The organism is Stenotrophomonas sp. YJH_SMC_36, from assembly GCF_059369935.1.
Genome location: NZ_JCAFTD010000010.1, coordinates 1 through 56833, shown reverse-complemented (window position 1 = coordinate 56833; position 56833 = coordinate 1). Strand labels below are relative to the sequence as shown.

The 56833-nt window shown below is 67.1% G+C and carries 51 protein-coding genes (1 of these 51 cut by a window edge); 38 read left to right on the top strand and 13 right to left on the bottom strand.

Translation table 11 applies throughout. The features are described from left to right. The 3 genes from smeD to smeF all read left to right on the top strand — a co-directional run. Positions 1–430, top strand: the final stretch of a protein-coding gene (smeD, locus tag AC5P76_RS17750; protein ID WP_065175174.1) for a multidrug efflux RND transporter periplasmic adaptor subunit SmeD. It extends 752 nt beyond the left edge of the window; the window shows 430 of its 1182 coding nt (coding positions 753–1182); its start codon lies off the left edge, out of view; its stop codon occupies positions 428–430. Positions 431–442: 12 nt separating this feature from the next. After that, on the top strand, positions 443–3565 hold the full coding sequence (smeE, locus tag AC5P76_RS17745) for a multidrug efflux RND transporter permease subunit SmeE (protein WP_053520172.1): 3123 nt from the start codon (positions 443–445) through the stop codon (positions 3563–3565). Positions 3566–3662: 97 nt separating this feature from the next. Next, the gene (gene smeF / locus AC5P76_RS17740; RefSeq protein WP_164150669.1) at positions 3663–5048 is read left to right on the top strand and encodes a multidrug efflux RND transporter outer membrane subunit SmeF; all 1386 of its coding nucleotides are present in this window, start codon (positions 3663–3665) and stop codon (positions 5046–5048) included. A gap of 96 nt (positions 5049–5144) precedes the next feature. Here smeF and AC5P76_RS17735 read toward each other — a convergent pair whose 3' ends face one another. From AC5P76_RS17735 to AC5P76_RS17720, 4 genes are all read right to left on the bottom strand, one after another. Further along, complete coding sequence (locus tag AC5P76_RS17735; protein WP_053520445.1) at positions 5145–5567, bottom strand: low affinity iron permease family protein; 423 nt, start codon at positions 5565–5567, stop codon at positions 5145–5147. Positions 5568–5636: 69 nt separating this feature from the next. After that, positions 5637–5963 carry a hypothetical protein gene (locus AC5P76_RS17730; RefSeq protein WP_065175172.1) on the bottom strand — a complete coding sequence of 109 codons (327 nt, stop codon included), beginning with the start codon at positions 5961–5963 and terminating at the stop codon, positions 5637–5639. Positions 5964–6037: 74 nt separating this feature from the next. Continuing rightward, positions 6038–6298: a hypothetical protein gene (locus AC5P76_RS17725; RefSeq protein ID WP_253120122.1), complete on the bottom strand. Its 261-nt coding sequence runs from the start codon at positions 6296–6298 to the stop codon at positions 6038–6040. A 197-nt stretch (positions 6299–6495) separates the two neighbouring features. Beyond that, positions 6496–6948, bottom strand: a complete 453-nt coding sequence (locus AC5P76_RS17720) for a nucleoside deaminase (protein ID WP_065175170.1) — start codon at positions 6946–6948, stop codon at positions 6496–6498. A gap of 80 nt (positions 6949–7028) precedes the next feature. Between AC5P76_RS17720 and ubiE the strand changes: the two genes are divergently transcribed. The 4 genes from ubiE to AC5P76_RS17700 all read left to right on the top strand — a co-directional run bounded on the left by ubiE (position 7029) and on the right by AC5P76_RS17700 (position 11410). Next, positions 7029–7790, top strand: a complete 762-nt coding sequence (ubiE, locus tag AC5P76_RS17715) for a bifunctional demethylmenaquinone methyltransferase/2-methoxy-6-polyprenyl-1,4-benzoquinol methylase UbiE (RefSeq protein WP_253120120.1) — start codon at positions 7029–7031, stop codon at positions 7788–7790. Positions 7791–8037: 247 nt separating this feature from the next. After that, the gene (locus AC5P76_RS17710; RefSeq protein ID WP_111186200.1) at positions 8038–9966 is read left to right on the top strand and encodes a M1 family metallopeptidase; all 1929 of its coding nucleotides are present in this window, start codon (positions 8038–8040) and stop codon (positions 9964–9966) included. Positions 9967–10058: 92 nt separating this feature from the next. Beyond that, on the top strand, positions 10059–10790 hold the full coding sequence (locus AC5P76_RS17705) for an outer membrane protein assembly factor BamD (RefSeq protein WP_253120117.1): 732 nt from the start codon (positions 10059–10061) through the stop codon (positions 10788–10790). After that, entirely contained in the window at positions 10790–11410 is a 621-nt protein-coding gene (locus tag AC5P76_RS17700) for an HAD family hydrolase (RefSeq protein ID WP_180876852.1), read from the top strand. Before AC5P76_RS17705 ends, AC5P76_RS17700 begins: the two co-directional genes overlap by 1 nt. A gap of 188 nt (positions 11411–11598) precedes the next feature. Here AC5P76_RS17700 and AC5P76_RS17695 read toward each other — a convergent pair whose 3' ends face one another. Beyond that, positions 11599–12537, bottom strand: a complete 939-nt coding sequence (locus AC5P76_RS17695) for a carbohydrate kinase family protein (RefSeq protein WP_053519641.1) — start codon at positions 12535–12537, stop codon at positions 11599–11601. Positions 12538–12820: 283 nt separating this feature from the next. On the opposite strand from AC5P76_RS17695, the gene AC5P76_RS17690 reads away from it, so the two are divergent. The 9 genes from AC5P76_RS17690 (at position 12821) to AC5P76_RS17650 (ending at position 22979) form a co-directional block, all read left to right on the top strand. Beyond that, positions 12821–13867 (top strand): rod shape-determining protein, encoded by a 1047-nt coding sequence (locus tag AC5P76_RS17690; RefSeq protein WP_005411077.1) that lies wholly within the window; start codon positions 12821–12823, stop codon positions 13865–13867. A gap of 121 nt (positions 13868–13988) precedes the next feature. Beyond that, positions 13989–15056: a rod shape-determining protein MreC gene (gene mreC / locus AC5P76_RS17685; protein WP_253120114.1), complete on the top strand. Its 1068-nt coding sequence runs from the start codon at positions 13989–13991 to the stop codon at positions 15054–15056. Then, complete coding sequence (mreD, locus tag AC5P76_RS17680) at positions 15053–15538, top strand: rod shape-determining protein MreD (protein ID WP_053519639.1); 486 nt, start codon at positions 15053–15055, stop codon at positions 15536–15538. Before mreC ends, mreD begins: the two co-directional genes overlap by 4 nt. A 3-nt stretch (positions 15539–15541) precedes the next feature. Next, positions 15542–17620, top strand: coding sequence for a penicillin-binding protein 2 (gene mrdA / locus AC5P76_RS17675; protein ID WP_065175165.1), 2079 nt, complete (start codon positions 15542–15544; stop codon positions 17618–17620). After that, positions 17617–18729: a rod shape-determining protein RodA gene (rodA, locus tag AC5P76_RS17670; protein ID WP_053519637.1), complete on the top strand. Its 1113-nt coding sequence runs from the start codon at positions 17617–17619 to the stop codon at positions 18727–18729. The genes mrdA and rodA overlap by 4 nt, the downstream gene beginning before the upstream one ends. A gap of 105 nt (positions 18730–18834) precedes the next feature. Continuing rightward, entirely contained in the window at positions 18835–19023 is a 189-nt protein-coding gene (locus AC5P76_RS17665) for a hypothetical protein (RefSeq protein WP_253120111.1), read from the top strand. 235 nt (positions 19024–19258) lie between these two features. Next, positions 19259–20404: a lytic murein transglycosylase B gene (gene mltB, locus AC5P76_RS17660; RefSeq protein WP_065175164.1), complete on the top strand. Its 1146-nt coding sequence runs from the start codon at positions 19259–19261 to the stop codon at positions 20402–20404. Then, positions 20401–21663: a septal ring lytic transglycosylase RlpA family protein gene (locus AC5P76_RS17655; protein WP_253120110.1), complete on the top strand. Its 1263-nt coding sequence runs from the start codon at positions 20401–20403 to the stop codon at positions 21661–21663. Before mltB ends, AC5P76_RS17655 begins: the two co-directional genes overlap by 4 nt. 98 nt (positions 21664–21761) lie before the next feature. Beyond that, entirely contained in the window at positions 21762–22979 is a 1218-nt protein-coding gene (locus AC5P76_RS17650) for a D-alanyl-D-alanine carboxypeptidase family protein (protein ID WP_053519634.1), read from the top strand. A 95-nt stretch (positions 22980–23074) separates the two neighbouring features. Here the strand turns inward: AC5P76_RS17650 and AC5P76_RS17645 are convergent, their stop codons facing one another. Next, positions 23075–24133, bottom strand: coding sequence for a lipid A deacylase LpxR family protein (locus AC5P76_RS17645; protein ID WP_495222799.1), 1059 nt, complete (start codon positions 24131–24133; stop codon positions 23075–23077). 276 nt (positions 24134–24409) lie between these two features. Between AC5P76_RS17645 and AC5P76_RS17640 the strand changes: the two genes are divergently transcribed. The 7 genes from AC5P76_RS17640 to gnd all read left to right on the top strand — a co-directional run bounded on the left by AC5P76_RS17640 (position 24410) and on the right by gnd (position 31831). Beyond that, the gene (locus AC5P76_RS17640; RefSeq protein WP_053519645.1) at positions 24410–24688 is read left to right on the top strand and encodes a YbeD family protein; all 279 of its coding nucleotides are present in this window, start codon (positions 24410–24412) and stop codon (positions 24686–24688) included. Then, positions 24676–25386, top strand: a complete 711-nt coding sequence (gene lipB / locus AC5P76_RS17635; RefSeq protein ID WP_053519632.1) for a lipoyl(octanoyl) transferase LipB — start codon at positions 24676–24678, stop codon at positions 25384–25386. The genes AC5P76_RS17640 and lipB overlap by 13 nt, the downstream gene beginning before the upstream one ends. An 18-nt stretch (positions 25387–25404) precedes the next feature. Beyond that, a complete protein-coding gene (gene lipA / locus AC5P76_RS17630) occupies positions 25405–26415 on the top strand; it encodes a lipoyl synthase (protein WP_065175161.1) in 1011 nt (336 codons plus the stop codon). Between the two features lie 269 nt (positions 26416–26684). After that, the gene (locus tag AC5P76_RS17625; RefSeq protein WP_053519630.1) at positions 26685–28862 is read left to right on the top strand and encodes a carboxy terminal-processing peptidase; all 2178 of its coding nucleotides are present in this window, start codon (positions 26685–26687) and stop codon (positions 28860–28862) included. Positions 28863–29056: 194 nt separating this feature from the next. After that, the gene (locus tag AC5P76_RS17620) at positions 29057–29659 is read left to right on the top strand and encodes a DUF2242 domain-containing protein (protein WP_053519316.1); all 603 of its coding nucleotides are present in this window, start codon (positions 29057–29059) and stop codon (positions 29657–29659) included. Between the two features lie 17 nt (positions 29660–29676). After that, the gene (locus tag AC5P76_RS17615; protein WP_065181762.1) at positions 29677–30915 is read left to right on the top strand and encodes a hypothetical protein; all 1239 of its coding nucleotides are present in this window, start codon (positions 29677–29679) and stop codon (positions 30913–30915) included. A gap of 10 nt (positions 30916–30925) precedes the next feature. Beyond that, the gene (gnd, locus tag AC5P76_RS17610; protein ID WP_053519312.1) at positions 30926–31831 is read left to right on the top strand and encodes a phosphogluconate dehydrogenase (NAD(+)-dependent, decarboxylating); all 906 of its coding nucleotides are present in this window, start codon (positions 30926–30928) and stop codon (positions 31829–31831) included. A gap of 56 nt (positions 31832–31887) precedes the next feature. On the opposite strand, the gene AC5P76_RS17605 is transcribed toward gnd, so the two are convergent. After that, positions 31888–32931, bottom strand: coding sequence for an oxidoreductase (locus tag AC5P76_RS17605; protein WP_253120104.1), 1044 nt, complete (start codon positions 32929–32931; stop codon positions 31888–31890). A gap of 172 nt (positions 32932–33103) precedes the next feature. On the opposite strand from AC5P76_RS17605, the gene AC5P76_RS17600 reads away from it, so the two are divergent. The 4 genes from AC5P76_RS17600 to AC5P76_RS17585 all read left to right on the top strand — a co-directional run bounded on the left by AC5P76_RS17600 (position 33104) and on the right by AC5P76_RS17585 (position 37469). Continuing rightward, entirely contained in the window at positions 33104–33490 is a 387-nt protein-coding gene (locus AC5P76_RS17600) for a BON domain-containing protein (protein WP_053519307.1), read from the top strand. A gap of 208 nt (positions 33491–33698) precedes the next feature. Continuing rightward, positions 33699–35516 (top strand): sensor histidine kinase, encoded by a 1818-nt coding sequence (locus AC5P76_RS17595; protein WP_053519305.1) that lies wholly within the window; start codon positions 33699–33701, stop codon positions 35514–35516. Further along, entirely contained in the window at positions 35513–35953 is a 441-nt protein-coding gene (locus tag AC5P76_RS17590) for a response regulator (RefSeq protein WP_053519303.1), read from the top strand. Before AC5P76_RS17595 ends, AC5P76_RS17590 begins: the two co-directional genes overlap by 4 nt. Positions 35954–35957: 4 nt before the next feature. Continuing rightward, complete coding sequence (locus AC5P76_RS17585) at positions 35958–37469, top strand: ATP-binding response regulator (RefSeq protein WP_065175156.1); 1512 nt, start codon at positions 35958–35960, stop codon at positions 37467–37469. A gap of 32 nt (positions 37470–37501) precedes the next feature. Here the strand turns inward: AC5P76_RS17585 and AC5P76_RS17580 are convergent, their stop codons facing one another. After that, the gene (locus tag AC5P76_RS17580; protein WP_053519299.1) at positions 37502–38251 is read right to left on the bottom strand and encodes a proteasome-type protease; all 750 of its coding nucleotides are present in this window, start codon (positions 38249–38251) and stop codon (positions 37502–37504) included. Positions 38252–38341: 90 nt separating this feature from the next. Between AC5P76_RS17580 and folK the strand changes: the two genes are divergently transcribed. Next, a complete protein-coding gene (gene folK, locus AC5P76_RS17575; protein ID WP_065175155.1) occupies positions 38342–38827 on the top strand; it encodes a 2-amino-4-hydroxy-6-hydroxymethyldihydropteridine diphosphokinase in 486 nt (161 codons plus the stop codon). Positions 38828–38882: 55 nt separating this feature from the next. On the opposite strand, the gene AC5P76_RS17570 is transcribed toward folK, so the two are convergent. After that, a complete protein-coding gene (locus AC5P76_RS17570; RefSeq protein WP_053519294.1) occupies positions 38883–39620 on the bottom strand; it encodes a pteridine reductase in 738 nt (245 codons plus the stop codon). Between the two features lie 59 nt (positions 39621–39679). Between AC5P76_RS17570 and AC5P76_RS17565 the strand changes: the two genes are divergently transcribed. Together AC5P76_RS17565 and AC5P76_RS17560 are read left to right on the top strand one after the other, a co-directional pair. After that, positions 39680–40864: a class I SAM-dependent methyltransferase gene (locus AC5P76_RS17565; protein ID WP_180877152.1), complete on the top strand. Its 1185-nt coding sequence runs from the start codon at positions 39680–39682 to the stop codon at positions 40862–40864. 11 nt (positions 40865–40875) lie between these two features. Continuing rightward, positions 40876–41250, top strand: a complete 375-nt coding sequence (locus AC5P76_RS17560) for a VanZ family protein (protein WP_065175153.1) — start codon at positions 40876–40878, stop codon at positions 41248–41250. A 56-nt stretch (positions 41251–41306) separates the two neighbouring features. On the opposite strand, the gene AC5P76_RS17555 is transcribed toward AC5P76_RS17560, so the two are convergent. The 3 genes from AC5P76_RS17555 to AC5P76_RS17545 form a co-directional block, all read right to left on the bottom strand. Next, positions 41307–43664: a family 20 glycosylhydrolase gene (locus AC5P76_RS17555; protein ID WP_253120102.1), complete on the bottom strand. Its 2358-nt coding sequence runs from the start codon at positions 43662–43664 to the stop codon at positions 41307–41309. 111 nt (positions 43665–43775) lie between these two features. Beyond that, complete coding sequence (locus AC5P76_RS17550) at positions 43776–46436, bottom strand: TonB-dependent receptor (RefSeq protein WP_053519286.1); 2661 nt, start codon at positions 46434–46436, stop codon at positions 43776–43778. A 143-nt stretch (positions 46437–46579) separates the two neighbouring features. Beyond that, entirely contained in the window at positions 46580–47596 is a 1017-nt protein-coding gene (locus AC5P76_RS17545) for a glucokinase family protein (RefSeq protein WP_053519284.1), read from the bottom strand. 375 nt (positions 47597–47971) lie between these two features. On the opposite strand from AC5P76_RS17545, the gene AC5P76_RS17540 reads away from it, so the two are divergent. The 5 genes from AC5P76_RS17540 to AC5P76_RS17520 are packed head-to-tail and all read left to right on the top strand — an operon-like array spanning position 47972 to position 53616. Beyond that, the gene (locus AC5P76_RS17540) at positions 47972–49258 is read left to right on the top strand and encodes a sugar MFS transporter (RefSeq protein WP_164150696.1); all 1287 of its coding nucleotides are present in this window, start codon (positions 47972–47974) and stop codon (positions 49256–49258) included. A 39-nt stretch (positions 49259–49297) separates the two neighbouring features. Next, entirely contained in the window at positions 49298–50365 is a 1068-nt protein-coding gene (locus tag AC5P76_RS17535; RefSeq protein WP_049466708.1) for a LacI family DNA-binding transcriptional regulator, read from the top strand. A gap of 7 nt (positions 50366–50372) precedes the next feature. Next, positions 50373–51401 (top strand): SIS domain-containing protein, encoded by a 1029-nt coding sequence (locus tag AC5P76_RS17530; RefSeq protein WP_053519280.1) that lies wholly within the window; start codon positions 50373–50375, stop codon positions 51399–51401. Beyond that, positions 51401–52549, top strand: a complete 1149-nt coding sequence (gene nagA, locus AC5P76_RS17525) for an N-acetylglucosamine-6-phosphate deacetylase (protein ID WP_253120100.1) — start codon at positions 51401–51403, stop codon at positions 52547–52549. The genes AC5P76_RS17530 and nagA overlap by 1 nt, the downstream gene beginning before the upstream one ends. After that, positions 52549–53616, top strand: a complete 1068-nt coding sequence (locus AC5P76_RS17520; RefSeq protein ID WP_253120098.1) for an acyltransferase family protein — start codon at positions 52549–52551, stop codon at positions 53614–53616. The genes nagA and AC5P76_RS17520 overlap by 1 nt, the downstream gene beginning before the upstream one ends. Before the next feature lie 48 nt (positions 53617–53664). Here AC5P76_RS17520 and AC5P76_RS17515 read toward each other — a convergent pair whose 3' ends face one another. Then, positions 53665–54102, bottom strand: coding sequence for a hypothetical protein (locus AC5P76_RS17515; protein ID WP_053519274.1), 438 nt, complete (start codon positions 54100–54102; stop codon positions 53665–53667). Positions 54103–54550: 448 nt separating this feature from the next. Between AC5P76_RS17515 and AC5P76_RS17510 the strand changes: the two genes are divergently transcribed. The 3 genes from AC5P76_RS17510 to AC5P76_RS17500 all read left to right on the top strand — a co-directional run. After that, positions 54551–55594 (top strand): S41 family peptidase, encoded by a 1044-nt coding sequence (locus AC5P76_RS17510; RefSeq protein ID WP_253120096.1) that lies wholly within the window; start codon positions 54551–54553, stop codon positions 55592–55594. 106 nt (positions 55595–55700) lie between these two features. Next, positions 55701–56135, top strand: a complete 435-nt coding sequence (locus tag AC5P76_RS17505; RefSeq protein WP_005411035.1) for an SseB family protein — start codon at positions 55701–55703, stop codon at positions 56133–56135. A 233-nt stretch (positions 56136–56368) separates the two neighbouring features. Further along, the coding region (locus AC5P76_RS17500; RefSeq protein ID WP_495222798.1) for a contractile injection system protein, VgrG/Pvc8 family at positions 56369–56833 on the top strand (465 nt) is incomplete at its 3' end.

Genomic DNA, 56833 nt, shown 5'->3' with positions numbered 1-56833 from the left:
CAAGGGCACGCTGGAGTTCTCCGAAGTCAGCGTCGATCCAGCCACCGGCAGCTTCGGCCTGCGGGTCAAGGTGGAAAACCCCGATGGCCTGCTGATGCCGGGCATGTACGTGCGCGCAGTGATCGGTGGCGGCGTGCGCAGCGACGCCGTGCTGGTGCCGATGCAGGGCATCGCCCGCGATGCCAAGGGTGACACCACGGCGATGGTGGTCGGCAAGGACAGCAAGGTCGAAGTCCGCCCGGTCAAGGTCAGCCGCACCATCGGCGACAAGTGGCTGGTCGAGGACGGGTTGAAGCCCGGCGACAAGGTCATCGTCGAAGGCCTGCAGAAGATCGGCCCCGGCATGCCGGTCAACGCCACCGAAAAGGGCGCCGCACCGGCCAAGCCGGCCGCTGCCCCGCCTGCGGCTCCGGCCGGCGACGCGAAGTAAGCGGAGAATTCCATGGCACGCTTTTTCATCGATCGACCCATCTTCGCGTGGGTCATCGCCATCATCATCATGCTCGCCGGCGGCCTGGCCCTGTTCAAGCTGCCGGTCTCGATGTATCCCAACGTCGCTCCGCCGGCGGTGGAAATCAGCGCCACCTACCCGGGTGCCTCGGCCAAAGTGGTCGAAGACTCGGTGACGCAGATCATCGAGCAGAACATGAAGGGGCTTGATGGCCTGATCTACTTCTCCTCCAACAGCTCGGCCAACGGCCAGGCGACCATCACCCTGACCTTCGAGAGCGGTACCAATCCGGACATCGCGCAGGTGCAGGTGCAGAACAAGCTGCAGCTGGCCATGCCGCTGCTGCCGCAGGAAGTGCAGCGGCAGGGCATCAACGTGGCCAAGTCCAGCTCGGGCTTCCTGAACGTGATCGCCTTCGTCTCCGAAGACGGCAGCATGGATGCCAACGACATCGCCGATTACGTCGGCTCCAATGTCGTCGATCGCCTGAGCCGAGTCCCGGGCGTGGGCAACATCCAGGTCTTCGGCGGCAAGTACGCCATGCGCATCTGGCTGGACCCGAACAAGCTGCATACCTACGGCCTGTCGGTGCCGGAAGTGACCGCAGCGATCCAGGCACAGAACGCACAGGTGGCGATCGGCCAGCTGGGCGGCGCGCCCTCGGTCAAGGGCCAGCAGCTCAACGCCACGATCAATGCGCAGTCGCGCCTGCAGACGCCGGAGCAGTTCCGCAACATCGTCGTGCGCGGCGCGCAGGACGGTGCCGAACTGCGCCTGGGTGATGTCGCCCGCGTCGAGCTGGGCGCGGAGTCCTACGACTTCGTCACCCGCTACAACGGCCAGCCGGCCAGCGGCCTGGCCGTCACCCTGGCCACCGGCGCCAATGCGCTCGACACCGCCGCCGGCGTGGATGCTGCGCTGGACGACCTGAAGAACTTCTTCCCGGCCGGCCTGAAGGCCGAGATTCCGTACGACACCACGCCGTTCGTACGCGTGTCGATCAAGGGCGTCGTGCAGACCCTGATCGAAGCGATCGTGCTGGTGTTCGTGGTGATGTACCTGTTCCTGCAGAACTTCCGCGCCACCCTGATCCCGACCATCGCCGTGCCGGTGGTGCTGCTGGGCACGTTCGGCGTACTGGCGATGCTCGGCTTCTCGGTGAACATGCTGACCATGTTCGCGATGGTGCTGGCGATCGGCCTGCTGGTGGACGACGCCATCGTGGTGGTGGAGAACGTCGAGCGCATCATGTCCGAGGAGGGCCTGTCGCCGCTGGAGGCCACCCGCAAGTCGATGGGCCAGATCACCGGTGCACTGGTCGGCATCGGCCTGGTGCTGTCGGCCGTCTTCGTGCCGATGGCCTTCATGAGTGGCTCCACCGGCGTGATCTACCGGCAGTTCTCGGCCACGATCGTTTCGGCGATGGCGCTGTCGGTGCTGGTCGCGATCGTACTGACCCCGGCGCTGTGCGCCACGCTGCTCAAGCCGCTGAAGAAGGGCGAGCATCATGTCGCCCACCGCGGCCTGGCCGGTCGCTTCTTCAACGGCTTCAACCGGGGTTTCGACCGCACCAGCGAAAGCTACCAGCGTGGTGTACGCGGCATCCTGAACCGTCCGTGGCGTTTCATGGGCATCGTCGCCGCGCTGTTCGTACTGATGGCGGTTCTGTTCGTGCGCCTGCCCAGCTCGTTCCTGCCCAATGAAGACCAGGGCGTGCTGATGGCGCTGGTGCAGGCCCCGGTCGGCGCCACCCAGGAACGTACCCTGGAATCGATCGCGGCACTGGAGAATCACTTCCTGGAGAACGAGAAGGCGGCGGTCGAGTCGGTGTTCTCGGTGCAGGGCTTCAGCTTCGCCGGCATGGGCCAGAACGCGGGCATGGCCTTCGTCAAGCTGAAGGACTGGAGCGAGCGTGACGCCGACAACGGCGTGATGCCGATCACCGGCCGCGCCATGGCTGCGCTGGGTGGGATCAAGGACGCCTTCATCTTCGCCTTCCCGCCGCCGGCGATCCCGGAGCTGGGTACCGCTTCGGGCTACACCTTCTTCCTGAAGGACAACAGCGGCCAGGGCCACGATGCGCTGGTGGCCGCGCGTGACCAGCTGCTCGGCCTGGCGGCCGGCAGCAAGAAGCTGGCCAACGTCCGCCCGAACGGCCAGGAAGACACGCCGCAGTTCCGCATCGACATTGATGTGGCCAAGGCAACGTCGCTGGGGCTGTCGATCGCCCAGGTCAATACCACCCTGGCCACCGCATGGGGCAGCGCGTACATCGATGATTTCGTCGACCGTGGCCGCGTCAAGCGTGTGTTCGTGCAGGCCGACCAGCCGTTCCGCATGGTGCCGGAGGACTTCGATCTCTGGTCGGTGAAGAACGATAAGGGCGAGATGGTTCCGTTCAGCGCCTTCGCCAGCAAGCACTGGGATTACGGCTCGCCGCGCCTGGAGCGCTACAATGGCGTGTCGGCAATGGAAATCCAGGGCGAACCGGCCCCGGGAGTCGCCTCCGGTGACGCCATGGCCGAGATCGAGCAGCTGGCCAAGCAGCTGCCGGCGGGCTTCGGCATCGAGTGGACCGCGATGTCCTACCAGGAACGCCAGGCCGGCTCGCAGACCCCGCTGCTGTACACGCTGTCGCTGATGATCGTGTTCCTGTGCCTGGCCGCGATGTACGAAAGCTGGAGTGTTCCGACCGCCGTGCTGCTCGCCGCCCCGCTGGGTATCCTCGGCGCGGTGCTGGCCAACACCTTCAAGGGCCTGGAGCGCGACATCTACTTCCAGGTGGCAATGCTGACCACGGTGGGCCTGACCAGCAAGAACGCGATCCTGATCGTCGAGTTCGCCAAGGAAAACCTGGAGAAGGGGGCCGGCCTGATCGAATCGATCATGCATGCCGTGCGCGATCGCCTGCGTCCCATCGTGATGACCTCGCTTGCATTCGGCATGGGCGTGGTGCCGCTGGCGATCTCCACCGGTGCCGGTTCCGGCGCCAAGCAGGCCATCGGCATCGGCGTGCTGGGCGGCATGATCGTCGGCACCGCGCTGGGCGTGTTCTTCGTGCCGCTGTTCTTCGTGGTGGTGCAGCGCGTGTTCAAACGCAGGACCGCCGAGTGATGGAATCCGGCAGCGCCGGGCCATGCCCGGCGGATGCCTTACCACGTAGCTGCCGGGAACGGCCCGGCGCTACCACCGTGACCCCCAAGGTGTCGCCATGAAATTCTCTTCTCTTGCTGTATCCCTGGCCGCCGTGCTCACGGTCGCCGGCTGCTCCACCCTCGCGCCGAAGGACACGGCCGTTGCCCCGGCGATTCCTGCGCAGTGGCCGGCAGAGGCCACGCAGGGCCAGGTTGCCGATGTGGCCACGCTGGGCTGGCGTGACTTCTTCACCGATCCACGCCTGCAGCAGGTGATCGGCCAGGCGCTGGACAACAACCGCGACCTGCGTGTGGCCGTGCTCAATGTCGAGCGCGCACGCGGCCAGTACCGGGTGCAGCGCGCCGACCGGGTGCCGGGCGTGGCCATCACCGGGCAGATGGAGCGCACAGGTACGGATGCGGGAGTCACCGAGCAGTTCACTGCCGGCGTCGGTGTGGCCGAATTCGAGCTGGACCTGTTCGGCCGCGTGCGCAACCTCAGCGAAGCAGCCCTGCAGCAGTACTTTGCCATCGCCGCCAACCGCCGTAATGCACAGCTGAGCCTGGTGGCCGAGACGGCAACGGCGTGGCTGACCTACGGCGCCGACAGCCAGCAGCTGAAGATCGCCGAAGCGACGCTGAAGACCTATGAGGATTCGCTGCGCTTGGCAGAAGCACGCCATGAACGTGGCGGCAGTTCAGCACTGGAACTGACCCAGACCCGCACCCTGGTCGAAACCGCGCGCACCGATGCCGCACGCCTGCGCGGCCAGCTCGCGCAGGACCGCAATGCCCTGGCGCTGCTGGCCGGTGGCCAGGTCGACCCGGCTCTGCTGCCGGATGGCATCGAGCCGCAATTGCTGGCACTGGCCCCACCACCGGCCGGCCTGCCCAGCGACGTGCTGCTGCTGCGCCCGGACATCATGGCGGCCGAACACCAGTTGCTGGCCGCCAACGCCAACATCGGCGCTGCCCGAGCAGCGTTCTTCCCGAGCATTTCGCTGACAGGCAGCATCGGCAGCGGATCGAATGAACTGTCGAACCTCTTCGACAGCGGCACGCGCGTGTGGAGCTTCCTGCCGAAGATCACCCTGCCGATCTTCCAGGGCGGCCGTTTGCGTGCCAATCTCGACATCGCCAATGCAGATCGTGACATTGCACTGGCGCAGTACGAGAAGGCGATCCAGAACGGCTTCCGCGAAGCGGCGGATGCGTTGGCGATGAACGTAAGCCTGGATGAGCAGGTCAGCGCCCAGCAGCGTCTGGTTGACGCGGCCGAGCAGGCCAATCGGCTGTCGCAGGCACGCTATGACGCCGGCCTGGACAGCTTCGTCAGCCTGCTCGACGCGCGTCGTACGGCCTACAGCGCGCAGCAGACGCGGCTGCAGGCGCAACTGGCCCAGCAGGCCAACCGCATCACCCTGTACAAGGTGCTGGGCGGCGGCTGGCACGAACGCAGCTGACGGGACGCGCCGGGCATGGCCCGGCGTGGATTCTGGTAGCGCCGGGTCATACCCGGCGGCGCTTCGATCAGGCGTTCGCGGGTCGTCGCGTCAGGGCTACACCGCTTCATCATCACGGCGCACCGTGTGGCAGGCCCGCACACGGGCCAGCGCGTCGCCGGCTTCGCGTGCCATCCGCTCATACTCGGCGCGGATCTCTTCCAGCCGCTGTTCGTCCAGTTCTTCCAGATCCAGCAGCTCGTTGTTGGCTTCCGCGGTGGCCCGGATCAGTTCGTCCAGCTTGATCTGCATCGCCGCCGTATCGGCGTTCTGCGTGTGCTGGATCAGGAAGACCATCAGGAAGGTGATGATGGTGGTGCCGGTGTTGATGACCAGCTGCCAGGTGTCGTTGAAACCGAACACCGGGCCGGAGATGCCCCACACCACCACGATGGCTACTGCACCCAGAAAGGTCCACGGAGAGCCGGTGGCGGCCGCGGCCTTCTTGGCGATGGTATTGAACAGGTTTCTTGCTTTCACCGTCGTCGTCCCGCTGGGGTGACGTGATGATCGGCGCGTGGCCGTGCAGCCCGCGTGCAGCAGGGCTGCTCAGGCGCGCAGCCGCGGTGCGTCCTGCAGGCGCACGCGGCTGGCCTGGTAGACGTGCTGCCAGCAGCGGTCGACGAACTCGCGGGCCTGTGCTTCGCTCAGCCGCGGCATGATCTGCAGCGCATACTGGGTCTGGAACATCTCGTCACGCTGCTCGTTGCTGGCGCGCGGCTGGGTGATCAGCGAATCGCAGGCGAACTTGATCCAGGGTACGTAGGAACCGAACGAATTATGAGGCAGCGCACCGTCGGCATGCTGGCGGCGCCAGTGCTCGAGTTCCGCATCGACGTCGATGACCGGGGGAATGGCAGGGACTTCAGTGTGCATGTCGATCCAATCGGTTGAGGTGGACGTGGAGTGGGGGGAATCGCAGTGTTGCCTGATCACCGGTGGAAGCGGTGTCATCGCAATGTGGAAACAGCGTTGCGATTGCCGATCAGTTGGGCGTGCTCGACCACGCCGAGGTCTTCAGCGATGTCCGCCATCGCGTTGCACAGGCGGACGTGGTCGCGTGGATGGTCGCGCACCAGTTCCAGCTGCATGCTCTGATAAGCGGTCCAGAACAGGGCACCGCGCCGATGCAACCGATATTGGCCCCGCAGGCGGGCGCGGATTCCGTCAAGGGTCAGATTGGGCGTGGGGCTTGCAGCGTGCGCGCACATGGCTGGCTCCGCCGGGGTAGGGGGCCCCGGTAACCCCACCGTAGGCGTGCCGGAGCGGTGGGGTGTTACCGCGGCGTGTGCATGCGTGCCGACGGAGTGCGCAGCGCGTCACATCGAACGCCGCAGACGCTGACTGCACAAGGGCCTGCCGCGGATGAAGCATTCATTAAACGCGGGCTGGGGTCAGTCCACGGCACTCATTCGCCGATGTCTTCGTTCCAGATCTCGGGATATTGCGCAATGAAGCCCCCGAGCAGGTCGACGCATTCCTGGCTGTCGAGGTCGATCACATTGACGCCGTTTTCGCGCAGCCAGTCGATGCCGCCCTGGAACGTGCGGGACTCGCCGACCACCACGGTGCCGATGTTGAACTGGCGCACCAGTCCCGAGCAGTACCAGCACGGGGCCAGGGTGGTCACCATGATCGTGTCGCGGTAGCGACGCTGGCGCCCGGCCTTGCGGAAGGCGTCGGTCTCGCCGTGCACGGAGGGATCGCCTTCCTGCACCCGGCGGTTGTGGCCGCAGCCGAGCAGGCGACCGTCGTTGTGGTACAGCGCCGCGCCGATCGGCACGCCGCCCTCGGCCAAGCCCTGGCGGGCTTCGGCGATGGCGGTCTGCAGCAGGGCCTGGTAATCAGGTGTGGTGATCATGCGGGGCTCCGGAAGGTCATGGGCTGCCATGATAAGGCGCCGTTCCCCCGCAGCGGCCCTGGCGGTGCGATAATCGGGGCATGAGCGAATCCCCCTACAAATCCGGTACCACCCATTTCGGGTTCCGCGACGTCGCCGCCAAGGACAAGCAGAAGCTGGTCGGGCAGGTGTTCACCTCGGTCGCGCGCAACTACGACCTGATGAACGACCTGATGAGCCTGGGCGTGCACCGGGCGTGGAAGCGTTACTACGTGGCGACCGCGCAGGTGAAGCCCGGTGACCGCGTGCTTGACCTCGCGGGGGGCACTGGCGACATTGCCGCCCTGCTGAAGGGGCGCGTCGGCGCCGAAGGTTCGGTGGTTCTGGGCGACATCAATGCCGGCATGCTGTCGGTGGGCCGTGATCGCCTCACCAACCGCGGCCTGGTGCTGGGCCTGGACTACGTCCAGTGCAATGCCGAGGCCCTGCCGTTCCCGGACAACAGCTTCGACCTGGTCACCATCGCCTTCGGCCTGCGCAACGTGACCGACAAGGATGCCGGCCTGCGCGAGATGTACCGCGTGCTCAAGGTCGGCGGCCAGGCGCGTGTGCTGGAGTTCTCCGAGGTCACCGCCGACTGGTTCAAGCCGATCTACGACTTCCACTCGTTCAAGATCCTGCCGAAGCTGGGCAAGCTGTTCGCCAATGATTCGGACAGCTACCAGTACCTGGCCGAGAGCATCCGCAAGCATCCGCCGCAGGACGAGCTGAAGGCCATGATGGGCGAGGCCGGTTTCGAGCGCTGCCACTACAAGAACCTGACCGGCGGCATCGTGTCGATCCACTCCGGCTACAAGCTGTAAGCCTTGCCCTTGGTGGGTGCCAACCTTGGTTGGCACTCGGCCGCTGCGGTCATCCGCTCTGGTAGGTGCCGACCTTGGTCGGCACGGGCCTGCCACATGCGTTGATGGATCCGTGCCAACCAAGGTTGGCACCTACCCAGGGCGCCGCCGCAGGATCGGCCTTGGCCGCCTTACCCCGCACCGCGCAACGCCTGCGGGGCCGGAGGGAGGTACCATTGGGGTTTGCTCCCCGTAACGGTCCCGATTCATGCGCAATCCGCTGATGCTCCTTCCGTTGGCCGTGGCCCTGGCCGCTGGCTGCTCCCAGGAGGCGGCCGCGCCCGCCGCCGCCCCGACTGCCGAAAAGGCCCCCGCCGCTCCCGTGAACGCCGAGAACCGCAGCCACGACGAAAGCTCGTACGCCGAGCCGGACAAGGTCGTCATCAAGGACATCGCGCTGGACCTGAAGCTGGACTTCGACCAGAAGCAGATCGGCGGTACCGCGACCTACACCCTGGAATGGAAGCAGAAGGACGCCACGCAGCTGGTGCTCGACACCCGCGAGCTGACCGTGTCCAAGGTCGAAGCCGTTGCCGCTGACGGCGCGCGCAGCCCGCTGAAGTTCGAGCTGGCGGCGGCCGACAAGGTGTTCGGCAGCAAGCTGACCATCGAGGCCCCGCAGCAGCCGGCCAAGGTCGAGGTGACCTACCACACCGCGCCGACCGCCTCGGGCCTGCAGTGGCTGGCGCCGTCGATGACCGAAGGCAAGAAGCTGCCCTTCATGTTCAGCCAGTCGCAGGCCATCCATGCCCGTTCCTGGGTGCCGCTGCAGGACACCCCGAGCGTGCGCTTCACCTACAGCGCGCACGTGGTCTCGCGCCCGGACGTCATGGTGCTGATGAGCGCCGACAACGACCCCAAGGCCGCGCGTGATGGTGACTACACCTTCAAGATGCCGCAGCCGATCCCGTCCTACCTGCTGGCGATCGCCGCCGGCGACCTGGTGTTCGAGCCGATCTCCGGCCGCTCCGGCGTCTGGGCCGAACCGACCATGGTCGGCAAGGCGGCCAAGGAATTCGAGGACACCGAGAAGATGATCGGTGCCGCCGAGAAGCTGTACGGCGAGTACCGCTGGGGCCGTTACGACATGCTGGTGCTGCCGCCGTCGTTCCCGTTCGGCGGCATGGAGAACCCGCGCCTGACCTTCGCCACCCCGACCGTGATCGTCGGCGACAAATCGCTGGTTTCGCTGGTCGCCCACGAACTGGCGCACAGCTGGTCGGGCAACCTGGTGACCAACGCCAGCTGGAAGGACATCTGGCTCAACGAGGGCTTCACCACCTACGTCCAGGGCCGCATCACCGAAGCGCTGTACGGCAAGGAAATGGCCGAAATGGAGCGGCAGATCGACCAGACCGATCTGCTGGCGGAAGTGAAGGACATGAGCCCCGCCGACCAGGCGCTGGCGCTGCCGCCGCTGAACGAGCGTGACCCCGATGAAGCCCTGAGCCAGGTGGCCTACGTCAAGGGTTCCTGGTTCCTGGAGTTCCTGGAACAGCGCTTCGGCCGCGAGACCTTCGATCCGTTCCTGCGCGGCTGGTTCGATGACCACGCCTTCCAGAGCGCGAATACGGACCAGTTCGTCGAGTACCTGAAGAAGAATCTGCTGCCGAAGAACCCGTCGGCAGTGACGGAAGCCGAACTGAAGGCATGGCTGGACGAGCCTGGCATCCCGGCGTTCGCGGCCAAGGCGCAGTCGCGCAACTTCAGCAGCGTCGATACCGCGCGCATCGCCTTCACCAGCGCCGGCACCGTGCCCAGCAGCCAGGTCATCGCTGACTGGAGCACCCAGGAGTGGGTGCGCTTCATCGACGGCCTGGGCACGACCCAGCCGCTGGACACGCTGGCCACGCTGGACAAGGCCTTCCACTTCACGGGCACGCCGAATGGCGAGATCGCCATGCGCTGGTATCCGCTGGCCATCCGCAGCGGCTACGAGCCGGCCAATGAGGCCGCGGCGGCATTCATCGAGCGTGTCGGCCGTCGCAAGCTGATCCTGCCGATCTACGCCGAACTGGTGAAAACGCCGAAGGGGCTGGAGCTGGCCAAGCAGGCCTTCGAGAAGGCCAAGCCGGGCTACCATCCGATCACCACTGCCTCGGTGCAGGACATGCTGGCCAAGGCCGAAGCCAAGTAAGAACAAGCGCCGGGCACTGCCCGGCACTTTTTTTGTAGAGTCGAGCCATGCGCGACTTTGCAAGCATGCGAAAAACACGAAGGACCTCTGCCATGAAACGACTGATCCTGCTCACCGCCTGCACTCTGGCCCTGGCCGCCTGCAGCAATCCCGAAAAAGAGCGCAAGGCGCAGGAAGCCGCCGCGGCCGCCGTTCAGGCGCAGAAGGAAGCCAAGGCCGAGGACGTGGCCAAGCAGTACGACATGGCCGTCGCCGCGCAGGACTGGGAGCGCGCGCGACTGCATGGCGCCGCGCTGCTGGATGAGTACAAGGACACGGCCGCCGCCGAGCGCATCGCCGCAGGCTTCGAAGAGGTCAAGGCCAAGGGCGATGCCGCGCGCGACCTGCGCCGCATGCAGGCGCTGTGGCAGTACAACCAGATACCGGTCGGCAACAAGGGCAACCAGGTGTCGGCGCAGATCTACAGCAAGGAACGGGTGGACGTGGATGGCAGCGGCGCAAAGCCGGTGCAGCTGGTGTTCCGCGATCACCCGGAGTGGAAGCGGCACGCCTACCTGGTGCTGCAGGCCGGCGATTTCCGCTGCCCGCAGTGTACGGTGAAGGTGACCGTGGACGACGGCAAGCCGGTGTCGATGGCCGCCTGGCGGCCGCAGACCGATGAGGCGATTGCGCTGTTCATCACCGACCAGAAGGCGCTGTGGAAGCTGGCGCGCAAGGGCAAGTCGATCAGCATCGAGTTCCCGGTCAAGGCCGGCGGCACCCGCACGGCGGTGTTCGAGACCGGGGGCGTGGACGCAAGCCGCATGCCGCCGTGGTGGCAGTGATGCCGGGCGCGGCCACGGCCGCGCAGGCGCTGCCCGCGATCCGCCACTGGGTGTTCGACATGGACGGAACGCTGACCGTCGCCGTGCATGATTTTGCCGCGATCCGCCGCGCATTGGAGATCGCGGCCGAGGAGGACATCCTCGACCATATCGCGGCGCTGCCTGACGCATCGGCGCAGGCCAAGCGTGAGTGGTTGCTGGACCATGAGCGCGCGCTGGCCGAGGACGCGCTGCCCGCGCCGGGCGCGGTGACGCTGCTGCGCGCGCTGGCGGCCGCCGGGTGCCGGCTGGGCATCCTGACCCGTAACGACCATGCGCTGGCGAAGCTGACGCTGGAGGCGATCGGGGTCGGGGCGTTGTTCGACGATGCCGACATCGTCGGCCGTGATGAAGCGGTGCCCAAGCCCTCGCCGGATGGCCTGCAGCAGCACCTGCGGCGCTGGGGCGTTGCCGCCGCGCAGGCGGTGATGGTGGGTGACCACGCCTATGATCTGGACTGCGGCCGTGCCGCCGGCACCCACACCGTGCTGGTCAACCTGCCTGACAACCCGTGGCCGGGCCGCGCGGATTGGCACTTCGCCGATTGCCGCGCCCTGTTGGCAGCGTGGCAGGGCGCATGACCGTGTAGAGCCGAGCCCACGCTCGGCTGCTCTGCGGTCAGATCGCGCTGGCGCGCGCAAGCCGAGCATGGGCTCGGCTCTACAGACAGCAGGCAACGTGTCGGTCGGAAGTTCCGGTGGTGCCGGCCGCTGGCCGGCAGTGTCGACCCAGGTCGACACCCACCGAGCAGATGCGCGGGCAGTTCGGTTTACGCGCCCAGCGCGTAACCGAACTGCTGCTTGAACTGCTCGTTGAACTCATCGAAGGTGAAGCGCTGGTTCTGGGTGCCCGGGTGCTCGACCTTCAGTGCGCCCATCAGGTTGCCCATGCGGCCGATGGTCAGCCAGTCGTAGCCCTTCTGGATGCCGTAGATCAGGCCCGCGCGGAAGGCATCGCCGCAGCCGGTCGGATCGACCACACGGCGCTCGTGCGCCGGCGGGATGTCGTAGCTCTTGTCCGGCGTGTGGATGACCGCGCCCTTCGGGCCACGGGTGGTGATGTAGGCCTGCACGCGGCTGACGATTTCTTTCTCGTCCCAGCCGGTGCGTTCCTGCAGCAGGTTCGACTCGTAGTCGTTGACCACCACGTAGTCGGCCTGCTCGATGAACTGGCGCAGCTCCGGTCCGTTGAACAGCGGCATGGCCTGGCCCGGGTCGAAGATGAACGGGATGCCGTCCTCGTGGAACTCCAGCGCGTTCTGGATCATGCCTTCGCGGCCGTCCGGGCCGACCAGGCCCAGGGTCACGCCCGGCACGCCACGCACGTGGTTCTCGTAGGAACGCATCATCGCGCCCGGGTGGAAGGCGGTGATCTGGTTGTTGTCGTGGTCGGTGGTGATGAACGCCTGCGGGGTGAACAGCTCATCGATCACGCGCACGCGCGACAGGTCGATGCCCAGGCCATCGAAGTACTCGCGGTACGGGCCGAAGTCCGAGCCGACCGTGCCCATCGGGATCGGGTGGCCCCCCAGCAGATGCAGGTTGTAGGCGATGTTGCCGGCGCAGCCGCCGAACTCGCGGCGCATCCGCGGGACCAGGAACGACACGTTCAGGATGTGCACCTTGTCCGGCAGGATGTGATTCTTGAACTGGTCCGGAAACACCATGATGGTGTCGAAGGCAAGAGAACCACAGATCAGAGCGGACATCGATGTAAGCCTATGCGGTGAATTTTGGGGTGGGCCTGCCCGCTTCGACGGGCAAGCAAACGGCGCCCTTGGGCGCCCGACGGCGCAAAGGTTACCCGCTGGTGCCGCTCAGGGCCAGAAGCGGGTGATGCCGGATCAGGCCCAAAGCCTGTGAAGACGCGGGTTCAGCTGGATTTTTCCTTGCTCGGCGGCAGGCGGGTTGCTAGGCTTGTCGGCCTCGATTTCTGCCCATTTTTTCGCCATCCCGCGGCGGGCACGACACCCCTCAGGACTCCTTCCTCAGATGTTCAAGAAACTCCGTGGCATGTTCTCCAATGACCTGTCCATCGACCTGGGCACGGCCAACACCCTCATCTACGTGCGCGGGCAGGGGATCGTGCTGAATGAGCCTTCGGTCGTGGCCGTGCGCCAGGACCGTGCCATCGGTGGCACCCGCTCGGTGGCAGCCGTCGGTGCCGAGGCCAAGCAGATGCTGGGCCGTACCCCGGGCCACATCACCACCATCCGCCCGATGAAGGATGGCGTCATCGCCGACTTCACCTATACCGAGGCGATGCTCAAGCACTTCATCAAGAAGGTGCACAAGTCCCGCGTGCTGCGCCCGAGTCCGCGCGTGCTGGTCTGTGTGCCGGCCGGCTCGACCCAGGTCGAGCGTCGTGCGATCAAGGAATCGGCCGAGGAAGCCGGTGCCCGTGACGTGTACCTGATCGAAGAGCCGATGGCCGCTGCGATCGGCGCCGGCATGCCGGTCACCGAAGCCCGTGGCTCGATGGTCATCGATATCGGCGGTGGCACCACCGAAGTGGCGGTCATCTCCCTCAACGGCATCGTCTATTCGGCCTCCGTCCGCATCGGTGGCGACCGCTTCGACGAGTCGATCACCAACTACGTGCGCCGCAACCACGGCATGCTGATCGGTGAAGCCACGGCCGAGCGCATCAAGGTGGAGCTGGGCTGTGCCTACCCGCAGGCAGAGGTGCAGGAGCTGGAGATTTCCGGCCGCAACCTCGCCGAGGGCGTGCCGAAGATGATCAAGATCAGCTCCAACGAAGTGCTCGAAGCCCTGCACGAACCCCTGTCGGGCATCGTCAGCGCGGTCAAGCTGGCCCTGGAGCAGACGCCGCCGGAACTGTGCGCCGACGTCGCCGAGCGCGGCATCGTGCTGACCGGTGGTGGCGCCCTGCTGCGCGACCTGGATCGCCTGATCTCCGAGGAGACCGGCCTGCACGTGCAGGTGGCCGACGATCCGCTGACCTGCGTGGCCCGCGGCGGTGGTCGTGCGCTGGAGCTGGTCGACATGCACGGCAACGAGTTCTTTGCGCCGGAATAAGCTGTCCCGGCCGTTCCTGCCCGCAGCGCCCCTCCGGGGTGCGGCCCGTCGCGTTGGCGGGCCGGCACCGGCGGGGCGTCCGCGTGTTTCCCCTCCGCCTTCTGCCAGTTGAATCGTTGCCGTGCCGCCCTACGCCGGTCCTCCCGTTGCTTCCCGATCCGGTGATGCCGCCAGCCCGCTGCGGCTGCTGGCCTATCTCGCGCTGGCCATCACCCTGATCGTCCTCGACGACCAGGCCGGCTGGCTGGCGCGCCTGCGTGAACAGGCCAACACCCTGGTGCAGCCGGTCTGGGCCCTGGCAGGCCTGCCGGGCAAGCTGGGCAGCCAGGTCAAGGACAACGCGGCCAGCCACAGCCAGCTGGTCAGCGAGAACCGCGAGCTGCGCAACCAGCTGCTGCTGGCCAACGCCCGCCTGACCCGTCTGCAGACCGCTGCGCTGGACAATGCCCAGCTGCGCGAACTGTTGAACGTGGCCGAGCGCAGCGGCCTGGACGTGCAGTTGGCGCCGATCCTCGATATCGACCTGGACCCGGTGAAACAGCGTCTGGTACTCGACGCAGGCAGCCGCGAGGGAGTGCATGTCGGCCAGGCGGTGATCGACGCCGGTGGGCTGATGGGCCAGGTGATCAGCGTTACCGGCGGCACCTCCACCGTGCTGCTGCTGACCGACCCCGACCATGCCGTGCCGGTGACCGTGGCCCGCAACGGTGTCCGCCTGATCGTCTACGGTCGCGGCGATACGCTGGAACTGCGCGACATCCCGCTCAGTGCCGGGGTGGAAGTGGGCGATGAGATCGTCACCTCCGGTCTCGGTGGCCGTTTCCCGGCCGGTTTCCCGGTCGGCACCATCACCGCGCTGCGCCCGGATGACACCCATGCCTTCCTGGTCGGTGAGCTGAAGCCGGCCGCACAGCTCGACCGCGGCCGCGATGTGCTGCTGCTGCGCCCGGGCGCAGCGATCCGCATCCCGCCGGAAGTACGCCTGCAGCTGGAGGACACCGCGCCGGGCGGGCCAGCCAATGCGGCTACCGTGCCGGTCCCGGCACCGCCGGCAGCAGCACCGGCAGCAGCACCGGCAGACACCCGCGCAGGGCAGCCGTCGGCGCCGGCCGTCACTCCGGCGTCTTCGACCGCCCCGGATCCGCAGCCGGCAACCGGACCGGCCGCCGCCGCAGAGGTCCAGCGATGAGCCGCCTGCGCGACAATCCCTGGGTGCTGCCGGCCAGTCTGGTGGTGGCCCTGCTGCTGGGCCTGCTGCCGTTGCCGGCCCTGCTGCAGCCGCTGCGCCCGTACTGGCTGGCGCTGGTGCTGGCGTACTGGGTGATCGAAACGCCCGAGCGCGTTGGTCTCGGCATCGCATTCGCCAGTGGCGTTGTCGCCGACCTGCTGTATGGCGGGGTGCTGGGTGAACAAGCGCTGCGCCTGGTGATGCTGGCCTTCATCCTGCAGCGCTTCCGCGCCCGCATCCGCTTCTTCCCGATGTCCCAGCAGATGCTCGCCATTGGTGGCCTGCTGTTCAACGACCGCATCGTCAGCGCGCTGGTGCACATCGTGGTGGATGAGCCGACGCTGCCGTGGTCGTACTGGTGGGCGCCGCTGCTGGGCATGGGTCTGTGGCCGCTGGTATTCGTGCTGCTGGACGCGGTGCGTTTCGGCAAACGCGGGCGTTGAGCCATGATTCCGCGCCGCCAGGTCAAGAACCCGCACGCCGAAGCCGAGCAGTTCCGCCGTCGTGCGGCGCTGGGTTTCCTGGGGGTGCTGGTCTGCCTGCTCGGGCTGGGCGGCTGGTACTTCAAGCTGCAGGTGCTGGACCACGACATCTACGCCACCCGTTCGGAAGCCAACCGCATCAAGCCGCGGCCGGTGGTGCCGGGGCGCGGCATGATCTACGACCGCAACGGCCGCCTGCTGGCCGAGAACGTGCCGGCTTTCCGCCTGGACGTGACCCCGGACAAGGTCAAGGACATGGATGCCACGCTGGAAGGACTGGCAAAGATCATCGAGATCAGTCCGGAAGAGCTGGAGGCGTTCAACAAGTCGCGCAAGGCGCGCCGGAAGTTCCTGCCGGTCACGCTCAAGCTGCGCATGACCGACGATGAGATGGCACGCTTCGCCGTCGATCGCTGGCGCTTCCCGGGTGTCGAGCTGGAGCCCTACCTGACCCGTCGTTATCCGTACGGCGATCTGTTCGCGCATATCATCGGCTACGTCGGTCGTGTCGATGACAAGGATCTGGAGATCCTTGGCGAGGGCAATGCCGCGTTGACCCACATCGGCAAGTCGGGCCTGGAGCGTTATTACGAGCAGCAGCTGCGCGGCAAGGTCGGTTACGAGCAGGTGGAGACCAACGTGCAGGGCCGTGCGATCCGCACCATCGGCCGCGTTGCCGCGCAGTCCGGTGTCGACCTGCGCCTGTCGATCGACGCCGACCTGCAGCGGGCGATGGTTGCCGCCTTCGGCGACCAGGAAGGCTCGGCGGTCGCGATGGACCCGCGCACGGGCGAGGTCCTGGCGATGGTCAGCCTGCCATCGTACGACCCGAACCTGTTCGTCAACGGCATCTCCCACGCCGATTTCAAAGCGTTGAACGACAATCCATCGCGCCCGCAGTTCAACCGCCTTGTACTGGGCGGTGTGGCCCCCGGCTCGACGCTCAAGCCGCTGATCGCACTGGCCGGTCTGGACGCCGGTGTGCGCCGCCCGGAAGACAAGATCCTGTCCACCGGCATGTTCTACCTGCCCGGCACCAGCCGCGGCTGGGGCGATGCCAACCGTGGCGGCCATGGCTGGACCGACCTGCGCAAGTCGATCTCAAATTCGGTCAATACCTATTACTACCGGCTGGCGCTGGACCTGGGCATCGAGCGTTTCGACCATTACATGGACTATTACGGTTTCGGCCAGCCGACCGGCATCGACCTGACCGGCGAGATCGGCGGCATCCTGCCGTCACCGGCGTACAAGCGGAAGACCCGCAAGGAAGCGTGGTACCCCGGCGATACGGTCAACATCAGCATCGGCCAGGGCGACTGGAAGGTCACTCCGCTGCAGCTGGCGCGGGGCGTCAGCGGTCTGGCCAGCGGGCAGCTGCGCACGCCGCACCTGGTCATCCAGCAGCGCGAAGGGTTCGACAGCGAGTGGACCGGGGTGCCGGCACGCGACAGCAAGCCGGTCAGCCCCAATCCGAACAACGTGCAGGCCGTGCGCGAAGGCATGATGGCGACCATGCAGCCCGGCGGCAGCGGCTGGCGGGTGGCGGTCGGGGCGCCGTACGTGATGGCCGGCAAGACCGGCACCGCGCAGGTGGTCAGCCGCCGTGGCACGGCAGCGGTGAATCCCAAGAGCCTGCCGATGCACCTGCGCCACCGTGCGCTGTTCGTTGGCTTCGCGCCGGCTGATCAGCCGGTGATCGCATTGGCGATCGCGGTGGAAGGCGGCGGTTACGGCGGCTCGGCAGCTGCGCCGATCGCACGCAAGGTGTTCGATGCCTGGCTGCTGGGCAAGATGCCCGATGGCATCCAGCCGCTGGACAGTGAACGCGGCACCACCGCCATCGGTGCGACCGCTTTCGACAACGAGGACGTGGGCGCCCGCCAGGCGGGGGATGCTGCCGCCGCACAGGTCGGTGAGCATCCGGTGCTGATCGGCGCTGCGGTCCCGCAGCCCCAGCCGCAGCCGGGAACACCCGCTGCGCCGGCACCGGCACTGCCTGCCGCGCCGCGTCCACCGGCGGCTGCGGAGGCGACGCGATGAAGGCCTTCCTGCGATGGGCCGGGGACATGCTGCGGCGCTTTTTCAGCACGCTGGACTGGGTGCTGTGCCTTGCCCTGGGCGCGCTGATGATGATCGGCCTGGCCACGCTGAAGAGTGCAGGCGGCGACAGCCTGGTAATGGCGCAGGGCGCCCGCTTCGCCGTGGGCATGGCCGCGCTGTGGGCCATCTCGCGGGTACCGATCCTGCGCATCCGTTCGGCGACGCCGATGATCTACGCGATCTCGATGATCCCGTTGCTGGCGGTGTTCGTGCTCGGTACCGGCAAATACGGCCGGCAGTGGCTGGACCTGAAGTTCTTCTACCTGCAGCCGGCTGAACTGCTGAAGGTGAGCCTGCCGATGATGGTGGCCTGGTACCTGCACCGGGTGCCCTTGCCACCACGCATCAATACGGTGCTGGTGTCGCTGGTCATCATCGGCGTGCCGACCGGTCTGGTGATGCTGCAGCCGGACTTCGGCACGGGCGTGCTGATCGCCGCCAGCGGCGTGTTCGTGCTGCTGCTGGCCGGGTTGCCATGGTGGTGGGTGGGGCTGGGCGTGGGCGGCGTGGCCGCGGTTGCGCCGCTGGCCTGGTTCTGGCTGCTGCGGCCCTACCAGAAGGACCGCATCATGATGTTCCTCGACCCGGAAATGGATGCGCTGGGCGCGGGCTGGAACATCATCCAGTCGAAGATCGCGATCGGTTCCGGCGGGTTCGACGGCAAGGGCTGGGGCGAAGGCTCGCAGTCGCACCTGAACTTCATTCCCGAGCAGACCACCGACTTTGCATTCTCGGTGTTGAGCGAGGAATTCGGCTGGATCGGCGTGGCCGTCGTGCTGGCGCTGTACCTGGTGGTGATCGGGCGCTGCCTGTGGATTGCCAGCCAGTCGCGCGACTCCTATTCGCGGCTGCTGGCCGGTGCCACCGGCCTGGCGTTCTTCGTCTACGTGCTGGTCAATGGCGGAATGATCTCGGGTCTGTTGCCGGTGGTGGGCGTGCCGATGCCGTTGATCAGCTATGGCGGTACGTCGGCCGTCTCGCTGCTGGCCGGTTTCGGGCTGGTGATGGCGGTGCGCAGCCACAATCCCGTGCACGGCGGCTACGGCTAGCACCTCCGGGAGCGCGCGGCCGACGCGGGTTGCTGCACCTCTGCGGTTTCGGGCAAGGCCGGGGCCGTCCAACGCTTGCGCAACGCCCTTCATGGAAGCGTTCCCATGACGACGCGCAACAGCAGGTCCGCCGACCAAAGCCCTAAAAAAACGTTATCTAGTTCACACTTTTACGCTGCGTTGATTTTGATCAATGGACTTGTCGCAATCGGCCTGCAAAATGGCGGCCCGTTCGGCACGGCGCGCCGTCTATCGTTGCAGCGCGAGGGGGCGTCGGGCGGGAAGCAGTACTGATCCAACGGATACAGGGCGCGCGGGGTACTGCCACTGGGGAGCGGCAGCCGCGCGCGTATCGACCGGATCCGGTCGCCGGTTGCGTCTGCGGGGATGGGGACGCAACCGGCAACCTCTCAACTGAATACGATGGATCGCTCACATCGTTTTCACAATTTCGACTGCTTGCAAGCAAATCGTTTTGATTCATGGTGTTAGGGGTTTTAATTCATCCATGACCTGCTAACCTGCGACGATGATTCGACGCACTCTGGCCTGCATGCTTACCCTCGGCCTGGTCGCCTGCGCGACCCAGCCGACATCTCCACCGTCTTCACCGCAGGCCAGCAGTACGCCGCGCCATCCGGCCACCAAGCCCAAGGGACCGGCCGAGGCCGCGCCGGAAGCCACCGCCGCCACCGCGCCGCCGGTCGATCTCACGCCGGTTCCATTCGAGACCGCGCGCGCCACCTTCATCGCCGATACCGCCAAGCGTTACGGACTCCAGCCCGACGAGATCCGTCGCGTGCTCGACCAGGCGCAGGTGCGCCAGCCGATCATCGCCGCGATGTCGCGCCCTGCCGAACGGGTCAAACCCTGGAACGAATACCGGCCGATGTTCATCAGCAAGGCGCGCATCGAGGGGGGCCGTGCCTTCCTCGCCGAACACCGCGCCGAGCTGGATCGCGTGCAGCAGCGCACCGGTGTTCCGGCCGAGGTGATCGTGGCGATCATCGGCGTGGAGACCAGCTATGGCAGGAATGCCGGCAACCACCGCGTGCTCGATGCGCTGTACACGCTGGCCTTCTACTACCCGCGCAGCGGCGATCCGGAGAAGCTGGAACGCGAGGTGCGCCGCGAGCTGTTCTTCCGTGATGAACTGGCCAAGCTGTTTGAACTGGGCCGCGAGGAGAAACTCGACATCACCACGCTCAAGGGCAGCTATGCCGGTGCGATGGGCATGGGCCAGTTCATGCCGTCCAGCTACCTGGACTATGCCGTGGATGGCAACGGCGACGGTCGCCGTGACCTGTTCAACAGCTACGACGACGTGTTTTCCTCCATTGCCAACTACTTCGTGAAGAAGGGAGGCTGGGTCCGGGGCGGGCAGGTGGCCGTGCCGGCGACACTCGCTCCGGGGCGCGAGGAATTCAATCCGACCGAGTGGGCACCGACCTGGTCGCTAGCCGATCTGGCCCAGCGTGGCTATCAGCCTGCCGCACCGGTACAGCCGGGTGCGACGGCCACTCCGGTTACGCTCGAGGGCAGCACCGGCAAGCAGTACTGGCTGGGCTTCCAGAACTACTACGCGATCACCCGCTACAACCTCTCGAAGATGTATGCGATGGCCGTGTTCCAGTTGTCGCAGGCCATTGCCGGACAGGAGCTGCCCCCGGCATGAACATCAGATGGCTGGTCCCTGGATTGATCGTCCTCGCGCTGGCCGCCTGCAGCAGCGCGCCGAAGAAGCCGGCCACCGCCGGCCACGGTGGGACGCCTTCCGGTACGGTGGTGCAGGGCAGGGGCACGCGCCCGGCGCATTGTCCGGAGGGATCGCCCTATGCGGCGGCCAAGGAAGACCCGAACACGCGGGGCAACTACACCGCCGGCGGCCTGTACCGGCCGGGCGTGAAAGACAGCACGCCGAGCTACATTCCGAACGTGGCCTGCATTCCCGAGCCGGAAGTGACGGCTGAAACACGTTCGGCCATCGGCAACAAGTCGCCGTACGTGGTGCTGGGCAAGTCGTACAAGGTGCTCGACGATACCCGCGATTATGTCGAGCGCGGTACGGCGTCGTACTACGGCGCCAAGTTCCATGGCCGCCTGACCTCGAACCGGGAGGTCTACGACATGTACCAGTTCACCGCTGCGCACAAGACGCTGCCGCTGCCCAGCTTCGCCCGCGTGACCAATCTGGACAACGGCGAGTCGGTGATCGTGCGGGTCAATGACCGGGGCCCGTTCCACGATGGCCGCGTGGTCGATCTGAGCTATGCCGCTGCGGTACGCCTGGGCATCACCCAGCGCGGAACCGGCAATGTGGAGGTGCGCGCGCTGCAGCCGGGTGAGGGCAATCTGCTGGCGCAGAAGCCGTCGCGCCGCGAGCGCCGGGCGGCCGAAGCCGCCGCCGCTGCCGGTGCGGCGACGACGATGGCGAGCACTGTCGCCACGCGCCCGGCGGCCGACAGCGACATCGACCGCCTGGTCAAACGTCTGCCTGCCGATGCGGTGCCGACGCGGGGCCAGCCGGCCACCACGCAGGCGGTGGTCAGCACGCCGCCGGACGTGGCGGTCAGCAGCCTGCCGCCGAGTGCAGTGGGCGTCCGCACTGCGGCACCTGCCGCTGCGCCGGCGAGAGTCGCCGCCACGGCGCCGCGCGCTTCCGCGGCACCGGCCAGCAGCCCCACGCTGTCGCAGCAGGTGGTGGGTGCGGTGATGGTGCAGGTGGCCAGCTTCTCCAACCGTGACAATGCCAATCGTGCGATGGGCCAGCTCAATGCGGCCGGCATCGTCGGCGCGACCATCAGCGACATCGCCGCCGGTGGCCGCACGCTCTTCCGTCTGCGCGTACCCGCCAGCGACCATGCCAGTGCCGCGGAACTTGTCGGCCGCATCGCCGGTCTGGGCCTTGGATCGCCGCAGATCGTCAAGGATTGATCCCGCCCGGGTCGGTGCTGCCGGCCCGGGCCCCCCCGGCCTACAATGGCCATTCTGTTCCCCCTCCATTCCCGGCCGTCCCTGGAGCCCGCTGTCCAATGAATTTCCGTTCCGCCGCCACCGCCCTGGCCGCCACCCTGGTGGTGGGCCTGGCTTCTGCCCAGACGCCGCTGCCGACCCCGGCCGCACCCGCACCTGCCGCCGCTGCGGCTCCGGCCACCGTGGCCACGCCACCGGCCCCGGTGCCGAGCGTGTCCAAGGCCTGGATCCTGATGGACTACGCCACCGGCCAGGTGCTGGCGGGCGAGAACATCCACGAGCAGCTGGCGCCGGCCAGCATCACCAAGGTGATGACCTCCTACGTGATCGCCGCTGAGGTCAAGAACGGCAAGGTCCGTGCGGATGACCAGGTGATGATGAGCGAGCGCGCCTGGCGCGAAGGCGGTGCGGGTACCGACGGCAGCTACAGCGGCTTCCCGGTGAACCAGACCGCGCGCCTGGAAGACATGGAAAAGGGCATGGCCATCCAGTCCGGCAACGATGCCGCGATCGCCCTGGCCGAGCACGTGGCGGGCAGCGAGGAAGCCTTCGCCTCGCTGATGAACAGCTACGCCGCCAAGATCGGCATGAAGAACTCGCACTTCGTCAACGCCCACGGCCTGACCGCCGCGGGCCACCACAGCACCGCCTATGACCTGGCGCTGCTGGGCCGGGCGATGGTGCGTGATTACCCGGAAACCTACGCGTACAACAAGATCAAGGAATTCCAGGTCGGCAACATCAAGCAGCCCAACCGCAACCTGCTGTTGTGGCGCGACGGCAGTGTCGATGGCATCAAGACCGGGCACACCTCCGAGGCGGGCTACTGCCTGATGAGCTCGGCGCAGCGCGGCGACCAGCGCCTGATCGCGGTGGTGCTGGGCGGCGCCTCCGAGAAGCAGCGCGCCGATGACAGCCTGGCGCTGTTGAACTGGGGCTTCCGCTTCTTCGAAACGCACCGCCTGTATGAGCCGGGCAAGGCCGTCGCCGAGCACAAGGTGTGGAAGGGCACCAGTGACAAGGTGCAGCTGGGCGTGGCCCAGCCGATGCTGGTCAGCGTGCCGCGTGGCCGTTACAACGACCTGAAGCCGAGCATCGATGTGCCCAAGACCCTGGAAGCGCCGTTCACGGCCGGCCAGCAGATCGGCACGGTGAAGGTGAGCCTGGATGGCAAGGTGGTGGCCGAAGCGCCGCTGGTGGCGGTGGCTGCCGTCGAGCAGGCCGGTTTCTTCAAGCGCCTGTGGGACAGCTTCTGGATGTGGTGGGAATCGGAATGATGCGCAGCGCCGTGCGCTGACATGAAAAGGAAAAGGCCGGCGCATGCCGGCCTTTTCCGTTGCAGCCAATGTGCGGACCAGATGTCCGCACTGTTCTAGAGCGAACGGCTGATGGTGAAGCTGCCGAACACCGGTGCCTCGCGCTGGCCGTTGAACTCGCGGGTGCTGTGGTAGCGCGCCGCCGCGAACTTCCAACGACCGCGCATCACCGCGATTCCGTAGCCGCCGTAGGCCACGATGTGGCGCTTGTCGACGCTGTGGCTGTTGCGGAAGGTGTTGCCATCCAGGGTGATGTCGCGGATCACCCAGGCGACATCGCTGGTGGCGAACAGGTGCCATGACCAGCCGCTCGGCCTGCCACCGCGGGTCGGCGCGGTGTTCTCGCCGGCAGGACGCAGCGGCGTGCTGCCGAAGTCATCCGGCAGTTTCCAGCCGAAGCGCACCTCGCCACCGATGTTGGCCTTGGTCGCCAGGTTGCCGACCGAGCCGCCGTAGTGGCTGATCGCGTCCCAGCCCCAGCCGCCCGCGTTGATGCTGGCGTCGCCCGGCCAACGACGCATCCGCTCATGGGTCAGCATCACCAGCGGCTCGTTGTGCAGCTGGTTGTCCCAGCCTTGGAACTTCTCGTCGCCCAGCACCTCATGCACAGCGTTCTGCACCTGCTTGCCCTGGGCCCACGGACCGACAACGCCCAGCGTCAGCTGGGTGGTCTGCAGCCGATCACCACTGCGCGCGTTGTAGCCGAAGCTGGCGATCAGCACGCCCGCGTAGGGGCGGTCATCCTTGATCAGGTCCTTCCGGGTGAAGTCGGTCGGGGTGAAGATGCCCTGGGCGATGCTGAAGATCATGTTCTGCTGTTCGAACCGGCCCGGGTGCAGGCGCTCCAGATAGCCGTTGACCCAGCGCGCCAGCCGCGGCAGGCAGGGATCGTCGGTGTAATCGACGAGGTTCGGTGATACGAAGGTCAGTTCGGCGCCGTTGGTATACCCCTGGTCCTGGTGGCGGCCGCCGAACAGGTCGTTGTCAACGCGGAAATTGATCTGCGGCGGGTGCTCGCGCATCGCATCGGGGCCGCATTGTTCGGCGGCCTGCGCGGCAAGGGGGAGGGCGGCGGCCAGGAGGCCGGACAGCCCGAAGGCTGCGACGCTACGCATGGATGGAATGCTCATGGGGAAAGGGGTGGTCGTCTGTCGTTATATGCAACGACACGGTACCCCGGCCCGCGTGACGGTACGAGCGCGTCCCGGTCACTTGTCTGTTCCGAAAACGACATTGTCTCGTGACGACAACCGGCGCCGGGGGGGGCTTGTCGCGCGCCCGCGGCAGGAAGCTGAATGGAAATTCAGGTGCAACGCAGCGGCCTGCCGGTGTCCGTGTTGACCTGGATGAATACTCTTGGGTTTGTTGCCCTGCGGCCCGATAATGGGTCCATGGAAATCAAGTCCGACAACCCCGACCACGGCTTCCAGTTCCCCGGCCAGTTCGAGCTCAGCGCCATGGGCCCGGCCAACCGCGGCCTGGAGCATGAGCTTCCCCGACTGCTGCAGGCCGAAGGCCTCGACGTCGTGAACGAGCGCATCAGCTGGAAGCATTCGTCCAATGGCAAGTACGTGTCGGTCCGGCTGGTGTTCAAGGCCGAGACCCGCGAACAGTACGACGCCGCCCATCGGGCGCTGCGCGATCACCCGGAAGTGAAGTGGACGCTGTAGCCGACAGCTGCCCGGCCGACGCCGCTCCGGAAAACCGCCCGCCGCGTCCGGCGCTGGTGCGCGACCTTGGCCGCCAGGCCTATGAGCCGGTCTGGCGGGCGATGCAGCGCTTCACCGATCAGCGCGCTGACGAGACGACCGACGAGCTGTGGGTGGTGGAACACGATCCGGTGTTCACCCTCGGCCAGGCCGGCAAGGACGAGCATGTGCTGGCGCCGGGGGCGATCCCGGTGCTGCACGTGGACCGCGGCGGCCAGGTCACCTACCACGGGCCGGGGCAGATCGTGATCTACCCGCTGCTGCGCCTGCCGCGCCTGGGCATCGGCGTGCGCGACTACGTGTGCCGCATCGAGCAGGCCATCATCGATACGTTGGCCGAATGGAACATCGGTGCCGAACGCCGCGAAGGTGCCCCGGGCGTCTACGTTGGCAATGCCAAGATTGCCGCGCTGGGCATCCGCGTGCGCCGTGGCTGCACCTTCCATGGCCTGGCCTTCAACGTGGCCATGGACCTGGAACCCTTCCACCGCATCAACCCCTGTGGTTATCAGGGGCTGCAGGTGACCTCGGTGGTAGACTTGGGCGGGCCGTCCGGGATGGATGCCGTCAAGACGGTGCTGCTGGAACAGCTGGCCCGCCAGTTCGGCCTGCGGCTGCAGCACGTGCCCGAACTGCCTGATCTCTCTGCGGCCGCGTGACCGCTCCCCGGAACTGCCATGACTGAAACCACTGCCCGCACCATTCCCCTGCAGATCGTGCAGGGCGACATTCCGACCGCCGCACCGTTGCAGGCCGGCGTCAAGCAGCTGGGCGGGGACAAGATCAACCGTTCGCCGGTTCAGTTCGCCGATGCACCGGTGCTGCGCAAGCCCTCCTGGATCCGCGTGCGCATTCCCTCGGGCAATGCGGTCCAGAACCTGAAGGCCAAGCTGCGCGAGAACCGCCTGGTGACGGTCTGCGAGGAAGCCAGCTGCCCGAACATCCATGAGTGCTTCGGCCACGGTACGGCGACCTTCATGATCCTGGGCGAGGTCTGCACCCGCCGCTGCTCGTTCTGCGACGTCGCCCACGGCCGGCCCAAGCCGCCGGATGCCAACGAGCCGGCCAGCCTCGGCCAGACGGTGGCCGACATGGGCCTGAAGTATGTGGTGGTGACCAGTGTCGACCGCGATGACCTGCGCGACGGCGGTGCCCAGCACTTCGTCGACTGCATCACCGCCATCCGTGAGAAGTCGCCGGGTACCCGCATCGAAGTGCTGACCCCGGACTTCCGCGGCAAGGGCCGCATGGAGCGCGCGCTGGACATCCTCGCGCAGAACCCGCCGGACGTGTTCAACCACAACATCGAGACCGTGCCGGACCTGTACCGCAACGTGCGCCCGGGCGCGGACTACCAGTGGTCGCTGACGCTGCTGAAGAACTTCAAGGCCCAGCACCCGCAGGTGCCGACCAAGAGCGGCATCATGCTGGGTCTGGGCGAGGACTTCGAGCAGATCAAGGCGACGATGCGTGACCTGCGTGCCCACGACGTGGACATGATCACCATCGGCCAGTACCTGCAGCCGACCGCGCACCACCACCCGGTGCTGAAGTACTGGACGCCCGAGGATTACAAGGCGCTGGAAGACTACGGCTATGAGCTGGGCTTCAGCCACGTCGCCTCCGGCCCCATGGTGCGCTCTTCGTACCACGCCGACGTGCAGGCCAAGGGCGCCGGAGTCTCCTGACCGGTAGCGCCGGGCCATGCCCGGCGGTTCTTTCCCGCTGCGCTCGTCGGGCATGGCCCGGCGCTACCGATGGGCGTGCCTACCACCTTGGTGGGCGCGGACCATTGGTCCGCACGCCTTCGCCTGCATTCACAATTTGCTACACCGGCCCCGCTAGGCTGGTTTTCCACCGGATGCGGACGGGTGACAAACCCGGCAACTTTCGGCACTGTCGTGATGTCTGAACACCACGCAGTCTCCCCCTTGGCAAGGCGCCTTCGAGCACGTTCATGAAATTCAAAGCCCCCGCATTCCTGATGGCCCTGGCGCTGGTAGCGCCGCTGGCGCTGTCGGCCAAGGCCGATTCGCCGGCGCTGCCGGCTGCGGCGACCGCCGATCAGGTGACCACCTCCAAGCTGGTGTACGGCCTGTTGTCCGACAGCCGGTACGCCTACCGTCCGCGTGCGCTCGATGAAGCCACCTCCAAGGATGTGTTCAAGCGTTACCTGGAGACCCTGGACGGCGGCAAGCAGTACTTCACCCAGGCCGATGTGGCGCGCTTCGCACCCTTCGAGGCGAACATCGCCAATGCCATCCGTGGCGGTGAACTTGAGCCGGCCTTCCAGGTCTTCGCGGTGTACAAGCAGCGCGTAGGCGAGCGCGTGGCCTACGCACGCAAGCTGCTCAGGCAGGAGCCGGACTTCACCACCGACGAGCGCTTTGAGTACGACCGCAAGAAGGTGCCGTGGGCGGCCAGCAATGCCGAGCTGGATGAACTGTGGCGCAAGTCGGTCAAGAATGACTGGCTGCGCCTGAAGCTGGCCGGCAAGAAGCCGGACGACATCCGCAAGACGCTCGACAAGCGCTACGCGACGCTGGAGAAGTCGGTCAACGAGCTGAAGGGCGAGGATGTCTTCCAGTTCTTCCTCAACGCCTACACCAGTGCGGTCGATCCGCACACCGACTACTTCACTCCGCGTACCGCCGAGAACTTCAACCAGGCGATGTCGCTGTCGCTGGAAGGCATCGGTGCGCAGTTGCAGCGCCAGGACGACATGGTGGTGATCCGCGAGATCATCGCCGGCGGACCGGCCTCCGTGGATGGCACCCTGAAGCCGGGTGACCGCATCGTCGGCGTCGGCCAGGGCAAGTCCGGCGTGGTCGAGGATGTGATCGGCTGGCGCATCGACGACGTCGTGGCCAAGATCCGCGGTGCCAAGGATACCCAGGTCAAGCTGGAGTTCATCCCGGCCGAGGAGGGCGCCGATGGCAAGCATCACACCCTGGTCCTGACCCGGCAGAAGGTGCGCCTGGCCGAGCAGGCCGCCAAGGGTGAAACCATGACCATTCCGGCCGCCAACGGCGAGCCGGCACGGAAGATCGGCGTGATCAAGCTGCCGACCTTCTACCAGGACTTCGAGGGCCGTCGCCGCAATGCCGCCGATTACGCGTCGGCCACGCGCGATGTGGCCAAGCTGCTGGCGGGCTTCAAGAACGACAAGCTCGACGGCGTGGTGCTGGACCTGCGCAACAACGGTGGTGGCTCGCTGGACGAGGCGATCGAACTGACCGGGCTGTTCATCGAACAGGGCCCCGTGGTGCAGGTGCGTGAATCGGGCGGCCGCATCACCGTCAACAGCGACCGCAATCAGGGCGTGGCATGGGACGGCCCGCTGGCCGTGCTGGTCAACCGTGGTTCGGCCTCGGCGTCGGAAATCTTCGCCGGTGCCATCCAGGACTACGGCCGCGGCCTGGTGATCGGCGAGACCACCTTCGGCAAGGGCACCGTGCAGAACATCGTCGACCTTGATCGCTGGCCGAGCGGCGAAACGCAGCGCTTCGGCCAGGTCAAGCTGACCATCGCCCAGTTCTTCCGCATCAGCGGCAGCAGCACCCAGCACAAGGGCGTGGTGCCGGACCTGGCGTTCCCCGCCAGCGTCGATGCCACCGAGTTCGGCGAAAGCACCTACGACAATGCCCTGCCGTGGACCCGCATCGCCGCGGTGCCGCATACGCAGTACGGCAACTTCGCGCCGCTGCTGCCGAAGCTGGAAACCCGCCACGAGGCACGCATCGCCACCGACAAGGAATTCGTGTGGTGGAACGAGGATGTCGAGCAGTTCCGTGCCGAAGCGGCGAAGAAGTATGTCTCGCTCAATGAAGCGACGCGTCGTGCCGAGCGGGAACGCCAGGACACCCAGCGCAAGGAGCGCCAGATCATGCGCAAGGAGCTGGGCCTGGCCCTGGATCCGCTGGCCGATGACAGCAGCGATGACGGCCTGACCGGCAACGAGCGCGATATCGTCAAGGATGCCGCCCGTGAGAAGGCCGCCGAGAAGCGACCGGACCCGCTGCTGCGTGAATCCGCTGCGATCCTGGCCGATGCGGTGAATCTGCTGGCCAATGATCGCCCGCTGTCGGCGCAGGTGCTGCCGCAGTCCACCGGGGCCGGTCGCTGGGCCGACTGAGCCACGCGTGACATTAAGTACCCCACGGGGCCGGCAATGCCGGCCCCGTCTGCGTTGACGGGCAGCGCCGGGTCATGCCCGGCGCTGCCGGTGCATGAACCGGGAGCAACAGCGTGTGCCGCCAGCGGTGCTGTCGACCTGCCGCACACGGGGGCGGGACTACCCTAGCAGCTACCTTTCTCGCAGGAGTTCCCATGCGGGTCTCCCCTCTGTGCAGCGTTGCCGTCGGTATTGCCAGTGCCCTGATCCTGTCGGCCTGCGGTGGCCGCGCCGCCGACAGCACCGTGCTGCGCGAGTCCTTCGATTCCGGCGACACCTTCTCCCGGACGGTCGACAGCCGCCCGGCCGATGCCTGTGAAGCGGCGCGACGGGCCCTGCTCAGCCAGGGCTATGCGATCGCCCGCGTCGATGACGCGCAGGTGGAGGGGAGCAAGAACTTCCAGCCACGCGAGGACGATCACGAGCAACTGGTACTCCGCATCTCCTGCGCGCCGCGTGGCAGCCAGTCGCTGGTGTTCGTCAGCGCGGTGCAGGACCGCTATGCGTTGAAGAAGAGCCCGACCTCGGCCAGCGTGGGCGTGGGCGCGCTGGGTTCGGTATCGCTGCCGTTCGGCAGCAATGACGATTCCCTGGTGAAGGTCGCCAGCAGCACCATCACCGATGCCGACTTCTACCGCCGGTTCTTCCAGCGCCTGCAGCAGTACCTGCCGGCCGCCCCCGGTGAGGCGCCGCCGGTTCCGGAACGGCTGCCCGCTCCCCCCGTATCGGAGCCGGCGGCGGCGACGGATCAGGGTTGAGCGTGCGGCGTGGGTTGATGGTCATGGCCCTGCTGCTGGCTTCGCCGGCAGGCAGCGCGGCGGCGGCCGCGGACTGTACGCAGGGCCTGCTGCAGCGGCTGGGCTGGCGGTTTGAAGTGGCTGCGGTCAGTGCGCCGCAGATCCAGGGTGGCCCGGTGTGCACCCGGGCATCGCTGGCCGAGGCGCAGGCCGCAGGTGATCTGCGTGTGCGATGGCCGCAGACGCTGGACGGGGCGCAGCGCGAGGCGCTGCTGCAGCAGCTGCTGGAGGATCCTGCCACGGTCTGTGCCTATGCCTTCGAACTGGGCGCGGCGACCCGGCGGGCCGCCACGTCGCTGCAGGGCAACCCGCAGTTCCGCTTCTCCGGCGCACAGCTGGGCTGGATCGGCTTCGGGATGCAGGGCGCACGGGCGCAGGGGTGGCAACGCGTGCGCAGCTTCGGCCGCGGCTACGTTCCCGTGGATGGCAACAGCCGCGCGCTGCAGGCGTTCTACGGCGGTGCGGTGCGTGCCGAATGCGGTGTCGGCCGCCAGGTCGCGCAGCTGGCAACGCAGCGTGAGCTGTATGGCGATGCTGCGTTCGACGCGGAGTTCACCGCAGGCGAACTGTCGATCGGCACCTTCATCGCGCTGCACGGCACCGACAGTGTCCTGCTCGGTGCGCATGCGGGCGACTTCCTTGCCGACGGCAAAGCCGTGCGCACCTCGGTGAGGGGACGTCAGGCCTTCGCGGGCCTGCCCGGCTTCATCGAACACGTGTACGACAAGAGCACGCTGGACGATCTGAGCAACCAGGCCGAGAACTTCGTCGTGGTCGACGTCGGGCCGGATGCCGCACAGGCGCTTGCCCGCCACGGAGGCCTGGCCTGGTACGACCAGCGCAATGCCGAGCTGTGGCAACTGGCGCAGGGGCTGCCGCGGGTGGGGCGGCGCTATTTCGAGCGGCTCCTGTTCGAACGCGACCCCGGACTGCGGGCGCGCCTTCCAGCGCGCTACCACGCCCGCCTGGCACGCATGGACCAGGTGCTGGACGATCCGTTCTACCAGCAGTTCGTGATCTACGTGCATCCGCGCGGTATACGTCCCATCGGCTACCACATCGCCCGGCTGCTCGACCGCAATCCACGAACGCCGTTTTCGATCGACCTGGCGGTGCACAATCTGCATACCACGCTCTACCGGCGTTGGCGCGAGGCGCAGCTGCGCCACTGTGCGTCAACCGGCAGGCCAGGCAGCCTGACCCTAGACCCCAACTGAAGGTGAAACAATGGATATTGCAATGATCGGCCTTGGCCGCATGGGCGCCAACATGGCCCAGCGCCTGCATCGCGGCGGCCACCGCGTGGTCGGCTACGACCCGGGCGAAGGCGCCCGCCAGCGCGCCGCGGAGGCCGGCATCGAAGTAGTCGATTCGCTGGCCGCCGCGGTCGCCGCGCTGCCGGTGCCGCGCGTGCTGTGGTTGATGGTGCCGGCGGGCGAAACGGTCGACCAGACGCTCGGCCAGCTGACCCCGCACCTGGCCGAGGGTGACATCGTCATTGACGGCGGAAACTCCAATTACCAGGACTCGATCCGCCGCGCCAAGGCGCTGGCCGAGGACGACCTGGGCTACGTCGACTGCGGCACCAGCGGCGGCATCTGGGGCCTGCAGGAGGGCTACAGCCTGATGGTCGGCGGTGAGGCGAAGGTGGTGGAGCAGGTTGCGCCGCTGCTGCGCACACTGGCGCCGGCGGAGGATCGGGGTTGGGCACGCGTCGGTCCTCCCGGTGCGGGCCATTTCACCAAGATGGTCCACAACGGCATCGAGTACGGAATGATGCAGGCCTACGCCGAAGGCTTCGCACTGATGGAACGCAAGCAGGACATGGAGCTGGACCTGGCGCAGGTTGCCGAGGTCTGGCGCCATGGCAGCGTGGTGCGTTCGTGGTTGCTGGACCTGAGTGCCGAGGCGCTCAAGCGCAATCCGTCGCTGGATGGCATCGCCCCCTACGTGGAGGATTCCGGTGAAGGCCGCTGGACCGTGGCCGAAGCGATCGCGCTGGATGTGCCGGCGCCGGTGATCACGCTCTCGCTGCTGGAACGCCTGCGGTCGCGCGAGTCGAATTCGTTCACTGACCGCCTGCTGGCGGCGATGCGCAACGAGTTCGGTGGGCATGCGATCAAGAAGTCGTAAGCGCCAGGACCGGAGCCCTTCGGCGCTGCCGTGGGGTTCCGGGCCGCGGACCGCGATCAGTTCAGTGCGATGCGCCGGGCCTCGCAAGCGCTGTCCCTGCCAGCCTGCAGCAAGCGCATTACCTGCAGCGCCTGCAATGGGCTGACCGTGGGTTCACCGTCACCCTGCATCGCCGCAGCGAACTGGGCATACAGGCGGCGATAGTCGCCCGGCAGGTTGTCGACCGTGCTGCGTTGCACGTTGTCCTCGGCATCGCAGTACACCCGCTCGCCGTGACGCGGGTCGATGCCCCAGCCCGGCGCGCCCGGCGCAACGCCGCGGCGCAGCTGTGCTTCCTGTACGTCCAGGCCCTGCTTGATCCAGCTGGCGCGGCTGCCGTGCACGGCGAACCGAGGCGTCGGTGCCGCCACCAGCGAACCGGCATGGAGGATCGCGCGGTGCCTCGGGTAATGCAGCACCGCATGGAAGTAATCGATGCCGCTGCCGCCTTCGCGCTGCACCGCCAGGTCCGCGTCGATCGCCTGCGGCCAGCCGAACAGCACCAGCATCTGATCCAGCAGATGCGGTGCAAGGTCGTACCACAGGCCACTGCCAGGCCCCTCCTGCTCCCGCCAGCGCTCGCGCACGTGCGGGCGGTAGCGATCGAAATGCGCATGGCATTCGGCGACTTCGCCGAGCGCACCTTCGGCCAGCAAGGCCTGCAGCGTCAGGAAATCGGCGTCGAAACGGCGATTCTGGAACACCGTGACGATGCGGTCTGCATCGCGCGCCGCCGCCAGCACGGCTTCGGCTTCGGCCACGTCCAGTGCGAAGGGTTTGTCCACCAGCACATGCTTGCCTGCGGCCAGCGCTGCCATCGCCAATGGTGCGTGCTGGTCATTCGGCGTGGCAATCACCACCGCGTCCACCGCCGGATCGTCGAATACGTCCTGGGGTGCCGCGCGCACGTGTACATCGCTGAACGTGCGCAGCAGCAGGTCGCGCTGCGAACTGACCACGCTGTGCAGGGTCAGTCCCGGCGTGTGCTGGATCAGCGGCGCGTGGAAAACGCGGCCGGCAAGGCCGTACCCGATCAGGGCCAGTTGCAGGTCAGGGCGCATGGCAGTGCTCCGCGCAGATCAGGCATGCAGGGTAAACGACGGGGGCCAGGATCCAAAGCTGAACGGTTGCGTTGAAAACCGGCGCGATTCACGGCGGCGTGACCGTAGCGCCACGCCTGCTGCACGGCGCTGCGGCCACACTGGCCCCACATTCCGCAGGAGGTAACACACGATGAACAACCCGACCCGTACGCTGATTGCTTCGGCCCTCACCCTGGGCCTGGCGCTGTCCTCCTCGGCTGCATTCGCCAAGGATCCGGCAGCCAAGAGTCCGCCTGCCACCGACCATTCGGCGATGACCCACGCCGATCGCCACGACTCCAACGAGCCGGTGACCGACACCTGGATCACCACCAAGGTGAAGGCCGACCTGCTTGCCAGCAGCAATGTGCCGGGCACCGAGGTCAAGGTGGAAACCGTGAATGGCGTCGTCAGCCTCAGCGGCACGGTGGCGACCCAGGCCGAGCATGACAAGGCCGTCACCACGGCCAAGGGCATCAAGGGCGTCACCCGCGTTGACGCCAGCGCGCTGAAGGTCAACGCGGCGGCCAAGCGCTGATCCCGTGCGCCGCCCCGCCGGGGCGCCGCAGTACAGCTGCATGACGGTGGAGCCGGGCCAGCCCCGGCTCCACCCATGGTGTTTTCTGGAGCGTTCAGCTGCCGGGGCCAGACGTTCCAGAGGTGTGACCGCCTGCGCTATATTGCCGGTTCCGCCGCAGCTGGGCCTGTCCGGGCCCATCCCTCTGCGGCCGTGCTGATGAGGAACTATGGCGCTGGTGTTCAGTGACGACATCTGGGATCGCTGGCGATTGCCGGCCTTGGCGCTGGCCGCCGCCGCGATCATCGTCGTGCCGTGGTTGACCCAGCGCAAGCTTCAGCGTGAGAACGAAGAAGCCATGGCCTGGGTGACGCATACGCAGGCGGTTGGCGTGGCGCTCCAACAGTTGCAGGCCGATGTGCGCGATGTCGAGTCGGCGGCGTTGACGCTGTCCAAGGGCGTGGACGCGCCCGGCCTGCGCGAGCGCATGGCCAAGGCCAACGAGATTCCCGGCCGACTCGCAGAGCTGGGCCGGATGACACGCGATAATCCTGAGCAGCTGATCCGCATCGGTCGCATCGAGTCCATGCTGGAAGGGCGGCTGGCGGTGGCGCGCGCGCTGGCCAAGGCCGAACCGAACAGTGACCAGCGCGCGCTGGTACAGGACCTGAGCACCCGTTACCCGATCCGCAGCGTGGTTGAAGAGCTGCAGAACAGCGAGCAGGCGCTGCTGGCCGAGCGGGCCGAACAGGCTGCGCGGCAGCGCAGGCAGACCGAATTCGTCTCGTGGAGCTCGCTGGTGGTACAGCTGGCGCTGCTTGGCCTGGTGCTCTGGCTGCTGCAGCGGCAGATCGGTCGGCGCCTGCAGGCCGAACGGCAGTCGCTGCGCTCGGCCGCGCGCGCTGCCTCAGTACTGCAGACCGTGCGTGAGCCGATCGTGCTGCTCGACCGCGAGCTGCGCGTGCAGCTGCACAATCCGGCCTTTGCCGAGTTGTACGGCCTGCAGGACGAACGTGCCGATGGCCTGCTGCTGGATGACGTCGGCGACGGCGCCTGGCGGGACGCCGTCGTGCGCCAGCGCCTGGTCGATGTGCTGCTGCGCGGGCGCGAGCTGTGGGACTTCGAGCACGAACAGCGCACCTCCGAGGGCGTGGTGCGCTACATGCTGCTCAACGCGCGGCGCATGCCGCTGCCGGATACCGACGATGAAGTGGTGTTGCTGACCGTCAGCGATGTCACCGTGCAGCGCGCCGTGCAGTCGCGTGTGGAGGAACTGAACCGCCAGCTGGAAGGCAAGGTGGCGCAGGTCTCGGAGGTCAATCGCGAGCTGGAAGCATTCAGCTATTCGGTGTCGCATGACCTGCGCGCGCCGCTGCGCCACGTTGCCGGCTTCTCCGACAAGCTGTCGCGCCACCTGGGCGAGAGCGCCGACGAGAAGAGCCTGCATTACCTTGGGGTGATCTCCAGCTCGGCGCGGCGCATGGCGACGCTGATCGACGATCTGCTGGTCTACTCGCGGCTGGGGCGCGCAGCGATGCGCCAGCAGGCAGTGGACATGCAGTCGCTGGTGTCCGATACCCGTGCGATGCTCGATTCCAACCTGCAGGCCGAGGCTGAAAGCAGTGGCCAGGTCCATCACGTCGAATGGAACATCGCACCGCTGCCGATCGTGGTGGCCGATGAGAACATGATGCGCCAGGTGTGGCTGAACCTGCTCGGCAACGCGGTCAAGTATTCCAGCAACCGCGAACCGGCGAAGATCCGCGTGGATTACCAGCCGCAGCCTGATGGCGGCCATCAGTTCACGGTCAGCGACAATGGTGCAGGCTTTGACATGGCCTATGCCGGAAAGCTGTTCGGCGTGTTCCAGCGCCTGCACAAGGCCAGTGATTACCCCGGTACCGGCATCGGCCTGGCCAGCGTACGCCGCGTGCTGACCCGTCATGGAGGCCGGGTCTGGGCCGAAGCCGAGCCGGACGCCGGCGCAACCTTCCACTTCTACCTGCCTCCCGCGCTCGACGCGGACAAACAAGGTCCCTCCGCATGACGACTCTGCGCACCATCCTTCTTGCCGAAGACAGCCCGGCCGATGCCGAGATGGCGATCGACGCCCTGCAGGAAGCCCGCCTGGCCAATCCCATCGTGCACGTCGAGGACGGCGTGGAGGTCATGGACTACCTGCTGCGGCGCGGTACCTTCGCCAGCCGCGAGGAGGGCCTGCCGGCGGTGCTGCTGCTGGACATCAAGATGCCGCGCATGGACGGCCTGGAAGTGCTGCGGCAGATCCGTGAGCACGAGGAGCTCAAGCGCCTTCCCGTGGTGATCCTGTCGTCCTCGCGCGAAGAGAGCGATCTGGCCCGCAGCTGGGACATGGGCGTGAACGCCTACGTGGTCAAGCCGGTGGACGTGGACCAGTTCTTCGGTGCCGTGCAGACCCTGGGCAAGTTCTGGGCACTGATCAACCAGGCACCGGAACTCGAGTAAGCCCATGCCCCTGACCGGTCCCTCCCTCGGGGCACTGCGCATCCTGCTGGTGGAGGATTCGCCGGAAGACGCCGAGCTGATGTCCGAACAGATGCTGGATGCGGGCCTGGAAGCCCGCTTCGAGCGCGTTGAGAGCGAGGCGGAACTGCGCCAGGCGCTGGCCTCCTTCCAGCCGGATATCGTGCTGTCCGACCTGAGCATGCCGGGTTTCTCCGGCGACGATGCCTTGCGCATCGTGCGCGAGACGGCGCCGGATGTTCCCTTCATCTTCGTCTCGGGCACGATGGGTGAGGAGAATGCAGTGGCGGCGCTGCAGAAGGGCGCCAACGACTACATCATCAAGCACCAGCCAGCGCGCCTGCCGTCGGCGGTGGCCCGTGCGATCCGCGAGGCGCGCAGCGCGGTGGAGCGTTCGCGCGTGGAAACCGAGCTGATGCGCGCGCAACGGCTGGAAAGCCTTTCGCTGCTCGCCGCTGGCCTCAGCCACGACCTGCGCAACATCCTGCAGCCGCTGCTGATCATGCCGGACCTGCTGAAGGCGCGCACCGATGATCCGCAGCTGCACCACCTTGCGGATGTGATCGCCGAGTGCGGCCGCCGCGGTCATGAAATGGCGGAATCGATGTTGTCGTTCGTCCGTGGCTCGCGCAAGCCCAGCGAACGCGTCCAGATCGACGGCCTGTTCGACGCGGTGGCGCTGCTGCTGCGCAGCAACGTGCCCGATGCGGTGCGCCTGCACCTGCAGGTGGAGGATGAGGGCCTGGCGGTCGATGCGAACTACACCGAGCTGCAGCAGGTGCTGTTGAACCTGGCACTCAATGCGATCCAGGCAATGCCCAGCGGCGGCCGCCTGAGCCTGACCGCAAGCCATGCCGGCGAGCGCGACGGTGTGGACTGGATGCGCATCGCCGTGGCCGATGAAGGCATTGGCATGGATGCCGATACGCTCTCGCATCTGTTCAATCCCTTCTTCACCACCAAGGCGGACGGTACCGGCCTGGGCCTGATTTCCTGCAAGCGCATCGTCGAAGGTGCTGGCGGCAGCATCACGGTCACCAGCCAGCCGGGGCAGGGCACCTGTTTCGAGCTGCGCCTGCCGATGCGTGACGCCATCGAGAGCGGCGAGCCGATCGAGCAGCTGGTGGCACTGGGCAGTGGCCAGTCGATCCTGGTGGTCGATGGCGAAGCCACGCGCCTGTCGCTGCTGGGCAATGCGCTGTCCAGCCAGGGATATCAGCTGCAGCTGGCTTCCGATGGACCGGCGGCGTTGCGCTGGATGCAGCAGGAGGCGATGCCGGCGCTGGTGATCGCCGATGCCGGCTCCAAACTGCTGCCGGCCAGCCAGCTGCTGGGCGAAATGGCCGGACTGGGTTACCGGGGGCCGGCGCTGGTGCTGGAAGACGCGTCAGTGGACGTTCCGGCCGATGCATTCCCTGATGGCATCGAGGTGCATGTGCTGCGCAAGCCGTTGCAGATGCAGCAGGTGTTCCGCGCTGTGGCAGAGGCACTGGGCTGAATTTGCGTCGCCGGGCATGGCCCGGCGGCAGGTCACGCCGGCCGTTCCGGGGTCTCCCACGGGAAGCGTGGCAGGCTGTCCACGGCCTGTTCCAGCCGCCGTGACCAGTTCTGGTGGATGTCCGCGTACAGGGGCGAGTCCGCGCCCAGCCGCAGCTGCTGGGCGATCCGCAGCTCGCCGTCGCGCAGCAATGCCAGATCGATCGGCAGCCCGACCGAGAGGTTGGAACGGATGGTCGAATCCAGCGACACGATCGCCGTGCGCGCGGCGTCCTCAAGGCGCGTGGCCGGGCTGAGGATGCGGTCGAGGATCGGCTTGCCATACTTGGACTCGCCGATCTGCAGGTAGGGGGTCTCCGGCGAGGCGGCGATGGCATTGCCCAGCGGGTAGATCATGTACAGGCCGGGGCGTTCGCCGGCGACCTGGCCGCCGAAGATCAGCGTGGCCTGGGTGTTGACGCCGTCATGGCCGTGCTCGCTGTGGCCGCCGTGCACCTGGCTGTCCACCAGCAGGCGACCGACATAGGCCGCCGCTTCGAACAGATGGGTCATGTCGCGCAGGTTGGGCGTGCGCCGCTCGCCGGCGTCCCGGGTCAGGCGCGAGACCAGCAACTGGGTGGTGGCCAGGTTGCCAGCCGCCATCAACACGTAGGCCGCCTGGCCGGGATACTCGAACACGTGCAGCTTGCGGTGCACGCGCACATCGTCCAGCGAGGCATTGGTCCGGGTGTCGGCGGCGAAGACCAGGCCCTGGTCCACCTCGATTCCAACGCAATAGGTCATGTCGGTGCCCTATCATGTGCGTCCCGGATTGTAGGCAGGCCGCCGTGACGACGGCATGCCCACGCCCCCCAGACCCGTCACCTGAACCGCATGACCACCGTGCTCCTCAGCCTGGGCAGCAACGTCCAGCCCCGCCGCCATCTCCACGCCGCGGTGGCGGCCCTGCGCGAGCGCTTCGGCGCGTTGCAGGTGTCTCCGGCCTACCGCACGGCCGCGGTCGGCTTCGATGGCCCGGCCTTCCTCAACAATGGCGTGCTGATCCAGACCGATCTGCCGCTGCAGGCGCTGGATGATTGGCTGCACGCACTGGAAGACGCCCACGGTCGTGATCGCAGTGGTCCGCGCTTCTCCGACCGCACCCTGGACATCGACGTGGTGTTCTACGGCAACCACATCGTGGAAGGCCCGGGCCATCTGCGCATTCCGCGCCCCGAGCTGAAGCACGCCTTCGTGCTGAAGCCGCTGGCGGACATCGCGCCAGACTTCATCGACCCGGTCAGCGGCCTGGCCCTGGCGGCGCTGTGGCGCGCACACGCTCAGTTTGGCGAGGCATTCGAGGTGGTTGACCTGGAATGAGGGCCGCTGCGCTCGCCTACGTAGATCGGTAGCGCCGGGCCATGCCCGGCCGACTTCAACTCACCGTGCGTCCGCCATCCACGCGCAGGGTGTGGCCGGTGACGAAGCTGGCTTCGGCCACCAGCCAGTACACCGCCTCGGCGATCTCCTCGACCGTGCCGGTGCGTGCCAGCGGCGTGCGCGCCAGCAGGGCCTCGCGGGCGAAATCGTCCTTTCCCTGCTCGGGCCACAGGATCGCACCGGGGGCGACCGCATTGACCCGCACTTTCGGCGCCAGTTCCAGCGCCAGTGACCGGGTGGCCATCTCCAGTGCGGCCTTGGCCATGGTGTAGGCCACATGGTCGCGCATCGGGTCGGTGCCGTGCAGATCGGTCAGATTGACGATGCAGCCCTGCTGGCGGCGCAGGTACGGCGCGGCCGCCTGTGACAGCAGCAGCGGTGCACGCGCATTGACCGCGTACAGCTCATCCATCGCTTCGGCGGTCACCTGGCCGAGCGGGGTGGGGAAGAAGTTGGACGCGTTGTTGACCAGCGCATCGAGGCGGCCGAAGTGGGCCACGGCCTGCTCGACCAGATCGGGCAGGGCGCCGGCATCGCGCAGGTCGGCCTGCAGGGCCAGCACACTGCCCGGACGGACGTTGTCCAGGTCGAAGGCGGCCTGCTGCAGCTCGGCGCTGGACGTGTTGGCATGCAGCACCACCGACCAGCCACAGGCGTGGAACTGGCGTGCGATGGCGGCGCCGATCCGGCGCGCGCTGCCGGTGATCAGGGCCACGGGGGCGGTTTCGCTCATCGAGGGTCCTCCAAGGCTCGGCTATCCTGTGCACCATTGTCACCGCATTCGAAGACGCCATGCAGCCTACCTTCCCTCTGCCCGATGCCGACGCCCTGGCCCACAGCGACCAGCTGGCCGCCGCACTGCGCGCTGAAATCCTCGCCCAGGGGGGCGCGATGCCGTTTTCCCGCTTCATGGAACTGTGCCTGTACGCACCCGGGTGGGGCTATTACAGCGCCGGTTCCAGCAAGTTCGGTGGCGGTGGTGACTTCACCACCGCGCCCGAGCTGGGTGGCCTGTTCGCCGGCAGCGTGGCCAATGCGCTGGCGCCGGTGTTCGCCCAGCTCGGTGCGCAGTCGCGGATGCTGGAGCTGGGCGGCGGCACCGGTGCCTTCGCCGAAGCCGTGCTGCTGCGGCTGGCCGAGCTGGATGCGGTGCCTTCGCGTTATGCCATCCTTGAACCCAGTGCCGACCTGCGCCAGCGCCAGCAGCAGCGCCTGCAACAGGCGCTGCCGGCAGAGCTGGCCACGCGCGTGGACTGGATCGACCGTCCGTTCGAAGAGGACTGGGAAGGTGTGGTGTTCGCCAACGAGGTGATCGACGCACTTCCGACCCCGCGCTTCCTGATCAGGGACGGCGAGGTCTATGAGGAGACCGTGGAGCTGGACGCGGAGGGCAACTTCATCCGTGGCGCGCAGCCGGCCGATATTCTGCTCAACGGCGCCGTGCGCCACATCGAACGCTATCTCGAAAGGCCCTTCGCCGACGGATACCGCTCAGAGGTGCTGCCGCAGCTGCCGTACTGGCTGCAGGCAGTGGCTGGCGGCCTGCAACGTGGCGCGATGCTGTTCATCGACTACGGCTACAGCCGCAGCGAGTTCTACCAGCACGATCGCGACGACGGCACGGTGCGCGCCTTCTACCGCCACCACGTGCATAACGACGTGCATCGCTGGCCGGGCCTGCAGGACATCACGGCCTCGGTGGACTTCACCGCGATGGCCGAAGCGGGCCTGCACGGTGGCTTCGAGCTGGCGGGGTACTGCAGCCAGGCCAGCTTCCTGATCGGCAATGGCCTGGACCAGGTGCTGAGCCTGGCCGAGGAGCGTACCGATGAAGTGGGGCGCATCCAGCTGCGCGACCAGGTGAAGAAGCTGACCCTGCCGACCGGCATGGGCGAGCGCTTCCAGGCGATCGGCCTGCAGCGTGGAATCGACTTCGAGCCGGCGTTCGCGCTGGGCGATCTGAGCTGGCGCCTGTGAGCGCGACGCGCATGATCAAGCCGCTGCGGCGGCCGCGTCTATGGACTGCGCTGTGGGTGCTGGCCGTGCTGTTTGTGATCGTGGTCTGCCTGATTCCCCCGCCACCGATTCCCGTGCCGGAGAACGGCGACAAGGTCGAGCATTTCCTGGCGTACTTCATTCTGTCCGGCAGTGCCGTGCAGCTGTTCCGGCAAGGACGTCCGCTGCTGTGGGTCGGGCTGGGCCTGGTGCTGATGGGAATCGGGATCGAGTTCGCACAGGGGGCGCTGACACGCGACCGCATGGCCGACCCGATGGACGCCCTCGCCAACACGGTTGGCGTTCTTGCCGGATTGGGCCTCGCGCTGACCCCGCTGCGCGACCTCCTGCTGCGCTGGCGGGGCTGACACGCCTTCCCTGGTTGAAGTGGAACCGGGCATGGCCCGGCTCCACAGCCTTCCGGTTACTTCTGCAGCGTCACTTCGTCCAGCACCCACATCGCCGGGCGGGTATCACCGGTGAAGTTGATGCACAGGTCGTCGGTGCCATGCGTGCCCTTCGGCAGCGTCGCACGCAGGCTCACGAAGCCATCGGCATCGGGCGTGGCCGGCAGCGGGACTTCGGCCAGCACCTTGCCCGTGCAGCTGCCCCGGCGGATCAGCATCTCGCCGTGCGCGCGCCTGGCCTTCTCGAAGCGACGGTTCGGCTCGTCATGCGCCAGCTGGAAGTAGTAGGGGATGCGACCGGCGCGCACCTCCACGCTGCCGATGCCGTCCAGCTGCGCCTGTGGCCAGCGCCAGCAGGGCTGGAAGATGTCCACGTTGAAGACCGCGCGTGCGCCCTCGCGCGGGCCATCGTCTTCCAGGCGCAGTACCAGGCCCTTGTTGCCAACGCAGCTGAGCAGTTCGTCGCTGCGGCGGGCGAGCAGCGATTGCGGAGTGAACGCGGCTACGGTGGGCTCTGCGGCCAGCATCCGGCCCTGGTAGAACGCTGCGGCCTGTACCGTGGCGGGCACCTTCGCGGTCAGCGGCTGCTGGTACAGCGGCGACTGCGCGGTCACCGGCTGGCCATCGGTGCTGTAGCGCACCTCGTAGCCCAGCGGGTTGGCCAGCGACACCGTCACCGTGCCTGCGGCGCGATCATCGTGGTACTCCACGCCCACTTCGAACGGCGTCTGTGCATAGGCCAGTCCCCATGCGCGGTAGCGCTGCAGCTGTGACGGCAGGCGTGCCAGGAAGTCGCGGAAGTCACGCTTCCCGGGCGGGCTCCAGCCGGTCTCGGCCACCGCCGCCAGGCGTGGGAACAGGTTGTGCTGCAGCCGCGCATAGCTGCGGGTGTGCTCGGTGAACATGTTCGCCTGCAGGCCGAGGATGTGTCCGCGCTTGTCGGCGGGCAGTTCGTCCGGCACCGGCTCGAAGTTGTAGAGCTTGCCGAGGTTGACCTGCGTGGGGCGGCCCGGCGGTTCATTGGGCGAGGCGGTCTGCAGGTAGTCCAGGTACAGGTAGCCGACCGGCGACATGATCACGTCATGGCCGGCGCTGGCAGCGGCCAGGCCGCCTTCGGTACCGCGCCAGGACATCACCGTAGCCTGGGGGGGCAGCCCGCCCTCGAGAATTTCGTCCCAGCCGATCAGGCGCCGGTCGTGTTTCTCCAGGAATGTCTCCAGGCGCTTGATGATGTGGCTCTGCATGGCCATCTCATCCTTGATGCCCAGCTCGCGCATGCGCTGCTGAATCTGCGCGGACGCCTCCCACTGGTCCTTTACGGCCTCGTCGCCACCCACGTGCACGTACTTCGCCGGGAACAGTGCGATCACCTCCTCCAGCACGTTCTCGAGGAAGGTCACGGTGCTGTCTTCCACGTTGAAGAGGTTGGGGAACACGCCCCATTCGCTGATCGGCTTCAGCGGCGTGCTGATCGAGCCCAGCTCCGGATAGGCGGCGATCGCGGCCGTGGCATGGCCCGGCACGTCGATTTCCGGAATCACCTGGATGTGCAGCTTGGCTGCATAGGCAATCACTTCACGGATCTGCTCCTGCGTGTAGAAACCGCAGTACGGGTACTCCTGTCTGGTCACCGGATCGATGCCGCCATCGCCGGCCGGCAGGCGGCAGCTGCCGACCTCGGTCAGCTTCGGGTAGCGCTTGATCTCCATGCGCCAGCCCTGGTCATCGGTCAGGTGCCAATGGAAGGTGTTGAGCTTGTGCGCGGACATCGCATCAAGCACGCGCTTGATCTCGTCCAGGCTCTGGAAATGCCGCGCCGAGTCGAGCATGAAACCCCGCCAGGGGAAACGCGGCGCATCCTGGATCTGCACGGCCGGCAGCGCGCCCTGGCTGCCGCCGGTGGCCAGCTGGGCCAGCGTGGTGGCGCCGTAGAACAGGCCGGTCTCGTTGCCGGCCTGCACCAGCACGCCCTGCGCGGTGCTCTCCAGCGTGTAGCTCTCGCCGCTGTCGCGGAAGGTGGGAACGATCTGGAAGCGGATGCCGCCGGCCTTGGCCGCAGCCTTGCCGGTAGCCAGCACCAGGCGCGGGCCACCGCTGCGCGCCAGCAGATCGGCGAATTGGGTGGCGACCCGCTGTGCGGCCTCGCCGTCTGCGTACAGCGTGGTCGTGGCGGACACAGTGATGCCACTGCCCTGGCCGGGCTGCATGCTGGCGGGGGCAGGAATCAGCATCAGGCTGTTGGCGCGCAGCTGCGGGCCAGGAACTTCAGCGGCGGCCACCGGATCGGCGGCGAAGGCCGGCAGGGCCGGCAGCAGGGCAAACAGGCTGCCCAGCAGCAGTGCGCCGTGCATCCTGGCGCGGAAGGGCTTGACCATCGGAACGACTCCTTGGAACGGTGCGATGAACGCTATACATGAAAAACGCCGGGCCCGGAATGACCCAGGCCCGGCGTGCGTGCACGACTCGGCGATGACGCGGCCGATGGATCAGTACTTGAAGCGGAAGTTGAGGTAGTACTGGCGGCCGTTGCTGTAGAACGACGTCGGAATGGCCGCGGTCTGGTAGTACTTGTAGGTCGGGTTGTTGAGGTTCAGCGCATCCAGGCTGATGCTCAGCCAGTCGGTGGCCTTGTAGCTCAACGAGGCCGACAACGTGCCGAAATCATCCTGGTAGTAAGGGTTGGTGCCCGACAGGCTGATCAGGAACGACGAGCGGTGCGTGTAGCTGACGCGTGCCCCGAAACGCTCGTTCTCGAAGTAGGCCCCCACGTTGTAGGTGTTCTTCGAGGTACCCAGCAGGTTGTGCGAACCGTCGGACCAGGTGTGGGCCGTGGTGCCGTTGGCGTAGGTGTAGTTGGCGTTGATGCCGAAGTACTCGCCGATCGGCTGCTCATAGGCCACTTCCACGCCGGTGACCTTGCCGTCGGCATTGATCGGGGTGGAGATCTGGTAGGTCTCGAGCTGGTTGGTCAGTTCGCTGTACAGCTGGCGCGAGACCACGTCGAAGGCGATGTAGTCCTTCATGTCCATGTGGTACGCACCGACCGACAGCAGGCCGCGCGGCATGAAGTACCACTCCAGGTTGGCGTCGAAGTTGGTGGACAGGGTCGGCTTCAGGTTCGGGTTGCCACCGCCGCCGGTCTTGTTCAGGTCCGAACCCCACGACGAAGCGCCCAGGGCCGAATAATCCGGCAGGGTCTGGGTCTGCGACGCGGCCACGCGCAGCACCAGCCTGTCGTCCAGGTCGAACTTGATGTTGGCGCTGGGCAGGACGCGGTTGCGCTTGTTCTGGAAGGCGGTGCGCTCCCACATGCCGAACAGGCTGCTCACATCGGCATCGGCGGCATTGCTGACCGCGTTGTAGGTGTCGATGTCCTGCTTGATGTTGACGTAGCGCAGGCCGACGTTGCCGCTCCACCAGTCGCCGCTGAAGTTGGCCTGCACGTAGCCGGCGAAGTTCTTCTCCTTCACCTTCCACTCGGCACCGTAGTTGTGGCGGCCGGTGGGGCCATCGTTGCCGGCCAGCCAGGTGGAGTTGTTGATGATCGCGTTCTTCAGTGCATCCGGCGTGTAGTACCAGATGTTGCGCGGGAAGGTGCCGCCGACATCACCGGCGAAGCCGCTGGGATAGTTGGCGGTGGCGCTGCCCTGCAGTGCGGACCAGATGTCACCCGGGGTCGCACCTTCCGGCGAGAGCGCTTCGCGTTCGTGGTCGGCGAAGCGCACGCCGAAGTCCACGGAGTTCAGCACGCCGGTGCCGAAATACTGGCTGAAGTCCAGCGTGGCCCAGTCTTCCTTGTCTTCGGCGCGGACCAGCTGGTTGCCCCACGTGCCGAAACTGGTGACGCCGCTGGGGCTGATGTCGCCGCCGATGTTCCAGTCCACCGGCGAACCGGCGCCGTGCGTTGCCCAGCTGGCACCGCCGCCCTGGCCGAGCGTGACTTCAGCAATGAACTGGCGCGGGGTTTCACCGGTGCCCTTGGTGGTACCGGCCTGGAACTTCATGTCCAGGGTGTCGTTGATCTGCCAGTCGGCGTCGAACGTGACGTAGTTGGTCTTGGCCGTGGCTTCACGGTAGATCATGTCGTAGACACCGTAGTTGGTGCCCGGGACGCCCGCGTAGGTGGCATTGCTCAGCACGCCGTCGGTCACGGTGTAGCCCGGGTTCGGCGCCTGCGACTTGGCGAAGTTGCCGCCCCACAGCATGAAATTGCGGTTGTAGTTGTTGGCTTCCAGCTTGGAGGAGAAGCCGCTAAGCGACAGGTTCAGCGTATCGGTCGGCTTGAACTGGATGGTCACCAGCCCGCCCTTGCGTTCGCGGGTCTGTTCGAACAGGGTCGAACCCAGCAGGCCGGGGACGGCCACGCCGATCAGGTCCGGATTGGTGAGGGCCACCGGATCATCGGCGCCGATCCGGGTGAAACCGCCCGGGATTTCCTGCGCCTCGCGGCGGAGCTCGCGCTTCTGGTAGAAGGCCTGCAGCATCACGCCGAAGTTGTTGGCGTCATTCTTGTAGTTGAACAGCGCCGAGTACTGCGGGTCGGTCGACTTGGCCTGGTCCGAACGGACCGCACCTACCGAGGCTTCCGCACTGAAGGGCTTGGCGAACTCCAGCGGCTTGCGCGTGATGATGTTGACGGTACCGGTGGTGCCGCCATCCTGCAGCTTGGCCTGCGAGGACTTGTTCACTTCCACCGAGCTCACCAGCTCGGAGGGCAGCAGCGAGTAGCTGACGCTGCGGCCGACGTTGTTGCCCTGGCTGAGTACGAACCAGTCGGCCGAGCCGACGGTGTGGCCGTTGATCAGGGTCTGGGTCAGGCTCGGGCTGGTGCCACGCAGGCTGACGCGGTCGGCTTCATCGAAGCCGCCTTCGTCGGCGCTGGACGAACTGATGTTGACGCCGGGCAGGCGCTGCAGGGTGTCGGCCACATTGTGCGCCGGCAGCTTGCCGACGTCTTCGGCGGTCACCACTTCCACGCGCGCGTTGGCTTCGCGCTTGGTATCCAGCGACTTCTCCATCGAGCCACGGATGCCGGTGACGGTCACGGTGTCCAGGTCGGTTGCGGTCGGCGCAGCCTGCTGGGCATGTGCGCTGAAAGCGAGGCAGCTGACGATGGCGGCCGAAAGCAGGGTCTTGCGGGTGTTCATGATGTCTCTCCTCATCACTCGATTGGGTGCCGGCGGCGGTGTTCGGTTGCGGTTGCGTTGACGTGCGCGGGGCGGCGGCGATGTCCCGTGCATTGGCGTGCCACGTACTGCGTGCTGCGATTGCGTTGAAGCCTGTTGCGGTGTCAGGCGGCCGACTGCTGCAGGTACCAGCTGGCAGCACCGACCACGCCCAGCTGGCCGTGCTCGACCACTTTCACCGGGATGCGTGCCAGTGCTTCGCCCATCGGCCCCTTCTGCAGGTAGCGCTCGACGAAGGTGCTGGTGCGCAGGTACTCGCGGATCTGCGGCAGGATGCCGCCGGCCAGATAGACGCCCCCATGGGCGCCGTAGAACAGGGCCATGTCGCCGATGGTGCTGCCGAGCAGGCCGCAGAACACATCCAGCGCCTTGCGTGCGTGCGCATCAGTGCCGGCCATCGCCGCGGCGGTGACCGCGTCCGGACTGGCCAGGGTGGGCTGCTGTCCCTGCAGGGCGCACACCGCGCGGTACAGGTTCATCAGGCCGGGGCCGGAGATTGCGTGCTCGATCGACACGTGAGCGCGCTCGCGCTGCATGTGGCGGACGATGGCCATTTCCAGTTCGGTGCTGGCGGCCAGCGTCGGTTGCCCGGCTTCGGTAGCCAGCACGACCGGGCCATGGGCGGTCGGGATCCACAGTGCCGCACCCAGGCCCGTACCCGGACCGACCACCAGGGTCGGTCCGCGCGGGGCGCTTTCCGGCCCACACAGGTGCAGGACGCCGCTGGCGTCGACCTGTGCCGCGGCATAGGCCACCGCTTCGAAGTCGTTGACGATGTGGACCTGCTGTACGCCGACGTCGGCCTCGATCTGCCGCGCGGACAGCGGCCAGGGCACGTTGGCAGTGATGACCGTCCCGTCTTCGCGCGCATAACCGGCCGTGGCCACCACGCAATGCGCCGGGCGCGGGCCGTCGCCCAAGAAGTCGGACAGGATCGCACTCAGGCCGGCGTGGTCGGCATTGCGATACTTGCGGTATTCCAGCACCTGCACCGGATGGGCGGCATCGCCGCTGGCCTGGACCCGGGCGACACGCACATGGGTGCCGCCGACGTCGGCGGCCAGGAACGAGGGCGCGACGCGGGACAGGACATGGGCCGGGGCGGGATGGCTGGCGGTCACGCGGGCTCCTGCTGAAGAGGGGGCCGGATCCGAGGGTGAGGCCGGCTGTTGGGCGGAGTCTGTAACCCCGCTGACAACGATGTCAACGAGTTCGTGACACTTTCGTTGCTGCGGCGCAACGAATGGGGCGTGCGGTAAACGTTTCCATGGCGTGAACAGCGCCTTCACGCCGGAGCCCTTGCTGCACGGGGCTCAACGGCTCCAGCGCATTCAGCACGCGACCGCACGCGGCGGTTGCGCGATGCAGCATGGCCCGCGCTGCCCCGCGCAGGGAAGTTGACAAACCGCCGTTGTCCATCGAAAGAATGTGACAACGTTGTTCCCAGCCACTCTCCGACGCCGCGTTCTGCGACCGTCGCCGCAGGAGCCCTCCTGATGTCCGCCGTCCCCGCTGCAAGCGCGCGCCCGAACGTGGCCACCTCCATCGCCATCGTCGGCGTCCTGTTCTTCCTGATCGGCTTCTTCACCTGGCTCAACGGCCCGCTGATCACCTTCGTCAAGCTGGCCTTCGAGCTCAGCGAGGTCGGCGCCTTCCTGGTGCTGATGGTGTTCTACCTGTCCTATTTTTTCCTGGCCCTGCCGTCGTCGTGGATCCTGCGCCGCACCGGCATGAAGAAGGGCCTCAGCCTGAGCCTGCTGGTGATGGCCGGCGGCGCGGCACTCTTCGGTGAATTCGCGACGCAGCGCTGGTACCCCGGCGCGCTGGGCGGGCTGTTCGTGATCGGCAGCGGCCTGGCCCTGCTGCAGACGGCGATCAATCCCTACATCTCCATCCTCGGCCCGATCGAGACCGCAGCGCGTCGCATCGCGCTGATGGGCATCTGCAACAAGATCGCCGGCATGCTGGCGCCGGTGCTGATCGGCACCCTGGTGCTGCATGGCATCGGTGATCTGGACAAGCAGGTGCAGGCGGCCGACGCGGTCACCAAGGCGGCCCTGCTCAATGAGTTCGCCGCCAAGATCCATGCACCGTACCTGGCGATGGCCGGCCTGCTGGTGCTGCTGGCCGTCGCCGTACTGTTCTCGCCGCTGCCGGAGATCAAGTCCTCCGAGGCCAACGCCACCCCGACGGCCGCCGGCGCGGCCGAGCGCAGCAGCATCTTCCAGTTCCCCCACCTGTGGCTGGGCGTGCTCTGCCTGTTCGTGTATGTCGGCGTGGAAGTGATGGCCGGTGATGCCATCGGTACCTATGGCCACGGCTTCGACCTGCCGCTGGACCAGACCAAGATGTTCACCTCGTTGACCCTGGCGGCGATGCTGGCTGGCTACGTGGTGGGCCTGCTGCTGATTCCCCGGGTGGTTTCGCAGTCGCGCTACCTGACCGTTTCGGCGGTACTGGGCGTGGTGTTCTGCCTCGGTGCTTGGGCCACCCACGGCTACGTTTCGGTGGCCTTCGTGGCCCTGCTGGGCTTTGCCAACGCAATGATGTGGCCGGCCATCTTCCCGCTGGCGATCCGTGGCCTGGGCCGTTTCACCGAGACCGGCTCGGCGCTGCTGGTGATGGGTATCGCCGGTGGCGCGATCATTCCGCAGTTGTTCGCCGTGCTCAAGCAGCACATCGATTTCCAGCTGGTGTTCGTGCTGCTGATGGTGCCGTGCTACCTGTACATCCTGTTCTACTCGGTCATCGGCCACCGCGCCGGCCTGCCGCAGGAGCGCTGATAGGCGATGATGGACGGCAGCCAACCCCAGGGAAAACCCATGCGCAGAGCGACCATCAAGGACGTCGCGGAGAAGGCCAAGGTCTCTCTGAAGACCGTCTCGCGGGTGATCAACAACGAGCCCTCCGTGATGCAGGCCACCCGCGCACGGGTGCTGCGGGCGATCGCCGAGCTCGACTACGAGCCCGATCCGTCCGCGCGCAACCTGCGCAGCGGGACCACTTTCGTGATCGGGCTGGTCTACGACAACCCCAACCCGTACCACATCATCGGCGTGCAGAACGGCGTGCTGGCCGCGTGCCGGGAGACCGGCTTCGGCCTGCAGATCCACCCCTGCGACTCGAGCTCGCCCCTGTTGGCCGATGAACTGGCCGACTGGGTACAGCGCTCGCGCCTGGCCGGCCTGGTGCTGACCGCACCGATGTCCGAGCGCCGCGATCTGGTGCAGGCGCTGACCGCACGTGGCATCAAGCTGGTGCGCATCATCGCGGCGACCGAGGACCCGGCGGACGGAGCCTGCGTGTTCGTCGACGACCGCGAAGCGGCCTATGAGATCACCGAGCATCTGATCCAGCTGGGCCATCAGCGCATCGGCTTCCTGTGGGGGGGCAGTTCGCACCGCTCTTCCGGCGAACGTTATGCCGGCTACGAAGCGGCGCTGAAGGACTACGGCATGACCGTGGACAAGCATCTTGTGGTGCAGGGCGACTACACCTTCGACGACGGTTTCCGGGGCGCGCGCCGCCTGCTGGCGCTGCGCGAACCGCCCACCGCCATCTTCGGTTCCAACGATGAAATCGCTGCGGGCGTGCTGGCCGCTGCCAAATCGGCGGGGATGAACGTGCCCTACGACCTGTCCATTGCCGGCTTCGAGGACAGCCCGTTCTCGCGCCAGTCCTGGCCGCCGTTGACCACCGCCAAGCAGGCCACCGAGGACATCGCACGCCACGCCGCGCGCCTGCTGATCGCGCAGCTGCGCAGCGATGCCTATGACGACGCGCCTGCACCGCTGCACAACCAGGGCTTCGTGCCGCAGCTGGTAGTGCGCGGGTCGACTGCGCCGATGCGTCCCGCCGGCGCCCGCCCACTCCCTTCCGATCCTGCCTGAGCCCGCCATGTCGCTGTCCGACCCCACCTCCACCCTGATGTTCGCCGAAGCCGCTGAAGCGGCCGACGTCGTCGCCCGCCAGTTCTCGCGCAACCACGCCACGATGGAGACGCTGGCTGCCAGCCTGCGCGCCGCGCCACCCCCGTTCGTGGTCACCTGCGCGCGCGGCAGCTCCGATCATGCCGCCACCTACGGCAAGTACCTGCTGGAAACCCAGCTGGGCCTGGTGGTCGCCTCCGCCTCGCCGTCTGTGGGCTCGGTGTATGCCGCGCCGCTGCAGCTGCGCGGTGCACTGTTCATCGTCATCTCGCAGTCGGGCAAGAGTCCGGATCTGCTGCGCAATGCCGAAGCGGCCAAGGCCGCCGGCGCGCGCGTGGTCGCACTGGTCAATGTCGAGGATTCGCCGTTGGCGCAGCTGGCCGACACGGTGATTCCGCTGCATGCGGGCCCGGAGAAGAGTGTGGCCGCGACCAAGAGCTACCTGGCGTCGCTTGCGGCACTGCTGCAGCTGGCCACGTACTGGAAGCAGGACAGTGGCCTGCGCGCTGCGCTGGAGCTGCTGCCGGATGCGTTGCGCGAGGCATGGCAGTGCGATTGGACGGCGCTGGCCGATGGCCTGGTGGACGCCACCAACCTGTTCGTGCTCGGGCGTGGGCTCGGCCTTGGCGCCGCGCAGGAAGCGGCGCTGAAGTTCAAGGAAACCTGCAGTCTGCATGCCGAGGCCTACAGCTCGGCCGAGGTCAAGCATGGCCCGATGGCGCTGGTCGGTCGCGGCTTCCCGGTGCTGGCTTTCGCCCAGCCCGATGAGACCGGCGCGGGCACACGTGCCGTGGTGGAGGAGTTCTCAGCGCGTGGTGCGCAGGTATGGATGGCCGGCGCCGCAGGCAACCTGCCGGTGGCTGCCGCGCCGCATCCGTTGTGCGCTCCGCTGCTCACCGTGCAGAGTTTCTACCGTGCGATCAATGCGCTGGCGCTGCGCCGCGGGTTCAACCCGGACCTGCCGCCGCATCTGAACAAGGTCACGGAGACCGTGTGATGGCAACCGTGCTGCGCAATGCCCGCATCCTGGTCGGGGATGATTTCCGCGATGACCTGGCAGTGCTCATCGAGGACGGGAAGATCAGCGCGCTGCTCCCCGACGCCGCGCCGCAGGTGGGCCAGGCGGCCGAGCAGGTCGATCTCGGCGGCGGCTGGCTGCTGCCGGGTTTCATCGACGTGCAGGTCAATGGCGGTGGCGGCGCGCTGTTCAACAACACGCCGGACGTGGCGGCCCTGCGCACCATCGCGCAGGCGCACCGCCGTTTCGGCACCACCGCGATGCTGCCGACGCTGATCAGTGATGACGTGGCGGTGATGCGCGAGGCGATCGCCGCCTTGCGCGAAGCCATCGCTCAAGGCGTACGCGGTGTCATCGGCATCCATCTGGAAGGGCCGTACATCGCCCCGGCACGGAAGGGGACCCACGACGCCAGCAAGTTCCGCGTGCCCGATGCGGAGGAGATCGCGCTGGCCGCCTCGCTGGACAATGGCGTGACCCTGCTCACCCTTGCGCCGGAACGGGTACCGCTGGAGTCGATTCGCGCACTGGTGGAGCGCGGGGTGATCGTCGCGGCTGGACATACCGCCGGAACGTACGAAGAGATCCGCGCCGGCCTGGATGCCGGCGTGCGCGGCTTCACCCATCTGTACAACGCGATGTCGCCGCTGCAGGGCCGGGAGCCGGGCGCGGTGGGTGCCGCGCTGGAAGATCGCGACAGCTGGATCGGCATCATCGTCGACGGCGTGCACGTGCATCCGGCCAGCCTGCGGGTAGCGCTGGCGGCCAAGCCACGCGGCCGCCTGCTGCTGGTGACCGATGCGATGCCGCCGGTCGGCGCCGATGATCCCAGCTATGTGCTGTATGGCGAGACCATCACTGCCGTCGATGGGGTGGTGCGCAACGCAGCTGGCGCGCTGGCCGGCTCGGCACTGGACATGGCCACGGCCGTGCGCAACACCGTGCAGCTGCTCGGCCAGCCGCTTGCCGAAGCGGCGCGCATGGCCTCGACCTATCCGGCGCAGTTCCTCAATGTGGACGACCGGCTGGGCCACATCGCCGAGGGTTACCAGGCCGACCTGGTGCTGCTGGACGATGCCCTGCAGGTGCGGGGCACCTGGATTGCCGGACAGTACGAGGCCGCCTGATGAGTGCTGCGCCGTCAGCGCGCCTGGGCTCGATCGACGCCCTGCGCGGCATCACCGTGGCGGCGATGCTGCTGGTCAACAACCCGGGCGACTGGAGTGCGGTGTTCGCACCGCTACGTCATTCGGACTGGCATGGCTGCACGCCCACCGATCTGGTGTTCCCGTTCTTCCTGTTCCTGGTGGGCGTGTCGATGGCCTTCAGCGTCGCACCGCGCGCGCTCGATGCTTCGAAGCGACCCACACTGGCGCGTGGCGTGCTGGAGCGCGCGTTGCGCATCCTGCTAGCCGGCGCGTTGTTGCATCTGCTGATCTGGTGGGCGCTGGATACGCATCACTTCCGCATCTGGGGCGTGCTGCAACGCATCGCGGTGTGTGCGGCGCTGGTTGGCCTGCTGGCGGTGTATGCGCGGCTGCACGTGCAGGTCGGAGTGCTTGTCGGGCTGCTGGTGGGCTATACCGTGCTGCTGCTCGGCCTCGGTGATCTGTCGCCATGGACCAACCCGGCCAGCCGTCTGGATACCGCTCTGTTCGCCCCGTGGATCTACCAGTGGCACGCCGATACCGGGCTTGGGCATGACCCGGAAGGGCTGCTGAGCACGCTGGGCGCGCTGGCCAGCACCACCCTGGGCCTGCTGGCCGGCGCACTGCTGCGCAGCGGTCGCGCTGTGGCGCTGGCAGGAGTGGGCGCCGCAACGGCAGTGCTGGGCCTGCTGCTTGCCATTGTGCTGCCGTTGAACAAGCAGCTGTGGACGCCCAGCTACGTGCTGTGGACCGGAGGTCTTGCGGCGCTGGCCCTGTGGCTGGCGCATGTGCTGATCGACCAGAAGGGCTGGCCCGCGTGGGGCCGTCGTTTTGGGGTCAACGCGATCACCGCGTACCTGGGGGCCTCGGTGATGTCGGTGGCATTGTTGGCAACCGGCGCCTGGGGCTGGGTCTGGCAGCAGCTGGCGGCGGCGATGCCGGGTGCGCTGGAGCTGGCGTCGATGCTGCAGGCCCTGGCCTTCGTCACCCTGTGGTGGGGCGTCGCGTGGTGGCTGGACCGGCGCAGGATCTATCTCAAGATCTGACAGCGCCGGGGTATGGACGCACCTGCGGTGGAGCAGGGCCAGCTCGGCTCATTGCTTGCCGGGGACTGCCGCTGCGGGCTCCACCAGCGCCCCCGCGTGATCGGCCAGCACCTGTACCGCGTGCAGCAGCCCTTCTTCCACCTGCGGCGGGCAGTGCGCTCGGGCATCGTCCATCTCCCGCGCCGCCTGCGCGGCCAGCAGCAGTCCTGCGCAGGAAGACACTGCGGCCAGGCAGCGCGTAGCGCCGGCCAGATCACGCGCCCTCGCTTCCGTGATCCGCGTTTCGGGCCAAGGTTGGCCGTTGGCACCGTCGCCGCGCGCGATGCTGCGTAACCGGGCGAAGAATGCAGGCTGCGGCACGTTCTCGTGGGCTGCGGCCAGCGCATCTTCCAGGATGTCGGCGGCAGCGGCGGGCAGCCGCAGCCCAGGCAGGGCATCACCCAGCAGCGCGTGCAGGCGGGGATGGGTGGGATGGGGCAGGGTCATGGCAGCAACCTCACAGGCAAGGCCACCTGCGGGGTGCAGGGTGGCGGGCGGTGCGGGTTGGCGTGCCGGTGAAGCTTTTCAACGGAGAAAAAGCCGGCGGATCCGGAGATCCCCACGCACCGCCCGCCGCAGAACGACGGAGGGTGCACTATTCGGGCCCGCGATGTTGTCGCAAGCCCGCCGTTGAAAAGCTTCATTCGGGACGCCAATCCCGGCCAGCACAGGGGCGCTGGCAGATGCCACCGTCGCGCGGTCCACAGCGCGATGACATGGGCAAAGTTGCAATGTGTGTGTCCGTATCGCCCATCTGTCGCGTGACCGGAGCGCCGTGTCGGCATCGCGCAATGCCTGCGCTGCCAGCCAGGTCAGATACGACAACCTGCGCGATGGCCGTGCCGATCATCAACCCGCTATGCTGGGCGCCTGACTCAACGGCAAGGAACGTCGTATGCAGATCTGCAACGGAGTGCGGCGCGCGGGTGCGACGGTGGTCGTGCTTTGGGCTGCGCAGACGATGGCCGCAACGGCCTCGGCATCCGCGGTTGAACTGCCCTCACCGGAGGCGCAGGTGCAGATGCTGCAGCTGCTGGAGGCACGCGCGCTGTATCGCGACCGTGTGGATTGGGCCGGTGTACGCGCGACGCTGGCCGCCGCAACCGATGATGCTGGCCGGCGCCAGTTGCTGGATGACGCCGCTACCCGCAGCACGGGCGGCCATGGCCGCTGGATTCCGCCCAGCCTGCAACGCCAGCGTTCCGGGCGTGCGCAACGCTTGAAGGCCGGCCAGGATGCGGCATCGCCAATGCCGTGGCAGGCCGATGCGCGCGTCGGTGTGCTGCGGGTGAGCCCATTCCTGGACGATCCTCAGGCGGGCGAGCAGGCACGGTATGACGCTCGCAGAACCTACGCGCTGGCGCTGCAGCACCGCATCGTGACCCTGGATGACGGCACGCGGTGCGGCTGGGTGGTGGATCTGTCCGGCAATGGCGGCGGCAACATGTGGCCCATGCTGCTGGGACTGCTGCCGTTGTTGCAGGGTACCCCGGATAAGGAAGGGGCCGTGCTCGGCGGCTTCCGCAGCGCCGAAGGGCAACGGCCATGGCGACAGCGCGACGGAGAGGTCCTGGATGGCGCGAATTCGCGGCTTCGATCGCGCGAGGCGGCCTATGTGCTGCGCGGCGGTTCCGCACCGGTCGCGGTGGTGTTCGGCCCCCGTACCGCCAGTTCGGGCGAGGCCGTGGCGCTGGCCTTCCGCGGCCAGCCCGGCAGCCGCAGTTTCGGCCAGCCCAGTGCAGGCTATTCCACCGGCAATCAACCCGTGCCCCTGGTGGATGGCAGCATGCTGCTGCTGACCGTGAATGTCATGACCGACCGCCAGGGGCAGGGTGACGGTCGCCAGCTGCAGCCGGATCAGCCCACCGCCCCCGGAGCGTCCGGTCTGCAGGCCGCGCAGGACTGGCTGCTGGCCCAGCCCGCCTGCTCGGGGCGTTGATCTGCACGCAGGAAAGCGAGCCGCGGAAGGGTCCGCTGACACCGGTTCATCGCTCGAGGGCTCGGCCTGTTAAAGTCTCTCCTGCAATCACGTAGCGGAAGCGACCATGGACCACGACACCCCGTTCGAACCCCTCAACGACCTCGAGGTGCGCCTGCTGCAGGCCCAGGATGGCACGCTGACCGCGTCGCAGTTCCTCGATGGGCTGCTGACCTCGACGGCGTTCGTGCTGCTGGACAAGGCCATCGGCGAAGACGGCGCATGGGATGAGAGCATCTCGCCCCTGGTGCTGACCAGCGAGAGTGGCGAGCCGATGTTCGCGGTGTTCACCGCCCCCGAGCGTGCCGGCCTGTGGCACGAACAGCTGCCGCAGTTCGCGCATGCCATGCCGATCGCGGTGCATGCGCTGCTGGCCGGAATCGGCGACGGTGTCGGCCTGGTGCTGAACCCCGGCCTGGACGTGGGCATGGAGATGATTCCCGATGCCGTGGCGCAGTTGAAGCAGCGCGCTGCTGCGATCACGCGGGGCATGGCGCACTGACCACACCGGTGCCGGTGGTGGATCCGGATGCGCTCACATGTGGTGTCGCATAAGGACCGGGTTTGCCGCTGAGAAGTGATTCGACGATCACTTTGAGGTTTTCAACGAAAGAGAATTGGCAGTGCTGTGCGTGAGTCTCGGCGCTGGCATGTCTGCGTTGTCGTCTTTGACTCTTTCTTCTGTGCCCTGCAGCCGAACAGTCTGGCCCGTTTCAAGCCGGACGCGCGTTGCTCATGGAAGGACTTCCGCATCACCTCCGTCATGCGACGTTGCTCGCGGCGCTTGCAGCGCCGCGAAGCGACGATCGCTTTCTCAGGTTGCACACCCCCTGCGGCACTGACGTGCTGGTAGCCGAAACGCTGGATGGCGTCGAACAGATCGACGGCATCGGTTTCCAGTGGACGATCACGGCGCTGTCGCTGGATGCGGGCCTGCCGCTGGGCCCGCTGATCGGGCAGGGCGCGCTGCTGCAGATGCAGCAGGCCGACGGCAGCCTGCGGCCCTTGCATGGACGCATCACCGCCGCCGAGCGGCTGGGCAGCAATGGCGGCCTGGCGCGCTACCGGCTGCGCCTGCAGCCGTGGCTGGCGTTCCTGTCGCAGCGGGTGGACAGCTATGTGTTCCACGACAGGACGGTCGTGGAGATCGTCGAGGACATCTTCGCCGACTACGGTGGTCTGGCCCCGGCCTGGCGCTGG

Bases quoted from the DNA above. Each gene is read 5' to 3' on its own strand.
- AC5P76_RS17640 (WP_053519645.1), top strand. From the start codon at position 24,410: ATGGAAATCAAGTCCGACAACCCCGACCACGGCTTCCAGTTCCCCGGC.
- mreD (WP_053519639.1), top strand. From the start codon at position 15,053: ATGAGCCGCCTGCGCGACAATCCCTGGGTGCTGCCGGCCAGTCTGGTG.
- mltB (WP_065175164.1), top strand. From the start codon at position 19,259: ATGATTCGACGCACTCTGGCCTGCATGCTTACCCTCGGCCTGGTCGCC.
- AC5P76_RS17590 (WP_053519303.1), top strand. From the start codon at position 35,513: ATGACGACTCTGCGCACCATCCTTCTTGCCGAAGACAGCCCGGCCGAT.
- AC5P76_RS17625 (WP_053519630.1), top strand. From the start codon at position 26,685: ATGAAATTCAAAGCCCCCGCATTCCTGATGGCCCTGGCGCTGGTAGCG.
- AC5P76_RS17620 (WP_053519316.1), top strand. From the start codon at position 29,057: ATGCGGGTCTCCCCTCTGTGCAGCGTTGCCGTCGGTATTGCCAGTGCC.
- lipA (WP_065175161.1), top strand. From the start codon at position 25,405: ATGACTGAAACCACTGCCCGCACCATTCCCCTGCAGATCGTGCAGGGC.
- AC5P76_RS17725 (WP_253120122.1), bottom strand. From the start codon at position 6,298: ATGTGCGCGCACGCTGCAAGCCCCACGCCCAATCTGACCCTTGACGGA.
- AC5P76_RS17705 (WP_253120117.1), top strand. From the start codon at position 10,059: ATGAAACGACTGATCCTGCTCACCGCCTGCACTCTGGCCCTGGCCGCC.
- AC5P76_RS17730 (WP_065175172.1), bottom strand. From the start codon at position 5,963: ATGCACACTGAAGTCCCTGCCATTCCCCCGGTCATCGACGTCGATGCG.
- AC5P76_RS17565 (WP_180877152.1), top strand. From the start codon at position 39,680: ATGCAGCCTACCTTCCCTCTGCCCGATGCCGACGCCCTGGCCCACAGC.
- AC5P76_RS17570 (WP_053519294.1), bottom strand. From the start codon at position 39,620: ATGAGCGAAACCGCCCCCGTGGCCCTGATCACCGGCAGCGCGCGCCGG.
- ubiE (WP_253120120.1), top strand. From the start codon at position 7,029: ATGAGCGAATCCCCCTACAAATCCGGTACCACCCATTTCGGGTTCCGC.
- AC5P76_RS17515 (WP_053519274.1), bottom strand. From the start codon at position 54,102: ATGACCCTGCCCCATCCCACCCATCCCCGCCTGCACGCGCTGCTGGGT.
- AC5P76_RS17655 (WP_253120110.1), top strand. From the start codon at position 20,401: ATGAACATCAGATGGCTGGTCCCTGGATTGATCGTCCTCGCGCTGGCC.
- AC5P76_RS17555 (WP_253120102.1), bottom strand. From the start codon at position 43,664: ATGGTCAAGCCCTTCCGCGCCAGGATGCACGGCGCACTGCTGCTGGGC.
- AC5P76_RS17695 (WP_053519641.1), bottom strand. From the start codon at position 12,537: ATGTCCGCTCTGATCTGTGGTTCTCTTGCCTTCGACACCATCATGGTG.
- AC5P76_RS17540 (WP_164150696.1), top strand. From the start codon at position 47,972: ATGTCCGCCGTCCCCGCTGCAAGCGCGCGCCCGAACGTGGCCACCTCC.
- AC5P76_RS17585 (WP_065175156.1), top strand. From the start codon at position 35,958: ATGCCCCTGACCGGTCCCTCCCTCGGGGCACTGCGCATCCTGCTGGTG.
- AC5P76_RS17600 (WP_053519307.1), top strand. From the start codon at position 33,104: ATGAACAACCCGACCCGTACGCTGATTGCTTCGGCCCTCACCCTGGGC.
- gnd (WP_053519312.1), top strand. From the start codon at position 30,926: ATGGATATTGCAATGATCGGCCTTGGCCGCATGGGCGCCAACATGGCC.
- AC5P76_RS17550 (WP_053519286.1), bottom strand. From the start codon at position 46,436: ATGAACACCCGCAAGACCCTGCTTTCGGCCGCCATCGTCAGCTGCCTC.
- AC5P76_RS17510 (WP_253120096.1), top strand. From the start codon at position 54,551: ATGCAGATCTGCAACGGAGTGCGGCGCGCGGGTGCGACGGTGGTCGTG.
- smeF (WP_164150669.1), top strand. From the start codon at position 3,663: ATGAAATTCTCTTCTCTTGCTGTATCCCTGGCCGCCGTGCTCACGGTC.
- nagA (WP_253120100.1), top strand. From the start codon at position 51,401: ATGGCAACCGTGCTGCGCAATGCCCGCATCCTGGTCGGGGATGATTTC.
- AC5P76_RS17535 (WP_049466708.1), top strand. From the start codon at position 49,298: ATGCGCAGAGCGACCATCAAGGACGTCGCGGAGAAGGCCAAGGTCTCT.
- smeE (WP_053520172.1), top strand. From the start codon at position 443: ATGGCACGCTTTTTCATCGATCGACCCATCTTCGCGTGGGTCATCGCC.
- rodA (WP_053519637.1), top strand. From the start codon at position 17,617: ATGAAGGCCTTCCTGCGATGGGCCGGGGACATGCTGCGGCGCTTTTTC.
- folK (WP_065175155.1), top strand. From the start codon at position 38,342: ATGACCACCGTGCTCCTCAGCCTGGGCAGCAACGTCCAGCCCCGCCGC.
- AC5P76_RS17505 (WP_005411035.1), top strand. From the start codon at position 55,701: ATGGACCACGACACCCCGTTCGAACCCCTCAACGACCTCGAGGTGCGC.
- AC5P76_RS17560 (WP_065175153.1), top strand. From the start codon at position 40,876: ATGATCAAGCCGCTGCGGCGGCCGCGTCTATGGACTGCGCTGTGGGTG.
- AC5P76_RS17645 (WP_495222799.1), bottom strand. From the start codon at position 24,133: ATGCGTAGCGTCGCAGCCTTCGGGCTGTCCGGCCTCCTGGCCGCCGCC.
- AC5P76_RS17700 (WP_180876852.1), top strand. From the start codon at position 10,790: ATGCCGGGCGCGGCCACGGCCGCGCAGGCGCTGCCCGCGATCCGCCAC.
- AC5P76_RS17710 (WP_111186200.1), top strand. From the start codon at position 8,038: ATGCGCAATCCGCTGATGCTCCTTCCGTTGGCCGTGGCCCTGGCCGCT.
- AC5P76_RS17605 (WP_253120104.1), bottom strand. From the start codon at position 32,931: ATGCGCCCTGACCTGCAACTGGCCCTGATCGGGTACGGCCTTGCCGGC.
- AC5P76_RS17615 (WP_065181762.1), top strand. From the start codon at position 29,677: ATGGTCATGGCCCTGCTGCTGGCTTCGCCGGCAGGCAGCGCGGCGGCG.
- AC5P76_RS17650 (WP_053519634.1), top strand. From the start codon at position 21,762: ATGAATTTCCGTTCCGCCGCCACCGCCCTGGCCGCCACCCTGGTGGTG.
- AC5P76_RS17720 (WP_065175170.1), bottom strand. From the start codon at position 6,948: ATGATCACCACACCTGATTACCAGGCCCTGCTGCAGACCGCCATCGCC.
- AC5P76_RS17520 (WP_253120098.1), top strand. From the start codon at position 52,549: ATGAGTGCTGCGCCGTCAGCGCGCCTGGGCTCGATCGACGCCCTGCGC.
- AC5P76_RS17690 (WP_005411077.1), top strand. From the start codon at position 12,821: ATGTTCAAGAAACTCCGTGGCATGTTCTCCAATGACCTGTCCATCGAC.
- AC5P76_RS17580 (WP_053519299.1), bottom strand. From the start codon at position 38,251: ATGACCTATTGCGTTGGAATCGAGGTGGACCAGGGCCTGGTCTTCGCC.
- AC5P76_RS17665 (WP_253120111.1), top strand. From the start codon at position 18,835: ATGACGACGCGCAACAGCAGGTCCGCCGACCAAAGCCCTAAAAAAACG.
- AC5P76_RS17595 (WP_053519305.1), top strand. From the start codon at position 33,699: ATGGCGCTGGTGTTCAGTGACGACATCTGGGATCGCTGGCGATTGCCG.
- AC5P76_RS17530 (WP_053519280.1), top strand. From the start codon at position 50,373: ATGTCGCTGTCCGACCCCACCTCCACCCTGATGTTCGCCGAAGCCGCT.
- mrdA (WP_065175165.1), top strand. From the start codon at position 15,542: ATGATTCCGCGCCGCCAGGTCAAGAACCCGCACGCCGAAGCCGAGCAG.